Origin of the sequence: Clostridioides sp. ES-S-0049-02 (genome assembly GCF_020658465.1) — a bacterium.
In the GTDB taxonomy this organism is placed as follows: domain Bacteria; phylum Bacillota; class Clostridia; order Peptostreptococcales; family Peptostreptococcaceae; genus Clostridioides.
The window spans coordinates 1-57,671 of the sequence record NZ_JACVWG010000011.1 but is presented as its reverse complement, the minus strand read 5'-3'; the positions used below and the strand labels follow the sequence as shown (position 1 = coordinate 57,671).

Genomic DNA, 57,671 nt, shown 5'->3' with positions numbered 1-57,671 from the left:
AAACTTAAAGAAGAGGGAGTAGACGGTGTAGTCATGACAGCTGGCTGAGGTACTTGCCATAGAACTGCCGTGATCGTGCAGAGAGCAATAGAGGAAGCTGGAATACCTACAATAATAATCGCAGCTCTTCCTCCAGTAGTTAGACAAAACGGAACTCCTAGAGCAGTTGCTCCATTAGTTCCAATGGGTGCTAATGCTGGTGAACCACATAACATAGAAATGCAAACACATATATTAAGAGATACATTAGAGCAATTAGTTGCTATACCATCTGCTGGTAAGATAGTTCCATTACCATACGAATATAAAGCTCACGTTTAAAATGTACTTTATATTTGAAAATACAAAACCCTTCTCCTACATAAGTAGGAGAGGGGTTTTAAGAACAAAGGTGGCTATTATGGAAGAAAAAATAATGAGAAGACTTGTTATAAAACCGTTTCATATGAATGAAGTTAATTTCGGTTCAAAAACTTCTATAAAGAAAGATGTACTTACAATTGATTTATCAAGTATAGATGAAATAAAAGCAAGAGAAGATTTAATAACAGATATAAAAGTAGATATTATAAAACCTGGAGACTATGACAGGGAAATTAATACTATTATGGACATTATACCAATATCAACCAAAGTTTTAGGCAGATTGGGAGAGGGAATTACACATACTTTAACTGGTGTATATGTAATGCTAACTGGTGCAGACGAAGATGGAAATCAAATGCATGAATTTGGTTCTTCAGAAGGAATTTTGAGTGAACAAATGGTGTTTGGGAGATATGGGACTCCATCAGTTGAAGACTATATAATCCATGTGGATGTAACTCTTAAGGGAGGTTTACCTTTCGAAAGAACACTTCCACTTTCAGCATTTAAAGCATGTGATGATTTTATACAAGAAATAAGAACGTCTTTGAAAATGGAAGACGGAAGAAATGCTACTCAAGTTCGTGAATATTTTGACAAAATTCGACCAAATGCAAAAAAGGTTGTCATAGTAAAACAAATAGCAGGTCAAGGGGCTATGTATGACAATCAGTTATTCTCAAAGGAACCTAGTGGTTTTGAAGGAGGAACATCAATTATAGATATGGGAAATGTACCTATGATTATATCTCCTAATGAATATAGAGATGGTGCCCTTAGAGCTATGACTTAAGAGAGGTGGATATTATGGGAATAGGACCTTCAACAAAAGAAACATCTCTTCATCACTTTAGAGACCCACTTTTGGATATAGTTGAAAGTGATAAGGATGTAGATTTACTTGGAGTAATAGTAGTAGGAACTCCAGATGGAAATGAAAATAAAACTTTTGTAGGACAGAGAACAGCTGCTTGGCTGGAAGCTATGAGAGTAGATGGAGCTATAGTCTCTTCAGATGGTTGGGGAAACTCACATGTTGACTATGCTAATACATTTGAAGAAATAGGAAAAAGAGATATACCTGTAGTTGGAGTAACATTTAATGGTACTCAAGCTAAGTTTGTTGTAAGCAATCAATATATGAATACCATAGTTGATATGAACAAATCAAAAGAAGGTATTGAGACAGAAGTTGTTGGAGAAAACAACACAAATGAGATTGATGCTAAAAAAGCTTTGGCATTTTTAAAATTAAAAATGAGAAAGCATGGATAAAAAATTTAAGTAAGGGGATGAGTTTTGTGGGAATTTCTACATCAATGAAAAACACATCACTTCAGATTTTTAGAGACCCATTACTTGATTTAATAGACAATGATCCTGACGTAGACTTGCTAGGAGTAGTTGTAGTTGGTACATCAGAGCACAATGAATGGAAATCTTTTTTATCAGCCAGGCTTGGAAGATGGGTTGAAGCATTGCGACCTGATGGAGTGATTATAACCTTAGATATGGCAGGAAACCAGCATATTGATTTTACAAATGCTATATCAGAGTTTGTAAAATCAGACATACCTACAGTAGGTCTTACTATTATGGGAGCAGATGGTCTAGTAGTTACCAATCAGTACTTAGATAAAGCTACCATAATTGATTATAAAAAGACAACAGGCTACATAGAAACAGAAGTAGTTGGAGACAATCACTTGGATGAAGTTGATGTAAAAAAAGCATTAGCTTTTCTAAAACTAAAAATGCGTAAAAACGCAAAATAAACCTAAGGGGGAATTTGATATGAAATTTAGCAGAAGTATACAAGCTATAGACTCTCATACAGCAGGAGAAGCAACTAGAATAGTTGTAGGTGGAATACCTAACATAAAAGGAAATTCTATGCCTGAGAAAAAAGAATATTTAGAAAAAAATCTAGATTATTTAAGAACTGCTATAATGTTAGAGCCAAGAGGACATAATGATATGTTTGGTTCTGTAATGACTCAACCTTGTTGCCCAGATGCTGACTTTGGAATAATCTTCATGGACGGTGGCGGATACCTTAACATGTGTGGCCATGGTACAATAGGAGCTATGACAGCAGCGATAGAAACAGGTGTAGTTCCAGCAGTAGAGCCTATAACTCATGTAGTTATGGAAGCTCCAGCAGGAATAATAAGAGGAGACGTTACAGTTGTAGATGGAAAAGCTAAAGAAGTATCATTCTTAAACGTACCAGCTTTCTTATATAAAGAAGGTGTTGAAGTTGACTTACCAGGTGTTGGAACAGTTAAATTTGATATATCATTTGGTGGAAGCTTCTTTGCTATAATACATGCAAGTCAATTAGGTTTAAAAATAGAACCTCAAAATGCTGGTAAATTAACTGAACTAGCTATGAAACTTAGAGATATAATAAACGAAAAAATAGAAATACAACATCCAACTTTAGCTCATATAAAAACTGTAGATTTAGTTGAAATATATGATGAGCCAACTCATCCAGAAGCTACTTACAAAAACGTAGTTATATTTGGTCAAGGTCAAGTTGACAGATCTCCATGTGGAACTGGAACAAGTGCTAAATTAGCTACTTTACATGCTAAAGGTGAATTAAAAGTAGGAGAAAAATTCGTATATGAAAGTATATTAGGAACTTTATTCAAAGGTGAAATAGTTGAAGAAACTAAAGTTGCAGATTTCAATGCTGTAGTACCTAAAATAAGTGGTTCTGCTTATATAACTGGATTTAATCACTTTGTAATAGATGAAGAAGATCCACTTAAACATGGATTTATTCTTAAATAGAAACAAATAAATTGGGAAATTAAAATAGAATAGTAACCTATTGCTGGTTACTATTCTATAGCTTTTAGGCTATAAGATTCAGCATATATAAAAAAATAAAAAAACAGGAGGATGGATTATGGTAGCAATCTTAAAGGCATTATACGTAGTATTCGCAGCAATCTTTGCAGTTGTATTTGGTAAAGACGTAGCTAAAGCAAACAAAGAGGGGAAACTAGAAGAACAAAGTACTCCAAAAGTTGCTGTAACAGGATTTATAACAGATTTTTTTGATACATTAGGAATAGGCTCATTTGCTCCAACAATAGCAATGTCAAAAGCTTTAAAATTAAACATACCAGATAAGAAAATGCCTGGTACGTTAAACGTAGCACATACTATTCCAGTTGTTACTGAAGCATTTATATTTACATCAATCATACCAGTTGATGGTGTAACTCTAGTATCTATGGTTGTAGCAGCAGCAGTTGGTTCATATATAGGTGCAGGAATAATAGCTAAAATGGACGAAAGAAAGATACAAATGGTTATGGGTGTGACTCTAGCATTAACAGCAATATTAATGTTATTAGGTCATCCTTGGGTTAATGTATTACCAGGTGGAGGAAATGAATTAGGTCTTACTGGTGTTAAGTTAGTAATAGGTGTAGTAGGTAACTTTATACTAGGTGCTTTAATGACAGCTGGTATAGGACTATATGCTCCAGGTATGGCAATGGTTTACTTCTTAGGAATGTCTGCAAAAGTTGCGTTCCCAATAGTTATGGGTTCTTGTGCATTATTAATGCCAGTTGCAAGTATGAAATTCATAAAAGAAGATGCATATACTAAAAAAGCATCAGTTATAATAGCTATCTGTGGTTTAATAGGGGTTTTCGTAGCAGCATATATAGTAAAAACTTTACCAATGGATATATTAAAAGCATTAGTAATAATAGTTATAGCTTACACTTCTGCTACAATGATAATGGCTGCAAATAAAAATAAAAAGACTGCTTAGTATTTATTAAATATTACAGCTAACAATAAAAATTATAAACTGCTTTGGAACGTTAATATTAATGTTCTAAGGCAGTTTTTTATTTATTAGATATAATTATATAAAGCAATTAGTGTGCCAATTATACAACATATATATAAGTTTAGTAAATTAAGTATAAATATAGCTATATTTTCTAAAGTTAAGGTGTAAACTGAAGTTAAATATTTAAATTTAATACTAGATATAAGAAAAAAAGTTAATATATTGATGTATATTAACAAAAATATTAGTATAATAAGTCGAATATAACTTATAATTTAAGAAAATTGAGTTTATAATGACTTGATAGTTATCTGAATCATTTGAATTAATTTGAAATATTGATATTGCTTATGTGTATAAATTAGCCTTGAGTTATATATGACTTAAAAGTAGATAAGGAGTAATTTAATAATTAATTTTGATTAAAATAAATAATATATTGTATGAATCCATAATAGTTTTACAAACTTTAAATCAAAAGATTAAATGAAATTTATAAATAAATAAAAAGTTTTAAACAGCAATCAAAGATTTGTAATAAAATACATCACTCACAAATATATTTATTATATAAGCTGATACCAGAAATATAAGAATTAACAATTGTGGAGGGATAAAATATGATAGCTGTTAAAGATGAGAATAACGTAGTAAACTTAAGAGGGGAGTTAGACAATAAGCTAGAATTTAGTCATGAGATATTTGGAGAGAAATTTTATAATGTGAAAATAAAGATAAACAGACTAAGTGATTCCTTTGATACACTTCCTATGACTGTGTCAGAGAGACTTCTTCAAGATATTGATATCAATAAACAAAATTTAGTCAATGTTGTAGGTCAATTGAGATCATATAATAAAACCTTAAATAATAAAAATAGATTAGTGCTTACAGTATTTGTTAGAGAAATAAAGGCTATAGAAGAGGAAAATAAAGACCCAAACAGCATATTTCTAGATGGGTATGTATGTAAAGAGCCTGTGTATAGGAAAACTCCTTTAGGAAGGGAAATAACTGATTTATTGGTAGCTATAAACAGACCTTATAATAAATCTGATTATATACCATCAATAGTCTGGGGGAGAAATGCAAAGTTTGCAAAAAACTTAAAAGTTGGTGATAGAATACAGCTTTGGGGTAGAGTTCAAAGTAGAGAGTATGAGAAAAAAATAGATGAGGATAATGTAGTGAAAAAAATGGCATATGAAGTATCTATATCAAAAATAAAAAAATTAGATGAAAATAATAATGATTAAATATTAAAAATATATTGTTTTTTCATTAAAAAAACTAATAAATTTGCTATAATAATATATTAAAAATAAATAAAGATTGTTTAAAAAAATACTAATGAAATATCTCTTGAATAGTTGCTCGCCATTTATTATAATGTAATCTGTACATAATTTATAATTGAGAAAATGAAGAGGTGAAGCATTGTGAAAAGCATATTATATCAGATAAATAGACAGCCAGTTAAAGCTAAATATACATCTGATGAATTAGAATGTTTTTTGGATACAATTGAGTATAATGTAGGGGATAAAATATTGCTTGTTGGCCATATAGGAAACCTAGGCAAGAGATTAAGAGGTCTTGGTACTTCTGTGACTATACTAGAGAATAGTAACTATGAAGATGTATGTTATTCTTTAGTATATAATGAAAATTGCAATGTAGTTAAAGGTAAGTTAGAGTTTTTGCCGTTTGATGATAATCAGTTCAACAAGATAATAATAGTAGACCAATTTAATGTTATTACAGATTGTGAAAAAGCTTCATCTGAAATACAAAGAGTTTTAAAAGGTAATGGAGAGGTTATATTAGAAGATTTAAACTTAAAAAATTTAAAAGTTAAACTAAACTATCTTAAGCATAAATTTTGTGGTTCTGTAGCAAAGATTCACTATCCACATGAAGTATTTAATATATTTTCAAGATTAAATTTTGATGGTATGATTAAAGAGTCAAATAAATTAAAATATATTTATGTGGGAAAAAGAAGATAAATGAGTTAAAATATAAATATGGATATAATATAAAAGACTAGGTTAAGCCTAGTCTTTTGTTATAAGGAGATGTAGATATGGAAATAAATTATGAGTTAATAATAATTGTTATGCTCTTTGTAATCCTAATGTCAATTCAATTTACTTTAAATAAGATATATTTAATCCTTAAGGAAATAAGACAAATACTTATGTTAAGAAAAAATAAGGAATGATAACTATGATAGATTTAGAATATATAAAATCTGATATTCAGAACATAGCTGAAGCTATAGTTTCAGTACTCAATATAGATGTAACTATAGTAAATAGAGACTTATTTAGGATTGCGGGGACAGGTATATATGTAGATAAAATAGGTGAAAAAGTAGATAAATATACAGCTTTTAAAAAGTCACTTACAGAACAAATTACAATACTAATTGATGACCCAAAGAGCAGTGATATATGTAGAGAATGTTATAAAAATAATGTCTGTGTGGAGTTTGCAGAAGTATGTTGCCCAATTATATGTGATGGAGAGTCTCATGGTGTTATAGGTCTTATAGCATTTACGAAAGAACAAGCACAGATTATAGAAAATAATAAAAGTGGACTTATAAACTTTTTATGTAAGATGGCAGACTTGATATCCAATAAACTAAAAGCTCAAATTAAAACGTACGAACTAGAATTAGAAAAGAAAAAATTAGAGACTTTATTAAACAATATGGATAAAGCTGTTGTGTCCATTGATGTAGATGGTAAGATTGATAAATATAATTCAAAGTTTAAAGAGCTTTTCAATCTAAAGGACAATATAACTGGGAAAGATATATTCACTGAGCTAGATTTTATAAAGAAACCTTCTATAAATAACTTTAAGAAGGACAAATCATGTAGCTTTTTTTATAGGAGATACGGATATGATTCAAAAGGGATATATAACATCAATAAAATAGTATTAAAAAATGAACTAAAAGGATATGTTATTGACTTTATAGATAAAAGAGATGCTATAAAAAACTACAATAAGATGAATAAAGATTATAAGATAAAACTGGAAAATATAATTGGAGAGAGTATGGCTATAAGAAATTCAAAAAAAGAAGCCTTAATGGCTTCTAAATCTACTTCAACAGTACTTATTACTGGTGAAAGTGGAACAGGTAAAGAGCTATTTGCAAGAGCTATACACAACCATAGTAATAGGGTAGATAATCCTTTTATAGCTGTAAACTGTGCAGCGATACCAGATAATTTATTAGAGAGTGAATTATTTGGATATGAAGAAGGTGCTTTTACAGGGGCTAAAAAAGGTGGAAAACTTGGTATGTTTGAAATAGCCCATAAAGGAAGCATATTTTTAGATGAAATAGGAGATATGAGCTTGCATTTACAGTCAAAGTTGTTGAGGGTATTACAAGAAAAAGAGCTCAACAAGATTGGTAGTAAATCCAATGTTCTTATAGATGTAAGAATTATTGCTGCGACAAATAAAGATTTAGAAAAAATGGTTCAGAATGAAACTTTTAGAGAAGATTTATATTATAGATTAAATGTCATACCAATAAAGCTCCCAAGTTTAAGAGAAAGAAAAGATGATATACCACTTATAATAAAGCATATGATTAGAGAATACTCAAAAAAACTAGATAAAAATGTTATCGATATAGATACTAGGGTTGTCGATGCTATGATTGAATATAGGTGGCCAGGGAATATAAGAGAATTGCAGAATATTATTGAATACAGTGTGAATATGTCTTCATCTCCAATAATTACGATGAATGTAATTCCTCAGAAGATTAAAAATACATCAATAGAAGAATTAGAAGTTAGAAGTGATAAGATAATTCCATTAGAAGAACTTGAGAAAATTGAGATAATAAAAGCTTTAAATAAATACAAAGATTATAAAAGAGATAAAGAATTAACAGCCAAGGCACTTGGAATATCAAGAGCCACATTATATAGAAAAATTGAAAAATACAATATAATTTCTTAGTGATATAAAGTAATATAAGAATACAATAAAAAGTGATATAAAATTTAAATGTAAACAAATAACAATAGTCTATAAAGAGTAGTGGATGCTTAAATCCTGAGAATCTAAAAAATAGTAACTATTAAAATAATAATCGTCTCAAAATGATATAGAATCTCATTTTGAGATTTTTTTTTGTCTTTTTGCGAAATTGTCGTCTATTTAGCGAGTAAAAAAAATATAAAATCTATATCTGAGTAAAAAAATATATAATTAAAAGCAGTTATTTCAATGGATATACAATATCAAAGTGAAAAAATTGAAAAAAACAAAAAATGTGGCATGTATTTTGCTATAAATATAGATAAGAAATTATTTAATAAAATTATTTAAGTACTAAAATTAAACTTAATTGGGAGGTTTATATATAATGAGAGATATAAGAAAAGAATTAGTGGAAATGTTAAAAGCAGAGGTTAAACCAGCAGTAGGATGTACTGAACCAGTAGCTTTAGCTCTAGCATGTGCAAAGGCAAAAGAATTACTAGGAGAAGAAATAGTAGAAAATCATATGTTAGTTAGCCCTAGTATCTATAAAAATGGTATGTGTGTAGGTATACCAGGAACTGAAAGATTAGGATTAAAAATAGCAGCAGCTCTAGGGATAATAGGAGGACATTCTGAAAACGGATTAAGTGTATTAGAAACTTTAACAAAGGAAGAAGTTAAAATAGCAGAAGATTATATGGACAATACTCCTTTATCAATAACACCTGCTGATACAAGAGAGAAAGTTTTTATAGAAGTTGCATTAAAAGGAGCAAATCATAATGCTAAAGTTAGAATAAGAACTAAACATGATAACTTTACATTTTTAGAAAAAGATGGAGAAGTATTATTGGATAATGAACCAAAAGTATCAGTTTCAAATGCTTCAGCAGAAAAAGTTGAGAGCTTAATGGATACTGTAACTATACAAGAATTAATAAAGAATGTAGAAGGCATTGATTTTAAAGATATAGAGTTTTTACTAGATGGAGTAAAAATGAATGAAGAAATGGCTGAATATGGATTGAAACAAAAGACTGGAATTGGTGTTGGATACGGAATCAAAAAGTCTATGGAAGAAGGTCTTTTAGGTAATGATGTTATAAACTATGCAATGATGTTAACTGCTGGAGCTTCAGATGCAAGAATGGCAGGAGTAAAAATGCCTGTTATGAGTTCAAATGGTAGTGGAAATCACGGATTAACAGCAATTCTTCCAATTGTTGCTTACAACAAAAAATTCCCACAATCTGATGAAAGACTAGCAAAAGCTTTAGCTATATCTCATTTAGTAACTGGTTATATTAAGAATTATACAGGTAGATTATCTGCTGTATGTGGCTGTGGAGTTGCAGCATCTACTGGAGCAACTGCTGGTATATCTTGGCTTATGGATGGAAGCGAAAAACAAATAGAAGGTGCAATAGAAAATATGATAGCTGACTTAAGTGGAATGATATGCGACGGAGCAAAAGCTGGTTGTGCATTAAAATTATCATCTGCTGCATCTGCTGCAATACAAAGTGCTATAATAGCTAAGCAAGACTGTTTTGTACCACCATTAAATGGTATAGTTGGTTCAAGTGTTGAGCAAAGTATACAAAACTTAGGAAGAGTAAGTGATAAAGGTATGTCTATAACAGATGAGATAATATTAAATGTAATGAATGACATGAATAAAGTTGATTAATATATTACAATATTTCTTATATTGCAATATATAGTAAAGCTGATATAAATAAATTTAATTAGTACCCTCTAATAAATTATGATTATGTATAAATGGGAAAAACTTGCTAGTGCAAGTTTTTTCTTTTTTGTCTAAAATATATAGTATATGATTTAGTAGAGATATATGATTTACTTAAAATAGATAATATCTTGTTAATAATTGTTGAATATACTTAAAAACTCAATAATATTGGCTAATATTGAATAAGAGTATTGAAAAAGTGAGCAATCTCTTATAAAATTAAGAAGGATTATTACAATTGGAGGTCTTTTTATGGATATAGAAACAAAAAAATGGGAAGTATTGTATTCAGAAGAAAAAATTAATGATAAATTAAAAGAATTAGGAGCAATTATAGAGAAGGACTACAAAGATAAAAATCTTATGATTGTGTCTCTATTAAAAGGAAGTTTTATATTTTGTGCAGATTTAGTTAGAAATATAAACTTACCTCTTAGAGTCAACTTTATGACTACTTCTAGTTATGGAAACAGTGAAGAAAGCACTGGAACAGTTAAGGTTGTTTCAGATGTAACTACTGATATAAAAGGATATGATGTATTGGTTGTAGACGATATTACTGACTCTGCCTTAACTATGGATTTTGTTTTAAAGCATCTAAAAGCTAAAAATCCTGCTAGTTTAAAATGTTGTGTACTTTTAGACAAGCCAAGCAGAAGAAAGGTTGATTTAGTACCAGATTATTGTGGGTTTGAGATAGAAGACAAATTCGTAGTAGGATATGGATTTGATTTTGGGGATTACTATAGGAATGTTCCTTATATATTTAATGTAACTGATGAAGATAGATAAGCAATTATTTAATTTTATAGGTATCTCGATATGATTTTGATAAATTATATTGAGGTACCTTTTTATTTTTAGGTCTGATTTGGAATTATCTTCTATTTATATCAAGCTATAAGTCCAACATAGTAAAATTGTTTTGATAGTTTTATCCAAGTTTTAATTCTGTGTTTGGAAATATAAAAAATTTTAAAAATTTGATAGGAAATACGATTTTTAATTGTATTAGTAGTTGTAGAAGCTTTTACAAAGGAGGAGTTAACTTGGAGGATAAATTGATAATTAAAAATATAATAAAGAAAAAAGAAAAGGGTATGGAAATGCTTATAGATGAGTATGGGAATTTTATAGCATCTATAGTTAGAAGGACTCTTATGAATGCTAAAATTTATGAGGAAGAATGTATTGATGATGTGCTTTTGGCAATTTGGAATAACATAGAAAAATTTGATAATGAAAAAAACTCTTTTAAAAACTGGATAGGTTCTATTTCTAAATACAGAGCGATTAATTATAGGAAAAAGTATATAAGTAGTAACACTTATTTAAATATAGAACATGAAGAAATACCATATATAGATAAAGAGTTGAGTATGAGAGAAATTGAAGAGGAAATAAATGACCTTATAGGCACATTAAATGATAAAGATGCAGAAATTTTTAGAAGATATTATTTAGAAGATATATCACTAAAGGATATAGCTATACAAAATGAAACCAGCGTTGAAAACTTACATAATAGATTATCAAGAGGAAGAAAGAAGTTGAGGCTGCATTTAAATAAAAAGAAAGTTTAGAGATAAGATAATTAAGAATTTAAATATAGAAAATATAGAATAAAAGGAGAATTTTTATGAAAGATAAATTTGATTTATTTAATGAAACAAATATAGATATAGAAAAATACGATGATGTTGTATTAAGTAATAAAGAAAAAGATGAAATGAAGAAGAGAATGAAATCTAAGGTTCAATATAGTAAAAAGAATAATTTTAAGAGATATGCTTTAGTAGGAGGATTATCAGTGGTTATTTTAGGTTCAACTGCATTTACTAATGAAACTACATTAGCATATATGCAACATCTTGGAAAGCAGATAGAATATTTCTTTAATAAGGATACTGAAGAACTTAAACCTTATAAAAATATTGTAGATAATATTGCTACAGATAAAGGAATAGATATAAAGTTAAATGAGATTATGCTTGGCGATGGAGAATTATTTTTAAATATAAGTGTTGATGATAGCAAACTTGATAAAGATGCTTTGGGATTAAAGAAACAAGAAGGATTTTTAGGAATTGATGATATCAAAATAAAGGTTGGAGATATGAATTTTGTTTCAATAACAGGTCCTTCCACATCAGAAAAAAATAAAGATGGTACTACTAATATGGTTATGACTTGTAAGCTTGATAATCTGGATAAAGATGGAGATGGAAAAGGCGATATTGAAAATTTTGATTTACTAAAAAATGTGGATTTAAATAAAGACTATGATATAAATATAAGTATAAATAAAGTTGAGTATGAATTAAATAAAGATATAAAAACATCAAAAGAGATAGAGATAGGAAATATGGGAGGAGTAGAGGGTGAACACCTAAATGGCTATCTTAGCGGGAATTGGACATTTAATACAAGTATAAATGGTTCAAATATAGTCAAAGATACAAGAGTTTATAATGTAGATAAAAATGTAAAATTAAAAAATAAAAATATTGATGTGGATTTAGTCTTAAAAGAAGTAAGAGTCTCTCCTACGAAAATCAGAGTGATTTATGGATTTAAAACTAACAAATATAATTTCAATAAAGGTGATGATACACCAAAGATACTTGAGTTTGCACTTAAAGATGGAAGAGGAAAAGATTTAGAATTACTTAGTGGAGCAGGAGGTTATGACTTAAGTTACTCTAAGGGTAATTATATTGAATCTTCTTTAGAGTATGAAATTAAGAAAGATGTTAAAAACCTAAAAATAACGCCAACAATAGAAGATTGGAGTAAAGAAATTAATAATATAATAGAATTTAAAAATCAAAGTATAGATGTTGATATAAGTAAATAGATGTATTATCACATAATAAATTGTCTGTTCATATAATTATATAGAGCAATGTTAGATACTTGTATAATATTGCTCTAATTTTAAAATAGAGAGGATTTATTATATGGATGATTACAAAGACAATTTAGGTCCAAGTTTATATCAAGATGTAGGGCCAACGGGACCAACAGGTCCGACAGGTCCTAAGGGAGCAACAGGGGCAACAGGAGCAAATGGAATAACAGGCCCAACAGGAAATACAGGAGCAACAGGAGCAAATGGAATAACAGGCCCAACAGGAAACACAGGAGCAACAGGAGCAAATGGAGTAACAGGAGCAACGGGTCCAGATGGAGCAACAGGAGCAACAGGCCCAACAGGAAATACAGGAGCAACAGGAGCAGATGGAGTAACAGGAGCAACAGGGGCAATAGGGGCAACAGGTCCAACAGGTGCAGATGGAGAGGTAGGTCCAACAGGAGCAGTAGGAGCAACAGGTCCAGATGGAGCAATAGGTCCAACAGGAGTAGATGGGGCAACAGGCCCAACAGGAGCAGATGGAGCAGCAGGTCCAACAGGAGCAACAGGTCCAACAGGAGCAGATGGAGAGGTAGGTCCAACAGGAAATACAGGAGCGACAGGAGCAGATGGAGCAGTAGGCCCAACAGGAGCAGTAGGAGCAACAGGTCCAACAGGAGCAGATGGAGAGGTAGGTCCAACAGGAAATACAGGAGCAACAGGAGCAGATGGAGCAACAGGTCCAACAGGAGCAACAGGAGCAACAGGAGCAACAGGAGCAACAGGAGCAACAGGAGCAACAGGAAACACAGGAGCAGATGGAGTACCAGGTCCAACAGGTCCAACAGGAGCAACAGGAAATACAGGAGCAGATGGAGCAACAGGCCCAACAGGAGCAACAGGAAATACAGGGGCAGATGGATTGGTAGGTCCAACAGGAGCAACAGGAAATACAGGAGCAGCTGGAGCAACAGGAGTAACAGGCCCAACAGGAGCAACAGGAAATACAGGAGCAGATGGAGCAACAGGCCCAACAGGGGCAACAGGAAATACAGGAGCAGATGGAGCAACAGGCCCAACAGGAGCAACAGGAAATACAGGAGCAGCTGGAGCAACAGGAGTAACAGGTCCAACAGGAGTAACAGGTCCAACAGGAGCAACAGGTCCAACAGGGGCAACAGGAATACCAGGAGCTAGTGCTATAATACCTTTTGCATCAGGTATACCACTAGCACTTACAACTATAGCTGGTGGATTAGTGGGCACACCAGGATTTGTAGGTTTTGGAAGTTCAGCTCCAGGCCTAAGTATAGTTGGTGGAGTAATAGACCTTACAAATGCAGCAGGAACATTGACTAACTTTGCATTTTCAATGCCAAGAGCTGGAACAATAACATCTATTTCAGCATATTTTAGTACAACAGCAGCGCTTTCACTTATTGGTTCAACAGTCACAATTACAGCTACACTTTATGAATCAACTGCACCAAACAACTCATTTACAGCTGTACCAGGAGCAACAGTTACACTGGCTCCACCACTTACAGGTATATTATCACTTGGTTCAGTTTCTAATGGAATTGTAACAGGATTAAATATATCAGTAACAGCACAAACTAGATTCTTACTAGTATTTACAGCGACAGCGTCAGGACTTTCATTAGTTAATACTGTAGCAGGATATGCAAGTGCAGGAATTTCGATTAACTAAATTATATAATTAAAAAAAGGCTTCTAGTATCTGATTGATATTAGAAGCTTTTTTATATTAATTGATGAGCAGAATATAGCATACTATTATATAATATAAAATAATAGTATTAAATTAGAAAGAGATACTTTTTTGGGGGGATATTATGAAAAATAGAATTGAAAAATTAATGAATAACTTTGTAAAAGATTATTATAATTCAAATGATGTGACTCAAAAGTGGCAAGAGCTTTTATTTGCCTATGCTTCTGCTGAAGATGAAATGTTTTATCAGTTAAAAAATATTGTAGGAACATCTCATGCTATGCCAAAAGATTTTTTAAAAGATGGTAAGACTATAATTACATATTTTATACCCTTTGATAAAAACATAAATAATAGTAATATTGGAGGGCTCGAATGTTCAGAAAGTTGGGCAAGAGCTTATATAGAAACTAATAAATTGATTTCCGATTTAAATAATTTTTTATGTGAAGAGCTAGGCAACATGGGATTTGACTCCTATGCTATTCCTGGGTCATATAATTTTGATAATGATAAATTGATTAGTGATTGGTCACAAAGACATGTAGCATTCATAGCAGGTCTTGGAACTTTTGGTCTAAACAATATGCTTATTACAGAAAAAGGATGTTGTGGAAGGATAGGAAGTATAATCACAAGCTTAAAGTTAGAACCAACTAAAAGACCAGAAAAGGAATACTGCTTGTATAAACATAATAATAGTTGTAAAAAGTGTGTAAGTAAATGTGTGAAAGAAGCTTTAAAAGAAGATGGGTTTGATAGAAATAAGTGTTATGAAATGTGTATGATAAATGAGAAAAAATATTCTTATATAGGTGGATGTGATATCTGTGGAAAATGTATAGTTGGAGTTCCATGTTCAGTAATAAACCCATCAATGTAAAAGTTTTTTTTAATTAACAATTCTAATTTGATATATAATAAACTACAAATATAAATAAAAAATAAAGAAATTATGTTGATTGACAACTATTTGTGCTATTGATAGACTTATATGTATCGCTGTGATATAAGGAGGGATGAGACTTTATGCTTGATTTAATCTTTATTTTTGCATAGCAAGGGCTATTGCAACTATAAAATTTAATATACAGATAGCCCTTTGCTATTCCTAATAAAAAATTACTGTTTAATAGGAGAGCAAAATGAGCTATAAAAAAGCAATACATATATTACCAGAAGAATTACTTGAATTGATACAAGAATATGTGGATGGAGAATGTATTTATATTCCCAGAAAATCAAACAATAAAAGAGAATGGGGAAGTAATACATCTACTCGTGAAGATTTAACAATTAGAAATATGCAAATTTATGAAGATTATCAAGTTGGTCATGATTTGCAGTATTTATCAGAAAAATATTATCTGTCTTTGAAGAGTATTCAAAGAATTATATTACAAGAAAAAAGAAAAGATATTTAAATGTAAGCCAGTATAGTTATATAACTATACTGGCTTATTTTCTTTTGTTAAAAATGTTTAAGGTATAGTTTTTTTTTAGTGGATGCTATAATTTAATTAATTTCAGAAGCTTATATAATAAGAAAATTCAGCAGTAGTGTCTATATTAAGAGAAAATAATTTATTATATAAGTGTGTAATTGAAATTTAAATTTATTAAAAATTAGGAGGTACTGTTTTGAAAAAAATGCTTGATTATATTCCACCTTTTCACGACTTTCTATTTTAGCAATATTATAGAAAGGAAAATGTATTTATGCAAAAAATTACTTGGGAGATTGAGTATAAATCCCAATTGCCAGTAATTAGGTACTGTAAAAAATGTGGGAAAAAGACTGAATACATTTGTTCAGATTTATTTAGAGTGAATGCCCAACATAAGTATTTAGATATTTGGTTAATATATAAATGCTCAAATTGTGATTCAACATGGAATTCAACCATATATTCTCGTATTAATCCAAAAAACTTAAATCCAGAGATATTAGAACAATTTTATACGAATGATTATAATCTTGTTAAACAATATGCTATGAATGTTGAGTTTTTACATAGAAATGGGGCGAAAGTTGGCATCCCAGAATATAAAATAGTAGGTCAAGATATTTGTATTGATGACTCTACACAAATTCGTATTGCAAGTAAGTATCCATGTCAATTAAAGGTATCCACGTTATTACGTGAGAAGCTTGGCATATCTAGAAAGGTCTTTGAAGACATGTTAGACTGTGGGATGATAAAAAGTATATCTGGAGTTGACCTAAGGAGAAGTAAGTTAAATTATGAGATTGTGTTACAAATTGGAAAGAGTAAACAATAATATTTAAATCGGTTAGACCAGCCAGTTTAACATGTTTTATGTAACATCATTTTAAATAAGTATAGCAGCTTTAAAAAATACAAAGAAGCTATACTTATTTGTGTATAATAACATTATCTTTTTTCTAGATTTTCTAATATCTCATAGTAGTGTGTTGTAGCTAGTGTACTTGGCTTACCTTATCTGATAAATATTGATTTTCTACGTTCATTTCTTAATTCCATTTCATATTAGATTCTGACTAAATTTATCAAGAATTCTACTACAATAGTATCAATGTTTATAATTGATTTACTTTATTCAAAATTGCATCTATAGCTGTGTCAGGAACAACTGCTAAGTCTTCTGCATTAAAATAATAAATTATATTAGAGTCAAATAATATATTTGAATTTGGTGGAAATTCATCATCTCCAAACCAAAGTATAAATATCATAGAAGTATTACCTATGTATGTAAACTTATAAGCTAGGTCACCCATCTTTACTTTTTCAGCTCCAATATTCTCCATGACCAGTTTATATTTATCTATTTTAGATGTAAAGATTTCTGAAAGTCTTGCTAGAGTTCTATTTAGAAAGTTAGGATAATAGACATTGCCTCCAGGAACTTCTTTAAAAGTTATATATTTATTTGTAAGAGGTATACCTTTAGAATTACACAAATACCTAAGCATTAGAATCTTAAGTTCGAAATTTTTACAGAGACTTCCATTGCTATTCCAAACTTCTCCACTCGGATAATCAACTATATACTGTCTACCAAAAAAATCAATAGTAAATTTGCTTGAATCACTATTAAAGTCAATATTACTTAAATTACTAATTGTATGAGGGTCTAATTCTTTGAGTTTTTTTCGTGCATAATCAAATGGAACATTATAATTACTTGTTTTGATATTTTTATCCATAATATTTTCCTCCGATTTAAAGACCTATGTATATATTTATAAAAAGTTTTCTTATTATTGATTTTATTATATATCCAGAATATTACAATATTAAATTAATAAATAAATTTTGCTATTTAAAGGAATCTATGTAAAATAAATATTAAGTGTTTAAAATATAAATTTTTTATGTTTGAAGTGTTAAAATGATTCTGCTATAAAATATTAATTGCTTTAAGTTATAATATAATAGTATGAGATTTTATATAAATTTATAAAGATATAACTAAATATATAAATTAAGGTGTCATTAAAGATGTAATGGAGGTGTTAGTATGTCTAAGATACTAGTAGTAGATGATGAATTAGATATGTTAAAGTTAATTGAAAATATATTAAAAAGAGATGGGCATGAAGTAAAGGTAATTAGTGATGTAGAAAACATTTTTGATATTGATTATAATCCTTTTAATCTAATAATATTAGATGTAATGATGCCCAAAATGGATGGTTTTGAAGTATGTAAAATTATAAGAAATAAGGTTGATTGTCCAATATTGTTTTTGACAGCTAAAAATATGGAAAGTGATGTTATGTATGGTCTTGGTATAGGGGCAGATGATTATATTACAAAGCCTTTTGGTGTAGGTGAGTTAAGAGCCAGAATAAATGCTCATTTGAGAAGAGAAAATAGAGAGAAAAAAAATTCATTAACTATATCAAATGTTCAATTTAATTTTTTGGGAAAAGAAATTTCTGTTGATAATAATAAGATAAATTTTACTAAGAGTGAGTACCTAATATGTGAATTTCTAGCAAAAAATAAGGGACAAGTCTTTTCAAAAGAAAGAATATATGAGCATATATATGGATTTGATGGAGAAAGTGATATAAGTGTTATTACAGAACACATAAAAAATATACGAAGCAAGTTGAAATCTTATGATATTTATACAATAGAGACTGTATGGGGGATAGGATATAAGTGGATATAATAAAGTATTACTCAGTGCAAATACATTATATATCTACAAAATGTTTGTAAAATATTAATCTATATATTAAAATTTAATTTATAGATTAATATTTTTTGTAAATTACAAAATTGTAAGGTATTTTGTTATAAAATATTAATATTAGTAGTGTATACTAATAATATGGTGTTTAATATAAATCTTGAGCAAAGGATGGTTTTTCTAATGGATAAACTAAAAAATATTAGAAAGAGTCTACTACAGTATACATTTTTATTTTTATTAATAGGTATAACAATTTACTTGGTATTTAAAACATTAGATATTAAGATGTTATCAAATGTTATAACTATGGTAGATAAAAAGTTTTTATTTGTAGGGGCTTTGGCAATAATGTCTCACATAATGCTTGAAGGATTAGTAATGAAGATAATTATAGAAAGTACTCACAAAGTCAATATTAGATTTATTGGTTTCAAGCTAGCCATTATGGGATTTTATTATAATCTAATAACTCCATTTGCTTCAGGAAGCCAACCAGTACAAATATATGTACTTAAAAAATGCAAAATGCCACTTAGTAAAGCAAGTGCAGTTGTTACAAATAAGTCTATTATTTTTCAAATAGTAGTTACTGTTTATTGCACAATATTAGTATTAATGAATCTAGCTATGCTAGAAAAACAAATGAAAGTAATCATGCCCTTAGTGTTTCTAGGAATAGCAATTAATTCATTTGTTTTAATTATGATAATTTTAGTTATTTTAAATCCTCAAAAAATAAAATATTTTATGAGAGTTTCAGTAAAATATTTATCAAAATTTAAGTTTTTAAGATTCCTAGAGAGTAAAGTAGACTCTATAGAAAATTTTATAGATGATTATAGTAAAGCAATAAGTTTTTTTGCTAAAAATAAAAAAGTATTGATTTTAACTATTATAGTGACTTTTATTCAATTAAGTGCTTACTTTAGTGTATCATTTTGGATATATAAAGCATTTAATTTACAAGGTTATAGTTATATTTATATATTAACACTACAAGCTTTTTTATATATGGCAATATCTCCAATACCAACACCTGGTAATGTAGGAGCTAATGAATTAGCATTTTTCACTATATTTAAATCAGTATTTCCTCAACCTCTAATGGGTTATGCAGTATTTTTATATGGTGGATTTATGTACTATTTGATTCTGATTGGAAGTGGTATCTTTACTGTAATCACTCACTATAGAATGAAAAATAGAATTGGTAGAAATGCCATTTTAAGTGAAAATTAGATAAATCTAAATAAGCATATAGTAAAAAATATGTCATAAGAACTATAATATTTTAATTAGGCGATTAAAATATAAGGATTGTTATGACATATTTTTTTTAAAATTTAAAAGGAATTGTGAGAAAATTGTTGAATTTAATAGATAATATTGCAAAATATTTGTAAATTTTGCATATTATAAAAGTACTTTATTATCTTTAAGGTAAATTTTACTCATCAGGGGATAAATCTAAGGGGGGAAATGTATGGAGAAGAAAATTTTAACAGTTTGTCCATACTGTGGAGCTGGATGCCAATTATATCTAGTAGTAAAAGATAACAAGATATTAAAAGCGGAGCCAGCTGATGGTAGAACAAATCAAGGAAGTTTATGTTTAAAAGGTCGTTATGGATGGGATTTTCTAAATGACCCTAAAATTTTAACACCTAGGCTAAAAAAACCAATGATAAGAAAACAAGGTGTGTTAGAAGAGGTTGAATGGGATGAAGCTATAAGTTATACAGCTTCAAGATTAAACGAAATTAAAGAAAAATATGGTCCTGATTCTATTATGGGAACAGGCTCTGCAAGAGGGCCTGGTAATGAAGCAAATTATATAATGCAAAAATTTATGAGAGCTACAATAGGAACTAATAATGTTGACCATTGTGCTCGTGTCTGACATGCACCATCTGTAGCCGGTCTGGCTTACTCATTAGGTAGTGGTGCAATGTCTAATTCTATACCAGAAATAGAAAACGCAGATGTTTTATTCATATTTGGATATAATGGAGCAGATTCACATCCAATAGTTGCAAATAGAATAATTAAAGCTAAGAAAAATGGAGCTAAGTTAATTGTTACTGACCCTAGATTAACTGAGTCTGCAAGAATTGCTGATATACATCTACCTATAAAGGGTGGAACAAATATGGTTTTAGTAAATGCTTTTGGAAACGTTTTAATAGAAGAAGGTCTTTACAATAAAGACTTTGTTCAAAACCATACACAAGGATTTGATGAGTACAAAGAAATTGTTAAACCATATACAGCTAAATATGCTGAGAAGCTGACAGGAATTCCAGAAGAACTTATAAGAAGAGCTATGAGAGAATATGCAAAAGGTAAGAAGGCAATGATACTTTATGGAATGGGTGTCTGCCAATTTGGTCAAGCTGTTGATGTAGTTAAAGGGCTTGCATCAATTGCTCTACTTACAGGTAATTTTGGTAGAGAAAGCGTTGGAATAGGACCTGTACGTGGACAAAATAATGTTCAAGGAGCTTGTGATATGGGGGCTCTTCCTAATGTATATCCTGGTTATCAAAATGTAACTGATGATAAGATAAGAGAAAAATTTGAAAATGCTTGGGGAGTAAAGTTATCTCCTAATAATGGATATAGTTTAACTCAAGTTCCAAATTTAGTGTTAAAAGAGAAGAAGCTTAAAGCTTATTATATATTTGGGGAAGACCCAGTACAAAGTGACCCAGATGCATCAGAAGTTAGAGAGGCTTTAGATGAGTTAGAGTTTGTTGTTGTTCAAGATATATTTATGAATAAGACAGCACTTCATGCTGATGTTATACTTCCAGCTACTTCTTGGGGCGAACATGATGGAGTATATACATGTGCAGATAGAGGATTCCAATTGATGAGAAAAGCTATAGAGCCACAAGGAGATGTAAAACCAGACTGGCAAATTATAAGTGAAATTTCTACAGCAATGGGATATCCTATGAACTACAAAAATACTAGAGAAATATGGGATGAACTAAGAGCATTATGTCCAAATTTCTTAGGCGCTACTTATGAAAAAATAGAGGCTCAAGGTTCTGTTCAATGGCCTTGTAAGAGTGAAAGTATGGAAGACAAAGGAACTATGTATCTATATGAAGGACAAAAATTCTCTACTCCTAATGGAAGAGGTAATTTATTTGCTGCAGAATGGAGACCTCCTATGGAAGTTGAAGATGATGAGTATCCATTTAGTTTATGTACTGTGAGAGAAGTTGGTCACTATTCAGTAAGAACTATGACTGGTAACTGTAGAACACTTAGTTCATTAGAAGATGAGCCAGGTCGTGTTCAAATAAATTGTAATGATGCAGATAGATTAGGAATTGAAGATGATGAACTAGTTAGAATTAGTTCAAGAAGAGGAAGTGTAATAACAAGAGCAACAGTAACTGACAGAGTTAAAGAAGGAGCAACATATATGACTTATCAGTGGTGGGTTGGAGCTTGTAATGAGCTTACAATAGCAAACTTAGACCCTATATCTAAAACACCAGAATACAAATATTGTGCTGTTAAACTTGAAAAACTTGATGACCAAGAGTTAGCAGAGAAATGTGTAAGAGAAGAATATCAAAGTCTTAAAGATAAAATGACTGCCACAAATGTTTAGTAGTTATTAGATTAAAGATTTATAAAAAGCGGAAGGGCAAATATCTTATGGAGAATATATACTCAAAAACTAAGTCCCAAGAAAATAGTAAAGGTGAAGTTTTTGAAAACAGTTATAGTTTAGTAGATTATGAATACATGAATTCTTTTAAATTAGAAATAAGCAAAATAAATGAACATGATTTATCAAATGAATATGAAGAAATAATTGCAGAATATCCACTTAGCTTTATTTTAAATGATAAATACATAAATACATTTTTATGTACACCATATAATTTAAAAGAGCTTGTAGTTGGTTTTTTGAGAACAAAGGGATATATAGAAAATAAAAAAGACATATTAGATATAGAAATAAATGATAAGGAACGTGTTACAAAAGTAACTATTCAAGAGAGACATAAGGATGAAGAGGAACAAATTATATTTTTAAACTCACTAGACTATATAAGTTGTGCTCCTGTAGAGAGTAATATAAAAATAAATTATGATGCGATTTACAGTATAATGGATAAAAACTTAAATTCGTCAGAATTATTTAAAAATACAGGTGGAGTACATAGTGTATCCATATTTGATAATGATAAAAAAATAGTGACCTGTGAAGATGTAGCAAGGCATAACGCAATGGATAAAGCAATAGGGTTTTGTGTTTTAAATGAAATATCACTAAAAGATAAAACTGTAGTTGTAAGTGGGAGAATATCTTTAGAGATGATACTAAAGGCAGCTATGACTCAAATTCCTATTGTAATATCAAAATCAGCACCAACTAATTTATCAATAGAGCTTTCTAAAAAATTAAATATAACTCTTATTGGATTTGTAAGAGGAAGACGAATGAATATCTATGCAAATTCACAGAGAGTTATCAAAAAGTGAGACTGAAGCGTATGTATGCTAATAAAGAAGAAAAAAAATATTCAAGATGTGAAGTGTGTGGAGTAGTAATTGATGATACTGACAAAGTATATGCCAATAAATATAATTTGTGTAAAAAATGCAAGCGAAATATAAGTATTGAAAAAACACTAAAATATATAAATATATATAATAAAAATAACTAGGGACTTAGAAATATACAAATTGAAAGGTGGGATAATATGAATAATAAAATAGGCTCTTTTGTAATAGCAGACCCAAGTAAATGTACAGGTTGCAGATCTTGTGAAGTAGCTTGTTTTACAATGCATAACCAACATAATAATGTAGGATATACGGTTGGGACAGTTGACATACCAGTTATACCTAGACTCTATTTAGTAAAAGGTGATACTTTCTGTATGCCAATACAATGTAGACATTGCGAAGATGCTCCTTGTCTAAATTCATGTCCACAAAAAGCTATAAACAAAGAGAACAATGTCATGTTTGTTAATGAAGAAAAGTGTATAGGGTGTAAAACTTGTCTCCTAGCATGTCCTTTTGGAGCTATAGATTTACTTCCACAATATAAAGATGGTAAAGAAGTAGAACAAGTAATTTTGGAAGAAAATAAAAAAATAGCGTATAAGTGCGATTTATGTAAAGACAATGAAAAAATAGCTTGTATAAGCGCATGTCCTCAAGATGCATTAAAACTTGTTACTCCAATAGATGACAAAAAAGCTAAGAATAGACAAGCTGCACTTAGTTTATTGTTGACAAATAAATAAAGGATAAAGGGGTGACGTTTATGATAATAAATATAGATAAAGATTTATGTACTGGATGCAGAGAATGTTCAAAGGTATGTCCAGTAAATGCTATTGAGGGGGAAGAAGGAAAACCACAAGAGATAAACCTAGATAGATGTGTTATGTGTGGTCAATGTGTTCAAACTTGTAAATCGTATGCTTCAGTTATAGATGAAGGATTTGAGTTTTTGAAAGATAAAAAACAAGAACGAAAAATACCAGAATCAATAAATGAACCTATATTCGCAGCACATAATGTATGCGATGTAGATAGGGTAAAAAAAGCTTTAAGTGACCCAGATGTATTTACTATGGTTCAATGTGCACCAGCAGTTAGAGTAGCTTTGGGAGAGGATTTTGGATACTATCTAGGATATTTAGGTGCTGGAAAAATGGCAGCAGCGCTTAGAGCATTAAAATTTGATAGAGTTTATGATACTAATTTCGCAGCTGATTTAACTATAATGGAAGAAGGTAGTGAGTTAATTAAGAGGGTTACAGAAGGTGGAACTCTTCCAATGTTTACATCTTGTTGTCCAGCTTGGGTTAAATTTATGGAAAAAAATTATCCTAAGTTAACTAATCACTTGTCTTCTTGTAAATCACCTCAACAGATGGGTGGCGCAATATTTAAGACATATGGCGCAGAAATAAATAATGTGGATGCATCTAAAATATTTAGTGTTTCTATAATGCCATGCACATGTAAAAAGTATGAATGTGATAGAGAAGAGATGGATTCTAGTGGATATAGAGATGTAGATGTAGTGTTAACTACTAGAGAACTAGCTTACCTAATAAAAGACATGGGAATTGATTTTAAAAATTTAAGAGAAGAAAAGTTTGACAGCCCTTTAGGTAGTTACAGTGGAGCTGGAACTATATTTGGTGTTACTGGTGGAGTTATGGAAGCAGCTATAAGAACAGGTTATGAGCTTATAACTGGAGAAAGCATACCTAATGTAGAAGTAAAACAAGTACGAGGAGAAAGTGGTTTTAGAAAATCAACTATTAAGGTAGGAGATTTAGACTTAAGAGTTGGTGTAGTAAGTGGACTGCAAAATGTAATACCAGTACTTGAAGATTTAGAAAAAGGAAAGTTGGATATAGATTTTATAGAGGTTATGACTTGTCCTGTTGGATGTGTAAGTGGTGGAGGTCAGCCAAAAATTTTACTAGAAGAATATAAAGAATTAGCCTATGAAAATAGAACAAAAGCAACATATGTGCATGATGAACACTTGGCAATTAGAAAATCTCATGAAAATTCTGACATTAAAAAATTATATGATGAATATCTAGTGGAGCCATTAGGAGAAAAATCTCATCATTTATTACACACTACATACTGTATAGGAAAGGAAGTGGCTAAGTAATGAATTATTTTGTTATAGCAGACCCTGATAAGTGCATAGGATGTAGAACTTGTATGATAGGATGTGTGGTTGCACATTCAGATGAAGATATTTTTTACAAAAGTCCAGACGAGATAAACTTTAATCCAAAACTTTCTGTCATAAAAACAAAGGAAGTTAGTGCTCCAATACAATGTAGACATTGTGAGGATGCTCCTTGTGCAAAGGCCTGTCCAAATGGTGGTATAGTTAGGGTGGGTAATACAATAAAAATAAATGAAGAAAATTGTATAGGATGTAAGACTTGTATGCTGGCATGTCCTATAGGAGCAATAGATATAGTTACACTAAAAGATATAGACAAAGGAAAGCTTTGCTTTAGAGAAAGAATGACAGCAAACAAATGTGATTTTTGCATAGATTCACCAGAAGGACCAGCATGTGTAAATGTATGTCCAACAAAAGCATTTACTATAGTTAAAGATGAGGATATAGATAATACTGTTAAAAATAAAAGAAAGTTAGCTATATTATAATATAATTAATAAAAAGATGGAGTTCTAGTTGTTATTAGAGTCTCCATCTTTTTTGTATAATTTTTATAGGGATTAAGAATTAATTATTGTGCCAATTTATCTAACCTTTTCTTATTTAACTTTGTCATTCCCATAGAAGCTGTGATAAGTAAAGCATAGGCGACTATAACTGATAAAATTATAATAGACCAAGAGAATTTATAGCCAAAATTATCAACGAGTAATCCAAATAATGTTGAACCAAGTGCAAATCCAATTGCAAAAATTAACTGAACAATGCCAAAAATACTGCCAAACTCCTTTTGACCAAAAAAAGCACCAGTTAAATAAGCAGGTCCTATCATATAAGCAAATACAGAAAGACCCTTTAAAATAGCAAATACAAATGCAAGATTAGAAGATTTATCGACAAATAGTAATGATAAAGTAGCTATAAGTACAAATATAAAAGATATAATCAGTGGTTTTATTTGACCAAATTTATCAAACAATAATCCTCCAAATAAATTACCAATAAGAGCAAATAATGCAAAAGTGGAACCTACTGTTCCTATTAAAATTGGATTTATATAATTTCTAAGGTAGGTCGGATATTGTACAGATAATGATGAAACATATATACCTACAAAAGCAAATCCAATTGTCATAATCCAAAAATATTTATTCTTTTTAGCCTCTTTTAACGTATAACCCCATACTGAAGGGGATATTTTATTAGGTGTTTCATCATTTTTTATTTTAGAGTTTATTTTCTCATTAGTATCTTTAGGCATTTTAAGCATAAATAATGTCACAGGTATACCAACTATTAGTGCTACAATTCCAAATGTTAGATAAGAACGGCTATATCCTTGAGATGCTAATGAACGAACTACAAGTTGTTGTAGAAATATACTACCAATAGAGCCACCAGCAAAAGCAAAGCCCATAGCTTTTCCTTTACTTTTTTCATCAAACCAAGCACTTATTAAAATTGGTATTCCTATCGCAGATATAATTGTAGCTCCAATTTGTACGATGCATGATACTGTATAAAATTGCCATAGTTCAGTACATATAGAAAATGTAGCAAAACCAATGCTAGAAATTATACAGCCTAATAAATATAATATCTTAACATTGACCTTGGAAAATAATTTACCTATAAATGGTGAAGCAATTGCTGAAGCAATAGTACCAAAAGTAAATATTAGAGAAAAAGATGCTAATCTAAAACCTTCTCCTTCTACAACATAACTTATAAACTGAGGCTGTATACTTGCTACAATACTAAATGGTATAGCTTGTATCAACATGCAACCAAGTACTATAATCCAAGCAGATGAAAAGTTTTTAATGCTAAAATTTTTGTTTAGTAGTATCTTCATGGTATGATATCTCTCCTTTAGATTATAATTTGTAAATATTAATCTAATTATTCTAAATTTATATATTAGTTTTGGATAGATGAATTAGTTGTATGTAATTTGGGGTATTAATATAAAAATTATCTGTAAAAATTGATTATTTTAAATAGATAGGGTAAATTAAAATATATAGATAAATGAAAGGATGGATAAAATGTCATTTGAAAAAATAAATAATAATAATCTAGATAAAATACACAGCAGGAAATGTATTATGTTTGTAAATTTTAATCAAAAAGAATTATCATTAATTAAAAATGTTAGTAATTTTGCTGGAATAAGAGACCATATCATTTTAAGTGATAAAAATGGTGAAAACATAGTAAGAGATATTTTGGATGGGAATATATCAAGTGAATGTGATAATGGAATTAAAAGTAAGTCTGTAATATTTAATAATATTTCCAGCACACAAGTAAATGCATTTTTAGAAGGATTGAAAAAAGTAAGAATAAATAGACCTTTTACAGCAATGGTAACAGAGACATCTATTGATTGGACATTAAATAATTTAATAGAAAATTTAGTTCAAGAACGCAATGCTATGTCTTCAGGAAAAACAATTGAGCATAAGTAAATTAGTTTTTAGAACCATCTTCTAATAAATTTAACTAATATGTGTTAAGTATCATATTATACTGTAAGATATAAAAATCTTAATATAAGTGGATGGAGGAAAGTAAAATGAAAGTATTATTTACAATAAATTATGGAGAAGAAAAATTTAAAAAAATAAATGAATTAGGATATGATGTTATACATTATTCTGAAGATAGTATAGAAAATAATGAAGATGTAAACACTGCAGATGTGCTAGTTACATATAATCCTTTTGACAGACTAGATATTTCCAAAATGGAAAATTTAAAATATATACAAACAACAAGTGTAGGTATAGACCAAATACCAAAAGAAGATGTGTTAAAAAGAGATATCAAAATAGCTAACAATAGAGGCGGGTATAGTATACCTATTGGTGAAAGCATTGTTATGTATATTTTAGAAATTTATAAAAATAGTGCAAAATTTTTTAAACAACAGAAAAATAAAGAATGGAAAATGGATTTTTCTGTATCAGAATTATATGGTCAAAGGGTTGGATTTCTTGGAACAGGAACTATATCATCAGAAGCAGCTAAAAGGTTAAAGGCCTTTGGTGTAGAAATATGGGGAGTCAATACTGATGGAAGTAATAAAAAATACTTTGACAAGTGTTTTTCTACTGAAGATATGGATGTTGTATTTAAGGAATGTGACATAATAGTCGTAGCAATGCCTTCTACAAAGAGTACAGACGGAATAGTAAATAAAGATATGTTTAATCTTATGAAAGAAGGTTCTGTATTTATTAATGTAGGTAGAGGAAACACCATTAATCAGAAAGATTTAGAAGATTGTGTAGAGAAGTTTAGAGGTGTAGCGTTAGATGTATTTGAAAGTGAGCCTTTAAGTAAAGATAATAAACTATGGGAGCTTGAAAATGTTATAGTAACTCCTCATAACTCTTGGGTGTCTGATAAAAATAAAGAGAGAACATTTAATATGGTCTATAATAATTTAAAACATTATATAATAGAAAATAAACCTGTAGATAATGTTGTAGATATATCAAAAGGTTATTAAATATATAAAAATTCTAATGAAAATAAAAAACTCTTATTGGTATTGTTAGAGATACTATAAGAGTTTTTTTTGTAATAAATTTAAAGTCAAAAAAGTGATATACTAAAAAATATATAAATAGGAAATAATTAATTATAGGGAAATTTTAAAATGATTCAATTTAAAAAATATGAAGAGGTGCTAAGAGTGAGCGTTAAAAATGAAATTAATAAACTTATAGAACAAATAAACTATCATAATGAAAGGTATTATAACCAAGATAGCCCAGAAATATCGGACTACGAATATGACAAGCTAATGAAAGAACTAATATCTTTGGAAGAACAAAATCCAGAACTAAAGAGAGTTGATTCTCCAACAAATAGAGTAGGAGGTAAGCCATTAGATAAATTTAATCAAATTGTACATAAAACTCCTATGCTAAGTTTATCAAATGCTTTTTCAGAACAAGATTTGAGAGATTTTGATAAGAGAGTTCAAGATTATGTGGGAGACAATGTTGAATACGTTGTTGAATTTAAAATAGATGGGCTTTCAGTAGGTCTTACCTATGATAATGGAGCGTTTGAAAAAGGAGCAACTAGAGGTGATGGGATTGTGGGAGAAGATATTTCTCAAAATTTAATGACGGTCAAAAGCATACCTCTTAAAATAGATGAAAAAAAAGAGTTAATAGTTAGAGGAGAAGTCTATATATCAAAAGATAACTTTAGAAAAGTGAATGAACAACAAGAAGAACAGGAACAACCACTATTTGCTAATCCAAGAAATCTTGCAGCAGGTTCATTAAGACAATTAGACTCAAAATTAACTGCAAAGAGACCACTAGATATATTTGTATTCAATATGGAAAATATAGAAGATTATGACTTAAAAAGTCACAGCGAATCCTTAGAATATTTAGAAAAGCTAGGCTTTTCAGTAAGTCAAAATTATAAAGTTTGTAAAAATATAGATGAAGTTATCGAACATATTGAACATTGGACAGAAAATAGAGGTAATTTAGAATACGAGATAGATGGAATGGTAATAAAAGTAAATAATATAAAACAAAGGGAAGAGATGGGATATACGGCAAAGAGCCCAAGATGGGCAATTGCATATAAATTTCCAGCAGAAAAGAAAAAAACTAAAATAGTAGATATAATAGTAGAAGTTGGAAGAACTGGTACAATAACACCATCAGCAGTACTTGAACCAATTAGACTTGCTGGTACTACTGTAAGTAGAGCAACACTTCATAATGAAGACTATATAAAAGAGAAGGACATAAAAATAAATGATACAGTATTGGTTCAAAAAGCAGGAGATATAATACCTCAAGTTTTAGAAGTTATAAAAGAAGCTCGTACTGGGGAGGAAGTAGATTTTAAAATGCCAGAAAAATGCCCTGTTTGTTCAGAACCAACAGTAAGATTAGAAGGAGAAGCTGCTGTAAAGTGTATAAATATGTCTTGTCCAGCTCAAATAAGAAGGGGAATTATACATTTTGTATCAAGAGACGCGATGAATATAGATGGTTTAGGAGAATCTATAATTACATTGTTGCTAAATGAAAAAATAATTCAAGATGTGTCTGATTTATATTATATAAAACAGGAAGATGTAGTTGATTTAGAAAGAATGGGTGAAAAATCTGCTGATAATTTAATAAATTCAATAGAAAAGTCAAAAGAAAATGATTTATGGAGACTTATAAATGGTTTAGGAATTAAATTTATAGGCGTTAAGGCAGCTAAGATACTTGCTTCAAAATTTAAAGATTTAGATGATGTGATTTCTGCAACAATTGAGCAATTAGAAGATTTAGAGGAATTTGGGAGTATAATGGCAAATAGTGTTGTTGAGTTTTTTAAGGAAGATAAAAATATAAATGTCATAGAAAAACTAAAAAGTGTAGGAGTAAATACAAAATCATTAGAAAATACAGGTGAAACAGTAGAAAGAATATTTGAAGGAATGAAAATAGTATTGACTGGTACACTTCCTACATTAAAAAGAAATGATGCAAAAGATATGATAGAAAAAAGAGGTGGAAAAGCTACATCTAGTGTAAGTAAATCGACAACTTTTGTTTTAGCTGGAGAAGAAGCTGGCTCTAAACTTACAAAAGCAAATGATTTAGGAATTAAAGTTATAGATGAAGAGAGATTTTTAGAATTATTAACTTTATTATCGAAAGATGAAGTAAAAGCTGTATTAGAGGGCTAAAAAGTCACTTAATTTAGTAGAAAACTACTATAATTAATGATAGAATAGTTCAGTAAGCTATCGAATTATGAAAAATGACATTATATGAGATTAATAAAATTAAAACTTATAAAAATAAATTTATAAAATATATAAGGATTAGGAAAGGATATAAAAAATGACCAGAAGTTATGATAGAACTAATGAACAGATAAGACCTGTAAAGATTACTAGAAATTATACAAAGTACGCAGAAGGTTCTGTTCTTATAGAAATGGGAGAGACAAAGGTTATATGTACTGCATCAGTGGAAGAAAAAGTACCTCCTTTTTTGAGAAATAGTGGTACTGGGTGGATAAATGCTGAATATTCAATGTTACCAAGGGCAACTCAACAGAGAAAAATAAGGGACGCATCTAGAGGAAAAATCGACGGAAGAACTCAAGAGATACAAAGGTTAATAGGAAGAGCGATAAGGTCTGTTATAGACTTAAATAAATTAGGAGAAAGAACTATTTGGGTAGATTGTGATGTGATTCAAGCTGATGGTGGAACTAGAACTGCATCTATAACTGGGGCGTTTGTAGCAGTTGCAGAAGCAATCTATAAATTATATAAAGCAAAAACATTAAAAGAAATGCCAATAACAAATTTTGTATCTGCAATTAGTGTCGGAATAGTAAATGAAACTCATATGCTAGATTTATGTTACGAAGAAGATTCTAAAGCACAAGTAGATATGAATATAATAATGACTGATAAGTGTGAGTTTGTAGAAGTACAGGGGACTGGTGAAGAGAAACCTTTTTCAAGAAAAGATTTAAATTTATTGTTAGAGTTAGGAGAAAAAGGGAATAAAGAACTAATAAGGCATCAAAGGGATGTTTTAGGTGAAATAGCAGATGATATATTAGGTATGGATTATGGCAATGAAGTTGTTATTGCTACTAATAATGCTCATAAGTTAGAAGAAATAGGTGCAATCTTAAAGGACTTTGAATATACTGTATATTCTCTAAAAGATGTTGATTTAGCAGGTATAGAAATAATAGAGGATGGAAAAACCTTTGAGCATAATGCATTGATAAAAGCTAGAACAATAGCTAGAAAAACTAAACTTATAGCTATAGCAGATGATTCTGGTTTAGAGGTAGATGCATTAGGCAAAAAACCAGGTGTTTATTCAGCTAGATATGCAGGAGAGCATGCTACAGATGAAGAAAATAGAGAAAAGCTATTAAAAGCCATGCAAAATGTGCCAATGAGTAAAAGAAATGCAAGATTTGTCTCTGCAATAGCAGTAGTTTTTCCAGATGGAAAAGAATTTGTAGTAAGAGGAATTTGTGAAGGAATGATAGGCTTTGAAGAAAAGGGCAAAAATGGTTTTGGATATGATAGCTTGTTTATAGTAAAGGGATATAATAAAACTTTTGGTGAAATACCTAGTGTTATAAAAAATTCAATCAGCCACAGAGCAAATGGACTAAAGATTATGAAACAAGAGTTTATGAAAAGGGTAGTGAAGTAATGAGAATAGGCATAATAAGTGATACACATATGATGATTAAAAATATGGAAAAGACAATACCATATTTAGAAGAATGTGACTTAATAATTCATGCAGGAGACAACTTTACAGACTCAAGATATCTTCATAATATGACTAAAGTGGGAATTATTGCAGTTAAAGGAAATTGTGATTTTGATGCTATAGAAGAAGAACTTGTCTTTGAAGTAGCAAATAAGACTATATTTTTATGCCATGGTGATAAGTATGGTGTAAAATATGGAACACAAATGTTAGAAAATAAAGCTACTGAAGTTAATGCTGACATAGTTATATTCGGTCATACTCATACTCCATTTAGAGAAATTAAAAATGGTGTGCTTTACATAAATCCTGGAAGTACTTCACTTCCAAGAGGAGTATCGTATAAGAGTTTTGTAATTATGGAGATAGAAGAAGATGATATAAATATAGAGGAAATACGCATATAAAGGTGTATTTATCTAAAAAAATAGCAAAAAACACTCAAAAAATTAAATTTTATCAAATAAGTACAACGATATTAATGGAACACTTGTAAATAAAAAAACTTATGTGATATAATTAAGTGGTTGAATTATAAATAGAATGAATTATGATACCATTATCGGGTATTACATAAATATCACTAGGAGGATTAGAAGGATGAAAGCAGAACTAATTAAAAAAGAGGGTAATAAAGTTACTTTAAAAATAACAGTAGATAACAATAAATTTGAAGCAGCAGTAAATAAGGCTTATAATAAAAGCAAAAGCAAATATAATATACCTGGATTCAGAAAAGGTAAAGCTCCAAGAATTGTTATAGAAACTCAATATGGAAAAGGTATCTTCTATAATGATGCTATAGAAGTGTTATTCCCAGAAGTTTATCCAGAAGCTATCAAGGAATTAGATATAGATCCAATAGACAATCCAGATTTAGATATAGAAGAAATAAGCAAAGACAATGGATTAGTTATGGTTCTTAATGTTGAAGTTAAACCAGAGTTTGAATTAGGAAACTATAAGGGTATAGAAGTAGCTAAGGTTGAGAATACTGTAAGTGATGAAAATGTTGAAGCTAAATTACAAGAAATGGTTGAAAAAAATGCTAGATTAGTAAGTGTTGAAGACAAAGCTTTAGAAGATGGAGATACAGCTATAATAGACTTTGAAGGTTTTGACAATGGTGTAGCTTTTGATGGTGGTAAAGGTGAAAATTATAACTTAGTTATAGGTTCAAACACATTTATACCAGGATTTGAAGAGCAATTAGTAGGTAAAAAAGCTGGTGAAGAAGTTGAAGTTAATGTTACTTTCCCAGAAGAATACCACTCAGAAGATTTAGCTGGAAAGCCAGTTGTATTTAATGTAAAAGTAAATGATGTAAAAGTAAAAGAATTATCTGTATTAGATGATGAATTTGCTAAAGATACTAGTGAATTTGATACTTTAGATGAATTAAAAGCAGATGTAAGAGCTAAATTAGAAGAAGAAGCTAAAAATAAAGCAGATGCAGAAATTAGAAATTCAGTAGTAGAAAAAGTTGCTGAAAATACAGAAATAGAAATACCAGAAGTTATGGTAGAACATCAAATAGATAATATGTTAAACGAACTTAACTACCAATTACAATATCAAGGATTTGGATTACAACAATTACTAGAGATGACTGGTAGAACTATGGAAGAATTAAGAGAAGAAAGAAAAGAAGATGCTAAAAAATTAGTTAAATCTTCTCTAGTATTGGAAGCAATAACTAAAGCTGAAGGAATTGAAGCAACAGAAGAAGAATTTAAAGCTGAATTAGAAAAAATGGCTTCTGCTTACAATATGGAAGTAGAAAAAATAGAAACTACTTTAAGAGATGCTGATAAGGAAGATATAAAAGGACAAATAAAAATAAGAAAGACAATAGACTTATTAGTTGAAAGTGCGACAATAGCTTAATAAAATAACCGCTATAACTAATATAGTTGACGTTATAGAATGTTTAGTATATAATGTTGTGCAAATATAATTTAGTTAAATGCGTAAAATAATTTACAGTAGCTTAAAAAAGCTACTGTAAATTATATAGAATAAAGGGGGTATGAAACCATGGCATTAGTACCTGTAGTTGTTGAACAAACAGGAAGAGGAGAAAGATCTTATGACATCTTCTCTAGACTATTAAAGGACAGAATAATCTTCTTAGGAGATCAAGTTAATGATGCCACAGCAGGGCTTATAGTAGCACAGCTATTATTCTTAGAAGCTGAAGACCCAGACAAAGATATACATTTATATATAAATTCTCCAGGAGGAAGTATAACTTCTGGAATGGCTATATATGATACTATGCAATACATCAAACCAGATGTAAGTACTATATGTATAGGTATGGCTGCTTCTATGGGAGCATTCTTGTTGGCAGCAGGAGCAAAAGGAAAAAGACTAGCACTACCAAATAGTGAGATAATGATACATCAACCACTAGGTGGAGCTCAAGGTCAAGCAACAGATATAGAAATTCACGCAAAGAGAATTTTAAAAATAAAAGAAACTTTAAATGAAATATTATCTGAAAGAACTGGTCAGCCATTAGAGAAAATCAAAATGGATACTGAACGTGATAACTTCATGAGTGCATCAGAAGCTAAGGAATATGGCTTAATAGATGAAGTATTTACAAAGAGACCGTAGATAGAGAGAGGTGTTAATATGTCTAAATACGAAGAGAAACGACAATTAAAGTGTTCATTCTGCGGTAAAAATCAAGATCAAGTAAGAAGATTAATTGCAGGTCCAAATGTATACATTTGTGATGAGTGTGTTGAACTTTGTGACGAAATTATTCAAGAAGAAATAGAAGATACTATAGATGAAGATACTACATCTTTACCAAAACCAAAAGAAATGATGAATATCTTAAATGATTATGTAATAGGTCAAGAAAAAGCTAAAAAAGCTTTATCAGTTGCAGTTTACAATCATTACAAGAGAATATATAGTAAAAAGTCTAGTAGCAAGGATATAGAAATCCAAAAGAGTAATATACTTTTATTAGGGCCTACAGGTTCTGGTAAGACATTATTAGCACAGACTTTAGCTAGAACTTTAAATGTACCTTTTGCAATGGCAGATGCTACATCACTAACTGAGGCTGGATATGTTGGAGAAGATGTTGAAAATATACTTTTAAAACTTATTCAAGCTGCTGATTTTGATATAGAAAAAGCTGAAAGAGGTATAATATATATAGATGAGATAGATAAGATTGCAAGAAAATCTGAAAATCCATCTATAACTAGAGATGTTAGTGGAGAGGGTGTTCAACAAGCTCTTTTAAAAATATTAGAAGGTACTGTTGCAAATGTCCCACCACAAGGAGGAAGAAAACATCCTCATCAAGAATTTTTAAAGATAGATACTACAAATGTATTATTTATATTAGGTGGAGCTTTTGATGGGCTAGAAAAGATAATCCAAAAACGTGGTGGAGATAAGACACTAGGATTTGGAGCTAAGATAGAAAGTAAAAAAGAATTAGATTTAGGGAAGTTATATGAAAAAGTACTTCCAGAGGATTTATTAAAGTATGGTATAATACCTGAATTTATAGGAAGAATACCAGTTTTAGCTACTTTAGAATTGCTGGATGAAGATGCACTAATGCAAATACTACAACAACCTAAAAATGCTCTAGTAAAACAATATAAGAAATTATTAGAGTTAGATGATGTTGAACTAGAATTTGAAGATGATGCTCTTCGTGCAATAGCTAAAAAGGCTATAGAAAGAAATACAGGAGCTAGAGGACTTAGAAGTATAGTTGAAAGTGTAATGATGGAAACTATGTTTGAAGTACCATCTAGAGATAATATAAAGAAGGTTATAGTAACAGAGAAATCTGTGAACGAAGACTCAGTAAATCCTATCATAGTACTTAAGGATCAAGAGGAAAGTGCATAAGATGATGAAAAGGAGCTTTAAAAGGCTCCTTTTTTTATGCTAATATGAAATTAGGTATTATTATGATAAAAATGTGAGTAGAATACCTATAATACCAAAGACGAATACAATTGCAATAGAGCCAATTTTTCCCTTATATAGAAGATAGAATGATGCTGCAAATGCGATTATTCCATATAAGTCCCAATTAACTTCTTTTGCAGATGAAAAAGCGGCTGACAGTATAAAACCTAGAGTAATTGGTCTAAGTACCATTAATAAATTCTCTACCTTTTTATTATTTTTGAACTTAGCAAATAACTTTGATATAATGGTTAAACCTACTAATGCAAATACTGTAACACCGATAGTTGCAGATAAAGAACCAAAAAAACCAGCAGTCTTAAATCCAACAAATGTAGCACTATTTATTGCTACAGGACCTGGCGTAGATTGTGATATAGCAAGTAAATCTAAGAACTCTTGATTAGTTATAAGGTGGTATTTAGATATAAATTCTTGTTGAATAAATGGTAGCATAGCATAACCACCACCAAAACTAAAGGCTCCTATTTTAAGGAATATTAAGAAGAGTAGTGTTATTTCTGACATAGACTATATACACCTCCTCCAATTATTAAATAAATAGGACTTATATTGAATACACCAACAGATAAAACTGCTATAATTAATAGTAGTATGTTAGTTTTAGACTTTGGCAGTTTCTTAAACATGCTTGTAAAAGAATACAATATAAGAGCTATTACTACAGGCGCAACTCCTTTAAAAAATCCATCTAGAATTTTAGATGAGGAATTTTTAAAGTATAAATATGACAATACTAAGACTATACAAAATGACGGTAGAGCAGAGCCTAGGGTACATATAAGAACTCCTGGTATACCATAAAGCTTATATCCTAATAATACAGATATATTAATTGCTAGTACTCCAGGATAACTTTGAGCTATGGATAGATAATCGATAAATTCTTCCTGCTCTAAAAGTTTTTGTTTGTTTACAAGTTCATCTTGTATAAGAGGAACCATAGCGTATCCACCACCAAATGTAAACGCACCAATTTTTAAAAAGGTTAAAAACAATTTCAACATAATAGAAACCTCCAAATGATAAATAACATCTAAGTATACTAACATTAATATTATATCATAATAAAATAATAATATAATATGCCAAGAAGTTATTGTTAATGTTGAAAATTAACATGTGCAAATATATAATATAAAATGCAAAATAATTAAACTAGAAAAGGAGTAATGTTGATGGAACAAAATTATACTAAAATAGATCATGAATTACCATTAATCCCTTTGAGGGGATTAGCAATATTTCCATATATGATATTAAATTTTGATATAGGAAGAGAAATATCTCTTAAAGCTTTAGACCAAGCTATGATGGATGAAGAACTTATATTTTTAACATCTCAAAAAGAAGCAGATGTTGATGAACCAGGTGAAGAGGATTTTTATCATGTAGGAACAATTTGTAAAGTTAAACAAATGATAAAATTACCAGGAGATACAGTTCGTGTTTTGGTTGAGGGTGTATCAAGAGGTAGAGTTAAAAAAATAGAGCAAGAAGAAGGATACTTTAGAGCAGTAATAGAAGAAATTGTTTTTGATAGTGATAATTTAGATAGTGAAACAGAAGTTGAAATTGAAGCATTTGTAAGAAATGTATTTGATGCTTTTGAAGAGTATATAAATATTGGAAATAGAGTATCACCAGAAATATTGATATCTTTAGCTGATATAGAAGATGTAGATAGATTTATAGATACAATAGCTGCAAATATTTATCTAAAATCAAGTCAGAAACAAGAAATATTAGAAGAATTTGATATTAAGAAAAGACTTGAACTTATATATTCTATATTACTAGAAGAGATAGATATATTAAAAATAGAAAAAAAGATAACTTTAAGAGTTAAAAAACAAATGAATAAAGTTCAAAAGGAATACTATCTTAGAGAGCAATTAAAAGCTATACAAAAGGAATTAGGTGAGGAAGAAGACATAAATTCTGAAGCAGATGAGTATAGAGAAAAGCTTAAAAAAATAAAAGCACCTAAAACTACTAAAGAGAAAATAGAAAAAGAAATTGATAAATTTTCAAAGATATCTTCAATGTCTCCAGATGTATCTGTAAGTAGAAATTATTTGGATACTATATTCTCATTACCATGGAATAAAGAAACAAAGGATAAACTAGATATAGTTAAAGCACAAGCTATACTAGATGAGGACCATTACGGGCTGGAGAAGGTTAAAGAAAGAATATTAGAATATTTAGCCATAAGAACTCTTGCTAAATCACTTAAAGGTCCTATAATATGTCTAGTTGGACCTCCAGGGACAGGGAAAACATCTATAGTCAAATCAATAGCAAGAGCATTAAATAGAAAATTTGTAAGAATATCTTTAGGTGGCGTTAGAGATGAAGCCGAAATAAGAGGACACAGAAGGACTTATGTAGGTTCTATTCCAGGAAGAATAATTAATGGAGTCAAAGAAGCTCAGACTAAAAATCCTGTGTTTTTATTTGATGAGATAGATAAAATGGCAGCAGATTATAAAGGTGACCCAGCTTCAGCTATGCTGGAAGTATTGGACCCAGAGCAAAATAAGGATTTTGTGGACCACTATTTAGAAATACCTTTTGATTTATCAAAGATACTATTTGTTACAACAGCAAACAGTTTAAGCAATATTCCAAGACCATTATTGGATAGAATGGAAGTAATAGAAGTATCTGGATATATAGAAGAAGAAAAGTTAAATATAGCAAAACAATACTTACTTCCAAAACAAATTAAAGAGCATGCTTTAAAAGAGAATTTTGTAAAAATGGATGATGAAACTTTAAGAAGCATAATAAATCATTATACAAGAGAAGCTGGAGTAAGAACATTAGAAAGAACTATTGGTAAAGTTTGTAGAAAAATTGCCAAAAAATATGTTGAGGACCCAACACTTGAAGAAGTTGTTGTAAATAAGTCTGACTTAGAAAAATATCTTGGAAAAGATATGTTTAAATACCAACTTGCAGAGCTTAATCCTCAAATAGGGCTTGTAAATGGACTTGCATGGACAGCAGTTGGTGGAGTTACCCTTGAAGTAGAGGTAAATGTGCTTAAAGGAAAGGGTGAAATTGTATTAACTGGAAAACTAGGAGATGTTATGAAAGAATCTGCTAAGACAGGTATTTCTTATATAAGATCAATAGTGGACAAGTTTGATATAGACCCTGATTTTTATAAAACTAATGATATTCATATACACATTCCAGAAGGTGCTGTTCCAAAAGATGGACCATCAGCTGGTATAACTATGGCACTTGCAGTGATTTCAGCACTTACTAAGAGACCTGTACCAGGTAATATAGCTATGACAGGAGAAATAACTTTAAGAGGTAGAGTGTTAGCTGTAGGAGGAGTTAAGGAAAAACTATTAGCAGCTCATAGAGCTGGCATAACAAAAGTTCTAATTCCTAAAGAGTGTGAAGCTGATTTAGATGAGATACCAGAAAATGTAAAAGAAAAGATGGAGTTTGTACTTGTAGAGCATATGGATGAAGTATTAGAACAAGCTTTATTAAAGAGTGGTGAAAAAAATGAAAATTAGAAGTTCAGAGATAACTATGAGTGCTGTGAATAAATCACAGTATCCAGCAGAAGGTATCCCAGAGATAGCTCTGGCTGGTAGGTCAAATGTTGGAAAATCATCAATAATAAATACATTACTTAATAGAAGAAACTTTGCTAGAACTAGTCAAACACCAGGAAAAACTAGAACTATAAATTTTTATCTTATAAATAACGAATTTTATTTTGTAGACCTTCCAGGATATGGGTATGCTAAAATAGCCAAATCTGAAAAAGAAAAATGGGGAGGTATAATGGAACGATATCTAGAAAGTAGACAAGAATTATGTTCTATATTCCTACTTGTAGATATTAGACATGAACCTACAGCAGACGATAAACTTATGTACGAATGGATAAAACATTTTGGATATAACTGTGTAGTTATTGCAACTAAGGCAGACAAAATATCTAGAGGACAATATCAAAAGCATATAAGTATTATAAGAAAGAAATTGCAAATGGAGAGTAGTGAAAAAGTAATTCCTGTTTCTTCGCTAAAAAAGACTGGTGTTGAAGAACTTTGGGAAGAAATTGTAAGTCAATACAATCAACATGGATATGAAATAACAGTAGATTAATTTTAAGTGTTTATATATATTAAAATCAAATAAAGGATGCCTCAAAATGTTTTTAAGGGAAATTTTGTGGCATCCTTGTTGTTTATAAGCAATAAATATCGGTAATTATTGTTAGAAATTAATAAAATTAATAAAATTAATAAAATTAGTGTAAATTAGTTTGTTTAAAGATTTACTGACTTATATAATTAGTAATGAATTTTGACTAAGAAGTAGATTTTTCTGTCTTTCTCATAAAGCAAACGGTAAGTATGAGTCCTATAAAGCATACTGATGCTGCAATCCAGTAAGATTGATTACTAGCCGCAACATAAGCTAGTGTATGACTTGTAGACTTTTGATGATATGTAAGTCTTTGTGCAAAGAAACTACTGAAAAAGGCTGTTCCAAGAGCAAATGACAAATTACGAACAGTTGCAAGAAAACTTCCCCCATATCCTTGTTTTTGAGGAGGAACGTCTGCCAAGATACTACTATTGTTTGGTGAACTAAAAGAACCTAATCCAAAGCCAAAAATAATTAAGCATAGAATCAAAAGATATAATGGAGAATCAGCTTTTAAAAGTGCCATTCCAACCAGAGCAATAGTCATAAATGAAAAAGATACAGTCAGAATATTTTTTGCACCATGTTTGTCAGAAAGAGAACCGGAAATAGGTGCTATAAGTACCATAATAAGTGGATGAACAGTCATGACAGAACCAGCCATCATAGGAGATAAATTTTTTAGTTGCTCTAGATAAAAAGGAAGTAGAAAAGATACTGCCATTTGAGGAAAATAACAAGCTATTCCAATAATATTGCCTATAGTGAAATTTCTATTTTTAAACAAAGGTAAATCAATAAAACTTTGTTCAAATTTTACTTCTCTTAATACCAACATTAAAAATGCTATAATTGCTACTATTCCTAGATACCATTTTGTATTTCCTTCTCCATTCATTGCAAGTAAGATAAGTGTGGTACAAGATGCAAATAATAGAAGTCCTGGAATATCGAAACTTTTGTTTTGTTCATCTAAAATAGGTTTTGGTAGAAATTTTATTCCAAGAAAAACTGCTATAATACCAATAGGTATATTGATTATGAAGATAGAAGGCCATCCAAAGTGCTCTAAAAGTATTCCACCAATTACAGGACCACTCATATTCCCTATCCCAACTACTGCTCCAGTAATTCCTATAGCCTTTCCCTTCTCATTTGCTGGAAATGCATTAGAAACTATACCAAGTCCAGTTGCCATTAAAATACTTGCTCCAATTGCTTGAAATATTCTTGATAAAATCAATGTTGTTAGGTTATTAGATATACTACATAGAAAGGAACCTATTGTAAATACAAAAAATCCTAACGTATATAGATAATTTGAACCCACCTTATCGCCAAGTTTCCCAAAAAACAACATAGTAGCTGTTACAACCAACATATAAGCTGTAACTACCCATTGGATTTGCGACATATTAATTTTAAAGTCGGCAGCAATTGTAGGATTTGCGATATTTAGTATACTTCCATCAAGAGTAGACATAAATACACCAATACAGATGATAATTAATACTATCCATTTTTGTTTCACTGATAACACCCCAATCTTTTACATAGTAGATTTTGTTTTATAAGTACAGTATAGTTACAAAATAAACAACAAAAAAGCACCTATGTTTTAGGTACCTTAGAATATGTTTATTTTCATGAATAAATGCGGTAGTTGAAGGATTTGTATAGATTACTCATGTAAAATTACATAAAGGTACTCGTATACTATTTTCTTCTACCATCCAGATTTTACTGTCGGCTTTGGAATTTGACCAAATTCTGCCATAAGGCTCGCGGGCTTTTACCGCCGATAGGGAATTTCACCCATTTCTGAAGAAAAACAGATGTATTTTTTAATTTTATTTTAACATAAAATAACAATCGAGACAATTAGATTTAAGCAATACAGACAGCTACACCACAATATAGAAGGTTTTATTATACTTTTGGACAAAACCTAAATTAGAGTATAATAATAGATTGAAATTAAGTAAAATAAGTTATTGTCATTGCTGAATGATAAGTTTTATATTTAGTAAAAGCATAAAGCTGTAACAAAACTCGTATAATATTAATATCTTAATTAAGAGGTATGGTAAATTATGAGGAGGCGCTAATATGGAAGGAAAGATAAAAAAGGCATTTCCAGGTGGAAACACATCACAAGGCTCATATTCTTTTTTTGACTATATAATTCCGGAAAATGTAAAAAGAGTTTTTTGTTTAAAGGGTGGACCTGGAGTAGGAAAATCCTCACTAATGAAAAAAATTTATAAAGAGTTTTTGCATAGAGGATATGATATTGAATTATATCATTGCCCTTCTGACCCAAGTTCGTTGGATGGTGTAGTTATAAAGAAACTAGGCGTGGTACTTATGGATGCAACTGCTCCACATACTGTAGACCCTAAACTCCCAGGTGCTTTGGACGAAATAATTAATTTAGGAGATTACTGGAATACAGAGGAGTTAGAAAAAAATAGACAAGAAATTTCAAACTATGATAAAGATATTAGTAATGCTTTTAAAAGAGCATTTAAATTTTTAAAATCAGCAGAGCCAATTTTTAGAGATATCGAGGAAAAATATTCTGACTGTATGGACTATGGAAAAGTAAATTTAGTTACAGAAGAATTCATAAAAAGATTATTTGATGGAGTAGATAGTACAGGAAAGTTAAAGAAAGAAAAGCATTTATTTGGCTCAGGGATAACTCCTGTAGGATGCTTAGATTATACAGAACATATTTTAAAGGATGTAGGGAAGGTTTATTATTTATCAGGGGAAATAGGCTCTGGGAAAACTACACTTTTGAGTAAAGTGTACAAAAAAGCAATTGAGAAAGGTTTGAATGTAGAAGTTTATCACTATCCGCTTATTCCTGAAAAAATTGAAACTATATTATTAACTGATTTAGATATAGGAATAACTATAAGCAGTACTTTTAAAGATGAAGATACAATTGATTTGAATCAATTTTTAAATAGAGAAAAATTACTTAAATACGAAGAAGATATTAAATTTGATGAGAAAGTTTTAGATGACTTAATTTGTTGGTCAATTTTAAATCTTAAGAGAGCTAAATCAAAACATGATATTATAGAAAGTTACTATAGTCCGAATATGAGATTTGATGAAGTAGGAAAATTGAGAGATGAATTAGTTAAGAGAATCTCAAAATATGAGGAAAATATATAAAGTATGTCTGTTTAAAATTAATATTAACTAGTATATATAATCAACAGCAAACTGCTATGGCTTTGAAGCTATGGCAGTCTGCTGTTTTTTGCTATAATTTAAACAGATAAATCTTTGCACAAAAAGACAAGAAAATTTAGAAAATTTATTATAAAATATGGGGGTACATATGAAATGGCTAGATGGATTACAACAATCTATTGATTATATTGAAGAAAATATTTTAGAAAAGTTAGATTATGAATATTTAGCAAGGTATACAAATATGTCAGTGTTTTATTATCAACGAATGTTTAGTGTATTAGTAGGTATATCTGTTGGTGAATATATTAGGAATAGACGATTAACACTAGCTGGGCTTGAATTAACTACTTCAAATAGTAAAATCATAGACATAGCTTTTAAATATGGTTACGAAACAGCAGAAAGCTTTACTAAAGCCTTTGTTAGATTTCATGGAATAACGCCATCTATTGCTAGAAAAGGAAATTCAAGCCTAAAATCATTTAGCAAGATAACATTAAAAATATCTTTAGATGGAGGAAATATTTTAGATTACAAAATTGTCGATGAGGGAGAATTTTCAGTAATTGCTTTAAAAAAACAATTTTCGAAAGATGAAGATGTATTTAGAAAACAAATACCAAGGTTTTGGCAAGACTTGTTTAAGAGTAGTTTGTATAGAGAACTAATTTCTTATGTAAAAGAAAACACTATTACAAAAGGTGGGATTTTAGGAATAGATGAAATGGCAGTTTCACAAAACAAACAATTATTTAATTATTATGCAGCTGTTGAGACAGATGAAAAACCTAAAAATGATAAATTTACCTTATTTAAAATACCTTCTCATAAGTGGGCTATTTTTAAGTGTACAGGTGCCATGCCAAATTCTATTCAAAACTTATGGGTAAAAATATATAGTGAGTTTTTCCAATGCTCTAGCTATGAACCAGTTGCTGATTTCAATTTTGAACTTTACCTTGAAGGAGATAGTAATAAAGATGATTATGTTAGTGAAATTTGGGTTCCAATAAAAAATAGGAGGAGTTTATGAAAAAATGTAGAGTATCTGAGATAACAGCTTATTTTAATGCAGATGTGGAAACAGTTTGGAATATAGTTACAGACAATCGTGATTATAAATGGAGAAGTGATATAAGTAAAATTGAAGTATTCGATGATGGAAGTACTTTTATTGAGTACAATAAGGATGGAAACAGTACAAAATTTACTGTTACAGAAAAAACTAAAAATAAGCTTTATAAATTTAACATGGAAAATAAATTTTTCTATGGTAATTGGCAAGGTGAATTTTTTGAAGAGAATGAAAAAACTAAAATAGTGTTTATAGAAAATATATATGTTAAAAATCCTATTATAAAAATTTTATCTTATCTCTTTATGAACTTAAAAAAAATACAAATGCAATATGTTGAAGACTTAAAAAGAAAATTAAATGAGATGTAAAATATTAATACTTTGTATACATATAGATTTATTATAATTAAATTATATTGGAGAAATATTTTAATTTATAAATAAAAAGGAAATGAACTAGTAAAAACTCATTTCCTTTTTCTATTTTAGATTTTAATAGATTTATATTTACAATTACATTTTCTAAAGCATTAATTTTATTATATTTAAAAATTGGAAATAGAAAAAACTATTTTTAAGGCGACTTAAGTTATTTTTTTCTTCTACAGCAAAATCCAATGTACCCATATATTCGATGTTAGTAGGGTAGGGGCATAAGTATAATGTATGATATTATATACTAAAGATGAATTTTAACATATAACTCTGATATAATAAGCATATGTAAATGTTTAATATTTAATTAAAGAAAATTATCATATAAAAATAAATTTGTAAGGAGTAATACAGTATGAAAAAACAATATGTGTTTATAATACTAGCAAGTACTATTTTAGGTATGCTTGTTGGAACCATATTTAGAGATTATAGCAATGAAGAAACAGTTTATACAAGTAAGGATAAGTCAATAAGAAAAGAAATAAGAATAACAAGAAAATCTATAAAAGAACTGGCAAAAGAGAAAGATAAATTAGATAAAGAAATTAATTCAATGAAGAAAAATCAAAAGAATTCTGATGAAATCTCTAAAATAGAAAGTCTTAGGGAGAGTCTTTCATATTCAGATGTAAATGGTAGCGGAATAGTATTAAGTATAGATGCCATAGATGAAAAAACAGGAAACATTGCCAATAGCATAGACTACAATAAAATCCTTGTGAAAGTCATAAATGAATTAAAAGCAAATGGAGGAAAATACATAGAAATAAATGGTCAAAGAATTAATCAGTACTCAGAAGTTGTACTTGCAGGTAGCCATATAAATATAAATGGAGTTCCAGTGGCACAACCCTATGAAATAAAATGTATTGGTGATAAAGATAAACTATCTAGTTACGTAGATAAAGGTAGTAAATATTTAGATAGTATACAAAGTACTTATCCAATGAAAGTTAGTATAAAAGCTGAAGAAAATATCTCTATGAAAAAACTAAAAATACCTAATAAATTAAAGTATATAAAGGGTGAGTAAGATTATATTAGAGGAAAGCAGTTTACCAATGTTAATACCAGAAAAACTTGCAAAAAAATATAATGTATTTCCAGTGGAATTTCAAGATGATAATCTAGTAGTAGAAATAGAAGATGAAGACATATATGCACTACAAGACTTGAGACTAGCAACAGGGAAAGAAATTATATTAAAAAAAGAAAGAAGAGAACTTATAAGTGAGAAGATAGAAAAATATTACAATAGCTTTGAACTTGATGAAAATTATGCAAAAAAATTATTTGAAAATCTTATAGAGAAAGCTATAAAAGAGAACGCAAGTGATATACATATAGAACCATTTAAAGAGCATTTGATAGTTAGAATGAGAGTTGATGGAGAGTTAAAAGAAATATCAAAATTTTTAATAGATGTTTATCCAGCATTAGCTACAGTTGTTAAATTAAAAGCTTCAATGGACATAACAGAAAAAAGACTTCCTCAAGATGGAAGAGTAGACATAAAGCTAGATGATAGCTTAATTGACATTAGAGTTTCATCAATCCCAACTGTATATGGTGAAAAAATTGTTTTGAGAATCCTTAATAGAGATACTTTTTTAAAAGATAAATCAGAACTTGGATTTTCAGAAGAAGCGATAAATTCTATAAATCGTATAATAAGTAAAAGAGCCGGAATATTATTAGTAACAGGGCCTACAGGGAGTGGAAAGACTACTACAGTATATTCCTTATTAAATGATTTAAGAGGGATAAACAAAAATATAATGACTATAGAAAATCCAGTAGAATACAAGATGGATGGAATAAGTCAAATACAAGTAAATTCAAAAGTAGGGTTGAGTTTTGACGTAGGTCTTAAAGCTATATTAAGACAAGACCCAGATATAATAATGGTTGGAGAAATCAGAGATGCAGAAACAGCTAAGATAGCAGTAAGAGCCGCTATAACAGGCCATTTAGTTATAAGCACTTTGCATACTAATGATGCAGTATCTTCTATAGCTAGACTATTGGAAATGCAAATCCCACCATATCTTTTAAATGCATCTCTTATAGGTGTAATATCTCAAAAACTAGTTAGAAAGGTTTGTAATCATTGTAGTCATGAGATTATGATAAAAGATGATTTTAGTGGAGATGTAAATACTAAAGTAGCTGTAGGCTGTGAAAAATGCAATGACAAAGGTTATTTTGGTAGAACAGCAATTTATGAAATTCTAGAAATCAATGATGATATAAAAACATGTATAAGGGATATGAAGGATTCTAGTATTGTTAAAGAAGTAGCACAAAAAAATGGAATGATAACATTTGAAGATAGCTGCCAAAGGCTAATAAATGAAAAAATAACAACATTAGAAGAATGTTTAGTAGTAAACGAAATAATTTAATTAAACAGTGTAATCAAACTTCATACAATCGATTTTAATAAAAATTCTCGATTGTAAATCATATCTAGATAAAATAAAATTAACATATTAAATTAGAAAATATCGAGATTATTTAATTGTAATTAATATAATTTGGAAGGAATTATAATACATGAAATTATCTAAAAATATATTTTATAATTTAGACAAGATTCATTTACTCTTAAACAAGATTCGTGATAAAGAGCTTAGAATAATTTGCAAAGAAATAGGTATTTTACTAGAATCTGGATGTGAAATTACAAAGATATTTCAAGTTATTGAAGGACAATCTAGTAAAAAAGTAAAAAGTTTGTTTAATACAGTATCAAATCATATTCAAAAGGGGAATTCCATAGCAGAATCATTTCAAATCACAGGAACATTTTCTAAATTTTTTATAAGTATGATAAAAGCGGGTGAAACCAGCGGAAACTTAGATATAATAATGAGCGATTTATCTAATTATTACGATAAAGAATATAAATTAAAAACAAAAATAATAACTATTTTAATCTATCCAATAATACTTATCATATTATCTGTAATATCAATAGTATTTATCTTTATATTTGTGATACCAAATTTTCAGGTGGTTTTTGCCAGTAATGGAATTGAACCACCTTTCATAACTAAGGTTTTAATAGGAATTTCTATAATAGTTACAAATCATCTAGGTTATTTAATATTTAGTCTTATATTGATTTCAATAGTAACTATTTATTTTTTTATAATAAATAATAAACTAAAGAAATTAATTAATTTATTTAAGTTCAAAATACCTTTTTTAAAAGGAGTTAATCAATTAATAGCTACAACTAGATTTTCAAGGGCATTATCTATTTTACTTAGTAGTGGGATACAAATAGTGGATGCAATAGAGATGTCAGCAAGTGTCATAGATAATGAATTCATTTATGAAAGACTAAAGATTTCTAATAATTATATAAAAAAAGGAAATAGTATAGGTAAGTCTTTGAATCTAGCAAATATATTTCCTAAGTTATTTGTTTCAATGGCAAATACAGGTGAAGAAAGTGGAAAACTCGATAAGAGTCTAGATGTAATAAACAGATTTTATGAAAATGAATTAAATAATAAAATAGAGCAGATAATGAAATTTGTAGAGCCTGTAATAATTGTATTCATGGGATTGATTGTTGGAGTTTTTGTTTTATCAATGGTTATTCCAATGTTTGATGCAATTACTAGTTTCTAATATAAAAATAAATTTTACTAAATAAAACTTTTAAAAAGGAGCGAAAATTTAATTGATAAATAAAAAACGAAAAGGATTTACACTTGTTGAGATGATTGTAGTAGTAACAATTTTAGGCGTCATATCTAGTATAGCATTAGTTAAATATGGTAAGGTCCAAGAAAGTGCTAAGATAAATGCTGATTATACAAACGCAGCTAATATAGTAACCGCAGCGAGTATGGCTATTAATGATGATGAAAATATAGTTGAATCTATAAGTGTAGAATCACTTAAAGAAAAAGGTTATCTAAGTACAGTTCCAGTTCCTCAAAGTACATCAGGTAAGTTTGAACTTGTTATAAGTGATAATGGTACAGATATAAGTGTAAATGTAAACTCAAAACAATTTTATCCGAGATAATATTTGTTTTTATACGTTTTTAGTGTCAAATTATAAAGATATTTTTAGTATTAAATTATAATGAATTGTAGATATATTAAGTTTAATTCAAAACATAATTAAATGATTTAAATAGGTATTGATTATTTAAAGTTAATATATGCATAAATAAAAGATTAAGTATTTATATAATTAAAATATGGCTATATAAATACTGTATAGGCTTTGTAAAAATCAAATATACTGTGTAAAATTTAAAAGCTATTATCACCTAAGGAGGAGATGGTTATAATTAAAAAATTTTTAACTTTAGAAATAAATGACGATTATATAAGGGTTGTACTTTTAAGAAAAAACTATAAAAAAATATTTATAGATAAATCTATTATAAAAGAAGTTAGCTTTAATATTAAAAGTGATATTGATGAGATTGAAAAAACTGGATATGTAGAAAATGTAGTAAAATTAGTAAAAGATGAAATAAATAATATAAAAAAATCATACAAAAATTTGTACTTTAATATTCAAACTCAAGACATAGTTATTAGAAATATTGAGATATTGAATACTAAGAAAAAAAGAGACATATTAAACATGATAGAATTTGAGATAACACAATATATTCCAATAAATATAAATAACTATTCAATAAAATATAAAATTATAAACTCTAGTAAGGATAAGTTAAATATACAAGTAATTCTTTTTCCTAAAAATATTATCAAAGTAATTAAAATCATTTCAGAAAGTCTAAATATGAACCCAAAAGCGATAAACATAAATTTTGATATACTACAAAAACTTATAAGTTTAAATTTAATAGATAATTTTATAGAAGATGGAGTGTTTATAGAATGCAAAAAAAATCAATTTATTATAAACATAACAAAAAATAAGAAAATAGAAGAAACATATCTGTTGTCAAAAGAAATAAAATCCTATGACTCAGTAAAAAAAATAATAAGTAGATTTAAATATGTTTATTATTATGGTATAGAAAATTGTTTTATAGAAGAGTATTTTAAAGATACAGAAAAAATTGCTGAAGTAAATCCATTGAGATTAAAAAAGAAAGTAAGGGTGGAAAATAATTTTGATAAGGGCTTAAGAGATACTAGTATAATTTATATAAGCAGTATAGGAATGATTATTTAAATGAAAGCTTATAAAACAATAAATTTTTTAAATGGATTTAAAGAAACTAAGCAATATAATAAAATCTATAAAATAACGATAATATCAATTTTAATATGTGTTTCATTAAAAATGTTTATGTATATGAAATCTATAAATGAATTAGAAAATTATATAAGTCACAATAAACCCATAAATGAGTCTAAATATACTGTACCAAATCTGGAAAAAACAAAAGAAAAGTTTTCTAGAATAAAGCTTGATGAAATTAAAAAAATATATGAAACAGTTGGAACAGATAACATTACTAAAATATCTATAGATAAAAACAAAATGGAGATGGAAGGAGTATGTGATAATCTAGATATTTTAGATAATTTAAAAAAAATAAATTACATAAAATATTACTATATAGACAGCATTATAAGAGATGGAGAATGTTATAAATTTAGAATAAAAAGTTAGACAGGTGATTAATTTTGAAATTAAATAAGAGAGAAAAAAATCTGATGAAAATATTGCTAATATTAATTATTGTATTAGTAGTTAATGTAATGTCCAGACCTCTAGAAGAGAACCTAACTAATTTGAAGAAAGAAAAACAAAATATAGTGAATGAAATAAAACGACAAGATAATTACAAAATTAAAGGTAATGGGTACAAAGATGATAGATATGTAAAAAATGTTGAATTAGATAGTAATACAAAATTAAAAAATAATTTTAATAACTCATTTTTAGATAAAAAAACAAATAAAGATATAGTATTATTAGTAGAAAATGAATTGAGAGATATTGTAAATGTGGAATACATCAATCAAGAAAGTAGCTTAGACAACTACAGTAAAAAACAAACTAATTTAGAAGTAAAAGTTAATGGAGAACTTGAAAATGTGTTGAAACTTGAAGGTGTAATGAAGAACTTAAGGTTACATAATAAAATTGAAAAAATAGAAATTAATAAATTAAAAACAAGTAATCTTGAGGCCAAAAACATTTCAAACGAATATAAACAAGAAAAAAACAATCTTGTAGAATGTAAAATGACAATTAGAGTCACATAACAAAAAAGAATAGATAAAGTAAAAAACTATTATCAGTTCATAAAACTTTATAGAAGAATTAGTTTTACGATAATCCATTTCTGTAAGAGGGATTGTTAATGATTTTATCGAAATCCTAATTAAAGTGAATATATTATACCAAAATATAAGTAAATTTGAGATAATATTTGCTTATACTATAGATTGATTGATAAAAAAATGGTATAATAACAAATTGTACTTTAATTTAATAATAAGGGAGTGGAAGTCATATTGTTAGGGAGAAATGAGCTATGCCCTTGTGGAAGTGGCAAAAAATACAAGAAATGTTGTTTAAATAAAGATATTGTTTCAGAAAGAGCAAGCAGAAAAACTGAACTTTCACAAAAGCAATATACAGATTTATATTCAAAATTATATGATTATTCAAGACAGGATAGATTCAAAGATGAATGTGAAAAAGCTAAAGAAATGTTTTATATAATGCAAAATGATACTGTAAATGAAAAGTTCGAAAGATTTTTTAATACGTATTTAATACAAGACCACATAATGGAAAATAAAAAGGTCATGACGGTTGGATTTCTTGAAGAGAATGGTGCAAACCTAAGTCAATCAGAAATTTCAATATTAAAAAGTTTGTTTGAATCCTATGTAAGCATTTACGAAGTAAAAGAAATTTCTACAGGAAAAATAGTTTTAAGAGATTGTTTAAGTGGGAAAGAACTTTACACAGAAGATGTAAAACTTCTAAGAAGCTTTAAAATCGGAAGCTGTATGATAGCTAGAATAATTGATGTTGAAGGAACTAATATATTAATAGATGTAACTATAAGTATATCAAATGAAGTTAAAGATATAATTTTAAATGATGTTATGAATTTATTTAATCAATATAAAGACCTATATAAAGATATGAAGACGTTCTTAATTTATCATACACATGTATTATATAAATATATACAACAGCTTTTAGACCCAAGTATAGCCGAATATTTAAAAAGAGAAAGAGATAAAAATGATAGTAAAAAAGTTAATTTAGAAGGTGAATTAGCTGAAGTAGAATGTAAAGTTTTAGATACTCTTAAAGAAAATGTGGAAAAAGAAAATATAGATGCATGTATAGAGTTCTGGAATGAATATAAGAAAAGTCATGAAAATATAAAAGGAGCTGAAAGTGGTTGGGCAGCTGCTGTTGAGTACTATGTTAAGAAAGAAGCAGGACAACCTATAACTCAAGTGCAAATATCAAAAAAATATGATATAAGCTCTAGTACATTAGGAAAAAGATACAAAGATTTAAAAATATCTTAATTAATTATAAAAAGCTTTAAGTCATAGATAAAGAATCTATAGTATAATATATGTATAATGTGTAGAAAGAGGTATTAATAATGAGTCTTAGTTTAGGAAATGCAATTGCTGTATCAACAAACTTTATAAAATCTAACCCAGCAGTACCTGTATACGATGGAGAAGAAATATATGCAGTTATTTATCATATAGAAATAGGATATAATAACGGTGTATCACCTGATACTAAACAATATATAATAATAGACTATAAAGAGTTCGATTTATCTATGGATAGAAAAAATGAACTAGTAGAAGTTGCTAAGGAGTACTGCAAATCTAAAAATATTGTAGAAAATGAAAATCTTGAAATAAATCTTTTGGATAATGAAGAAGCAGAAAACTTCTTAGAAAAGGTATTTAATAACATGAAAGTTATAAGAGGCCTTATAACTAAAAGAGGATAAGTTAATGGAGTTTATTGGTATAGAAAATATAACACCATATGAAAACATATATGAATTTAGTGTATATAAATACGATGATGAAATCACTTTAGGTAGTGAAGATTTATATATATGTGAATTAAGGGTTATATTAATTAAAGTTAATTCTTTATACGTTGAAAGATTGAATAAATCAGTTGAAGCAATGGTTTTAGTAAAAAATCTAAAAAAAGATTTGGATAAAGAACTTATTGTAGACAAAATAAAGAAATTTGTGCTAGACGAAATTTGGGTAGAAAATCTAGTAAAAGAGAATATAGAAGTTATATTTGTAGAAAGCTAGGAGTAACCCTAGCTTTTTTATATTATAATCTAAGAGAGGAAAACAATATGTTAAGGGTATCTAATATAAAACTTGGAATCGATAAAGATATATCTTTATTAAAAGATATTGTACTTAAGAAATTAAGAATAAAAGAAAAAAACTTAATAAAATATAGTATATATAAAGAATCTATAGATGCTAGAAAAAAAGGGAAGATGGAATTTGTTTATTCTGTAGATGTAGAAGTTAGAGATGAAAGTAAAATACTAAACTCAAAAATAAAAGATGTAACAAAAATAAAAGATATAAAATATGTGAATGTAGCTATGGGTCATAAAAAATTGAATAATAGACCTTTAGTAATTGGAAGTGGACCAGCTGGTCTATTTGCAGGGCTTATTTTGGCTCAAATGGGTTATGAACCAATTATACTTGAAAGAGGTCTTGATGTTGATAGTAGAACCAAGGATATAAGTAATTTTTGGACGACTAGAAAGTTTAAAAATAATTCAAATGTTCAATTTGGAGAAGGTGGAGCAGGAACTTTTTCAGATGGGAAACTCACAACTAGAATAAAAGATATACGATGTAGAAAAGTGCTAGAAGAATTAGTTCAGTTTGGAGCACCAGATGAAATATTATATTCACATAAGCCACATGTTGGTACAGATATATTAAAAAGTGTAGTTAAAAATATAAGAAATGAAATAATAAATCTAGGTGGACAAGTTAAATTTGATTCAAAAGTTACAGATATAGTTGTATTAAATAATTCTATACAATCTGTAATTGTAAATGATAGTGAAAAAATAGATACAGATGCAGTCATATTAGCTGTTGGGCATAGTGCAAGAGATACTTATGAGATGTTGCATTCAAGAGGTGTAAAAATAATTCAGAAACCATTTGCAATAGGAGCTAGAATTGAACATCCTCAAGACTTGATAAATAAAGCACAGTATAAGGAATTTTATAATCACCCTCGACTAGGAGCTGCTGATTATAGACTTATAGAACATGTCTCAAATGGAAGAACAGCATATACTTTTTGTATGTGTCCAGGAGGCAGTGTCATAGCATCTGCATCAAATGATTTTGAAATAGTTACAAATGGAATGAGTGAACATGCAAGAGATAAAACAAATGCTAATAGTGCATTTCTAGTAAATGTACTTCCAGAAGATTTTGATAGTGATAATCCACTAGCAGGGGTTCATTTTCAGCAAAAATATGAGAAATTAGCTTTTGAATTAGGTGGTAAAAATTACAATGCGCCAGTTCAACTTGTTGGAGATTTTATTAATAATAAGACTTCTGAAAATTTAGGAAGTGTTGAACCATCATACAAACCTGGATACAAGCTTACAAATTTGAATGAATGTTTGCCTAGTTTTGTGGTAGAAACTATGAGAGAAGCATTTATATCTCTTGATAAAAAATTAAATGGATTTGCAATGCATGATGCAGTTTTAACAGGTGTAGAAACTAGGTCATCATCACCAATAAGAATAGTAAGAGATGAAAACAGTTTGGAGTCAATAAGTATTAAAAATTTATATCCTTGTGGTGAAGGTGCTGGATATGCAGGTGGAATAGTCACAGCAGCAGTAGATGGTATAAAATGTTCAGAAAAAATAATACAAAAATATGCTAATAACACAAAAATTTAACAGAAACTTAATGAATTTTTAATATTTAACATGAATTTAACATTACTACTCCTATAATTTGATAAAATACAATAGGTTATAAAATTTTTAAATATAGTAATCTCTTTACAAGGAGGAAATAATTTGAACATTATAATAAGTCTAATGGGTGGATTAGGGCTGTTCTTATATGGTATGAACCTTATGGGAGAAGGTCTGCAAAAATCTGCTGGGACAAAATTAAAAAAGATAATAAAATTACTTACTAGTAATCTATTTATGGGAGTTTTAGTAGGTACAGGAGTTACAGCAGTAATACAAAGTTCAAGTGCTACTACTGTAATGGTTGTTGGTTTCGTAAATGCAGGCATAATGACTTTAAAACAAGCAATAGGGGTTATAATGGGTGCTAATATAGGTACTACTGTTACAGCCCAATTAGTATCTTTTGATTTAGCTGGAATGGCTCCAGTAGCATTAGGTATAGGTATTATACTTTATTTATTTGGAAATAAACCTAGAATAAAAAATATAGCCGAGATACTTATAGGTTTTGGGATATTATTTACAGGTATGGATTTTATGAAAATGGCAGTTGAACCATTAAAGGACTATCAAGGGTTCACGGATTTACTTGTTACATTTGGTAATTATCCGCTACTTGGACTATTATTAGGATTTGGTATTACAGCAATAATACAGAGTTCAAGTGCATCTATGGGTATGTTGGTTGCATTAGCAGCAGAAGGTTTAATACCACTAGCAGCAGCATTACCAATTCTTTATGGTCAAAACATTGGTACATGTGTAACTTCATTGCTATCAAGTATTGGTGCTAATAAAAATGCACGAAGAGCAGCTATGATGCATTTAATCTTCAATGTTTTGGGAACAGTAATATTCTTATTGTTGTTGAATAAACCAATTGTAAATTTAGTTACAAGTTGGGACCCAAGTAATGTTGCAAGACAAATAGCTAATACACACACATTGTTTAATATTATATCCGTCTTAATACTTCTACCATTTACAAAGGTTATCATAAAACTAGCCATTAAGCTTGTTCCTGATAAAGCTGGTGATGCAGATGAAGATGAAGCTAAGACTATTAAATATATAGATGATAGAATGATAGAAACTCCTTCCATAGCTCTTGCCAATACGATAAAAGAAGCACTTCGTATGGGAGAAAAAGCTAAGGAAAGCTTAAATGCATCTATGGAAGCGTTAGTAGAACATTCAACTGAAAAAATAGATAAGACATACAGACGTGAAAAACTAATAAATGATTTACAAAAAGCTATCTTAAATTACTTGCTTAAACTTTCAAAGGCGCCTTTAGATGATAATTCTAGAGAAGTTGTAGACACCTTATTTAATACAGTTAATGATATAGAAAGAATTGGTGACCATGCTAAAAATATAGCTGAATTATCTCAAGTTGCAATAGATTCAAATATTTCTTTCTCTGAAGAAGGACAAGCTGAACTTGATATTATGTACAATAAAGTTGTTTCAGCTTATACTTATGCTTTAGAGTCAATGAGAACTGATGATGTGGATTTAGCTTGTAAGGTTATAAAAATTGAAGAGCAAGTTGATATAATGGAGAAATCTTGTAGAGCTAATCATATGTATAGATTGAATAACAATTTATGTAGTATAGAAAATGGAGTTATTTATTTAGATGTAATAAGTAATCTAGAAAGAATATCTGACCACGCTGTTAATATAGCACAACAAGTTATAGCTAAGAGATTGGGAACTGATTAAAAATGGTAATTTAAAATAAAGTAAGAATTAAAATAGATAATGAACAAAAAAGAAGGAGTTGTCTTAAAATTGATTTTTTCTAATCAAATTTTAAGTTCAACTCCTTTAAAATTTAGGCTAATTATTCTTAATGAATCATCATAAAGAATAATTGTTTCAATGTCTAATGGCGATACCATTTGTTTATAACACTGTATATTTTATAATCAAAATGTTAAGCTATTTCTTTAATTTGTTTAAATGAATTTTCATTTCCATTTCCACCAATTTGTGTTACTGATTTAAATCTCATAGTTTTAAATAGTTCTTTTTGACTATAGTCTAGTAAATTTCCTACTAGT

General features: G+C 29.1%; 55 protein-coding genes and 1 riboswitch (1 of these 56 running past the window's edge). Of the genes, 50 read left to right on the top strand and 5 right to left on the bottom strand.

What is annotated here, in order from left to right; translation table 11 throughout:
* From prdB to IC213_RS16995, 17 genes are all read left to right on the top strand, one after another.
* Positions 1–321, top strand: partial view of a D-proline reductase (dithiol) protein PrdB gene (prdB, locus tag IC213_RS17070; RefSeq protein ID WP_079739805.1) — the final stretch only. The gene continues 405 nt to the left of window position 1, outside the view; only the last 321 of its 726 coding nucleotides appear in the window; its start codon lies beyond the left edge, outside the window; its stop codon occupies positions 319–321.
* 79 nt (positions 322–400) lie between these two features.
* Positions 401–1,159, top strand: coding sequence for a proline reductase cluster protein PrdD (gene prdD, locus IC213_RS21070; RefSeq protein ID WP_255619095.1), 759 nt, complete (start codon positions 401–403; stop codon positions 1,157–1,159).
* 14 nt (positions 1,160–1,173) lie between these two features.
* Positions 1,174–1,641, top strand: coding sequence for a glycine/sarcosine/betaine reductase component B subunit (locus tag IC213_RS21065; RefSeq protein ID WP_054271688.1), 468 nt, complete (start codon positions 1,174–1,176; stop codon positions 1,639–1,641).
* A 26-nt stretch (positions 1,642–1,667) separates the two neighbouring features.
* Positions 1,668–2,141, top strand: coding sequence for a glycine/sarcosine/betaine reductase component B subunit (locus IC213_RS17060; RefSeq protein ID WP_255606343.1), 474 nt, complete (start codon positions 1,668–1,670; stop codon positions 2,139–2,141).
* Between the two features lie 19 nt (positions 2,142–2,160).
* A complete protein-coding gene (locus tag IC213_RS17055; RefSeq protein ID WP_021386243.1) occupies positions 2,161–3,168 on the top strand; it encodes a proline racemase in 1,008 nt (335 codons plus the stop codon).
* Between the two features lie 118 nt (positions 3,169–3,286).
* A complete protein-coding gene (locus tag IC213_RS17050) occupies positions 3,287–4,168 on the top strand; it encodes a TSUP family transporter (RefSeq protein ID WP_227433711.1) in 882 nt (293 codons plus the stop codon).
* Positions 4,169–4,812: 644 nt separating this feature from the next.
* Positions 4,813–5,448 carry a single-stranded DNA-binding protein gene (locus IC213_RS17045; RefSeq protein ID WP_227433712.1) on the top strand — a complete coding sequence of 212 codons (636 nt, stop codon included), beginning with the start codon at positions 4,813–4,815 and terminating at the stop codon, positions 5,446–5,448.
* Positions 5,449–5,631: 183 nt separating this feature from the next.
* Entirely contained in the window at positions 5,632–6,201 is a 570-nt protein-coding gene (locus tag IC213_RS17040) for a class I SAM-dependent methyltransferase (RefSeq protein ID WP_227433713.1), read from the top strand.
* 211 nt (positions 6,202–6,412) lie between these two features.
* The gene (locus tag IC213_RS17035; protein ID WP_227433714.1) at positions 6,413–8,188 is read left to right on the top strand and encodes a sigma-54 interaction domain-containing protein; all 1,776 of its coding nucleotides are present in this window, start codon (positions 6,413–6,415) and stop codon (positions 8,186–8,188) included.
* A gap of 409 nt (positions 8,189–8,597) precedes the next feature.
* Complete coding sequence (locus IC213_RS17030) at positions 8,598–9,905, top strand: serine dehydratase subunit alpha family protein (RefSeq protein WP_227433715.1); 1,308 nt, start codon at positions 8,598–8,600, stop codon at positions 9,903–9,905.
* Between the two features lie 315 nt (positions 9,906–10,220).
* On the top strand, positions 10,221–10,760 hold the full coding sequence (hpt, locus tag IC213_RS17025) for a hypoxanthine phosphoribosyltransferase (RefSeq protein ID WP_227433716.1): 540 nt from the start codon (positions 10,221–10,223) through the stop codon (positions 10,758–10,760).
* Between the two features lie 257 nt (positions 10,761–11,017).
* Complete coding sequence (locus IC213_RS17020; RefSeq protein WP_227481874.1) at positions 11,018–11,551, top strand: sigma-70 family RNA polymerase sigma factor; 534 nt, start codon at positions 11,018–11,020, stop codon at positions 11,549–11,551.
* A gap of 56 nt (positions 11,552–11,607) precedes the next feature.
* A complete protein-coding gene (locus tag IC213_RS17015) occupies positions 11,608–12,825 on the top strand; it encodes a DUF4179 domain-containing protein (RefSeq protein WP_227831783.1) in 1,218 nt (405 codons plus the stop codon).
* Between the two features lie 103 nt (positions 12,826–12,928).
* Positions 12,929–14,533 carry an exosporium glycoprotein BclB-related protein gene (locus IC213_RS17010; protein WP_227863293.1) on the top strand — a complete coding sequence of 535 codons (1,605 nt, stop codon included), beginning with the start codon at positions 12,929–12,931 and terminating at the stop codon, positions 14,531–14,533.
* Between the two features lie 145 nt (positions 14,534–14,678).
* Complete coding sequence (locus IC213_RS17005) at positions 14,679–15,440, top strand: epoxyqueuosine reductase (protein ID WP_227435699.1); 762 nt, start codon at positions 14,679–14,681, stop codon at positions 15,438–15,440.
* A gap of 262 nt (positions 15,441–15,702) precedes the next feature.
* The gene (locus IC213_RS17000) at positions 15,703–15,981 is read left to right on the top strand and encodes a CD3324 family protein (RefSeq protein WP_227435701.1); all 279 of its coding nucleotides are present in this window, start codon (positions 15,703–15,705) and stop codon (positions 15,979–15,981) included.
* A 295-nt stretch (positions 15,982–16,276) separates the two neighbouring features.
* Complete coding sequence (locus tag IC213_RS16995) at positions 16,277–16,840, top strand: DUF1062 domain-containing protein (protein WP_227435703.1); 564 nt, start codon at positions 16,277–16,279, stop codon at positions 16,838–16,840.
* Between the two features lie 280 nt (positions 16,841–17,120).
* Here the strand turns inward: IC213_RS16995 and IC213_RS16990 are convergent, their stop codons facing one another.
* Entirely contained in the window at positions 17,121–17,750 is a 630-nt protein-coding gene (locus IC213_RS16990) for a DUF3786 domain-containing protein (RefSeq protein ID WP_227435704.1), read from the bottom strand.
* Between the two features lie 314 nt (positions 17,751–18,064).
* Between IC213_RS16990 and IC213_RS16985 the strand changes: the two genes are divergently transcribed.
* The 8 genes from IC213_RS16985 to IC213_RS16950 all read left to right on the top strand — a co-directional run bounded on the left by IC213_RS16985 (position 18,065) and on the right by IC213_RS16950 (position 25,942).
* A complete protein-coding gene (locus IC213_RS16985; protein WP_227481835.1) occupies positions 18,065–18,724 on the top strand; it encodes a response regulator transcription factor in 660 nt (219 codons plus the stop codon).
* 204 nt (positions 18,725–18,928) lie between these two features.
* A complete protein-coding gene (locus tag IC213_RS16980) occupies positions 18,929–19,987 on the top strand; it encodes a lysylphosphatidylglycerol synthase transmembrane domain-containing protein (protein ID WP_227435711.1) in 1,059 nt (352 codons plus the stop codon).
* A gap of 244 nt (positions 19,988–20,231) precedes the next feature.
* Positions 20,232–22,376, top strand: coding sequence for a formate dehydrogenase subunit alpha (fdhF, locus tag IC213_RS16975; protein ID WP_227481836.1), 2,145 nt, complete (start codon positions 20,232–20,234; stop codon positions 22,374–22,376).
* A gap of 47 nt (positions 22,377–22,423) precedes the next feature.
* Positions 22,424–23,257: a formate dehydrogenase accessory sulfurtransferase FdhD gene (gene fdhD / locus IC213_RS16970; RefSeq protein ID WP_227435717.1), complete on the top strand. Its 834-nt coding sequence runs from the start codon at positions 22,424–22,426 to the stop codon at positions 23,255–23,257.
* Between the two features lie 11 nt (positions 23,258–23,268).
* A complete protein-coding gene (locus IC213_RS16965) occupies positions 23,269–23,442 on the top strand; it encodes a hypothetical protein (protein WP_227435728.1) in 174 nt (57 codons plus the stop codon).
* Between the two features lie 36 nt (positions 23,443–23,478).
* Positions 23,479–24,030: a 4Fe-4S dicluster domain-containing protein gene (locus IC213_RS16960; RefSeq protein WP_227435731.1), complete on the top strand. Its 552-nt coding sequence runs from the start codon at positions 23,479–23,481 to the stop codon at positions 24,028–24,030.
* A 20-nt stretch (positions 24,031–24,050) separates the two neighbouring features.
* Complete coding sequence (locus tag IC213_RS16955; protein WP_227824508.1) at positions 24,051–25,427, top strand: [FeFe] hydrogenase, group A; 1,377 nt, start codon at positions 24,051–24,053, stop codon at positions 25,425–25,427.
* Positions 25,427–25,942, top strand: coding sequence for a 4Fe-4S dicluster domain-containing protein (locus IC213_RS16950; RefSeq protein ID WP_227435736.1), 516 nt, complete (start codon positions 25,427–25,429; stop codon positions 25,940–25,942). Before IC213_RS16955 ends, IC213_RS16950 begins: the two co-directional genes overlap by 1 nt.
* Before the next feature lie 83 nt (positions 25,943–26,025).
* On the opposite strand, the gene IC213_RS16945 is transcribed toward IC213_RS16950, so the two are convergent.
* Positions 26,026–27,309, bottom strand: coding sequence for a conjugated bile salt MFS transporter (locus tag IC213_RS16945; protein ID WP_227481838.1), 1,284 nt, complete (start codon positions 27,307–27,309; stop codon positions 26,026–26,028).
* 193 nt (positions 27,310–27,502) lie between these two features.
* Here IC213_RS16945 and IC213_RS16940 point away from each other — a divergent pair, with 193 nt between their 5' ends.
* The 8 genes from IC213_RS16940 to clpX all read left to right on the top strand — a co-directional run bounded on the left by IC213_RS16940 (position 27,503) and on the right by clpX (position 36,643).
* Positions 27,503–27,925: a DUF3783 domain-containing protein gene (locus tag IC213_RS16940; RefSeq protein WP_227481839.1), complete on the top strand. Its 423-nt coding sequence runs from the start codon at positions 27,503–27,505 to the stop codon at positions 27,923–27,925.
* 107 nt (positions 27,926–28,032) lie between these two features.
* On the top strand, positions 28,033–28,971 hold the full coding sequence (locus IC213_RS16935; RefSeq protein ID WP_227435742.1) for a phosphoglycerate dehydrogenase: 939 nt from the start codon (positions 28,033–28,035) through the stop codon (positions 28,969–28,971).
* Between the two features lie 186 nt (positions 28,972–29,157).
* On the top strand, positions 29,158–31,182 hold the full coding sequence (ligA, locus tag IC213_RS16930) for an NAD-dependent DNA ligase LigA (RefSeq protein ID WP_227481840.1): 2,025 nt from the start codon (positions 29,158–29,160) through the stop codon (positions 31,180–31,182).
* Between the two features lie 157 nt (positions 31,183–31,339).
* Positions 31,340–32,689: a ribonuclease PH gene (gene rph / locus IC213_RS16925; RefSeq protein WP_227481841.1), complete on the top strand. Its 1,350-nt coding sequence runs from the start codon at positions 31,340–31,342 to the stop codon at positions 32,687–32,689.
* The gene (locus tag IC213_RS16920) at positions 32,689–33,159 is read left to right on the top strand and encodes a metallophosphoesterase family protein (RefSeq protein ID WP_227435747.1); all 471 of its coding nucleotides are present in this window, start codon (positions 32,689–32,691) and stop codon (positions 33,157–33,159) included. Before rph ends, IC213_RS16920 begins: the two co-directional genes overlap by 1 nt.
* Before the next feature lie 193 nt (positions 33,160–33,352).
* Positions 33,353–34,639, top strand: coding sequence for a trigger factor (gene tig, locus IC213_RS16915; RefSeq protein WP_227435749.1), 1,287 nt, complete (start codon positions 33,353–33,355; stop codon positions 34,637–34,639).
* Between the two features lie 150 nt (positions 34,640–34,789).
* Positions 34,790–35,374, top strand: coding sequence for an ATP-dependent Clp endopeptidase proteolytic subunit ClpP (gene clpP / locus IC213_RS16910; protein WP_227435751.1), 585 nt, complete (start codon positions 34,790–34,792; stop codon positions 35,372–35,374).
* Positions 35,375–35,392: 18 nt separating this feature from the next.
* Entirely contained in the window at positions 35,393–36,643 is a 1,251-nt protein-coding gene (gene clpX / locus IC213_RS16905; RefSeq protein WP_227435752.1) for an ATP-dependent Clp protease ATP-binding subunit ClpX, read from the top strand.
* Positions 36,644–36,703: 60 nt separating this feature from the next.
* On the opposite strand, the gene IC213_RS16900 is transcribed toward clpX, so the two are convergent.
* Positions 36,704–37,234 carry a chromate transporter gene (locus tag IC213_RS16900; protein ID WP_227435754.1) on the bottom strand — a complete coding sequence of 177 codons (531 nt, stop codon included), beginning with the start codon at positions 37,232–37,234 and terminating at the stop codon, positions 36,704–36,706.
* A complete protein-coding gene (locus IC213_RS16895) occupies positions 37,222–37,734 on the bottom strand; it encodes a chromate transporter (protein WP_227435756.1) in 513 nt (170 codons plus the stop codon). Before IC213_RS16895 ends, IC213_RS16900 begins: the two co-directional genes overlap by 13 nt.
* Before the next feature lie 171 nt (positions 37,735–37,905).
* Here IC213_RS16895 and lon point away from each other — a divergent pair, with 171 nt between their 5' ends.
* Together lon and yihA are read left to right on the top strand one after the other, a co-directional pair.
* Positions 37,906–40,269, top strand: coding sequence for an endopeptidase La (gene lon, locus IC213_RS16890; protein ID WP_227435758.1), 2,364 nt, complete (start codon positions 37,906–37,908; stop codon positions 40,267–40,269).
* Positions 40,259–40,870, top strand: coding sequence for a ribosome biogenesis GTP-binding protein YihA/YsxC (gene yihA, locus IC213_RS16885; RefSeq protein WP_227435760.1), 612 nt, complete (start codon positions 40,259–40,261; stop codon positions 40,868–40,870). The genes lon and yihA overlap by 11 nt, the downstream gene beginning before the upstream one ends.
* 205 nt (positions 40,871–41,075) lie before the next feature.
* Here the strand turns inward: yihA and IC213_RS16880 are convergent, their stop codons facing one another.
* Entirely contained in the window at positions 41,076–42,446 is a 1,371-nt protein-coding gene (locus IC213_RS16880; protein ID WP_227835066.1) for an MFS transporter, read from the bottom strand.
* A gap of 186 nt (positions 42,447–42,632) precedes the next feature.
* Positions 42,633–42,748: riboswitch (FMN riboswitch) on the bottom strand.
* A gap of 276 nt (positions 42,749–43,024) precedes the next feature.
* Between IC213_RS16880 and IC213_RS16875 the strand changes: the two genes are divergently transcribed.
* The 15 genes from IC213_RS16875 to IC213_RS16805 all read left to right on the top strand — a co-directional run bounded on the left by IC213_RS16875 (position 43,025) and on the right by IC213_RS16805 (position 57,330).
* Entirely contained in the window at positions 43,025–44,104 is a 1,080-nt protein-coding gene (locus IC213_RS16875) for an ATP-binding protein (RefSeq protein ID WP_227481844.1), read from the top strand.
* Between the two features lie 169 nt (positions 44,105–44,273).
* Positions 44,274–45,161 (top strand): AraC family transcriptional regulator, encoded by an 888-nt coding sequence (locus IC213_RS16870; RefSeq protein WP_227481845.1) that lies wholly within the window; start codon positions 44,274–44,276, stop codon positions 45,159–45,161.
* Positions 45,158–45,574 carry an SRPBCC family protein gene (locus IC213_RS16865; RefSeq protein WP_227481846.1) on the top strand — a complete coding sequence of 139 codons (417 nt, stop codon included), beginning with the start codon at positions 45,158–45,160 and terminating at the stop codon, positions 45,572–45,574. Before IC213_RS16870 ends, IC213_RS16865 begins: the two co-directional genes overlap by 4 nt.
* Positions 45,575–45,995: 421 nt before the next feature.
* Complete coding sequence (locus IC213_RS16860) at positions 45,996–46,676, top strand: DUF881 domain-containing protein (RefSeq protein ID WP_227435794.1); 681 nt, start codon at positions 45,996–45,998, stop codon at positions 46,674–46,676.
* Positions 46,669–48,048, top strand: coding sequence for a GspE/PulE family protein (locus tag IC213_RS16855; protein WP_227835067.1), 1,380 nt, complete (start codon positions 46,669–46,671; stop codon positions 48,046–48,048). Before IC213_RS16860 ends, IC213_RS16855 begins: the two co-directional genes overlap by 8 nt.
* Positions 48,049–48,199: 151 nt before the next feature.
* Positions 48,200–49,285 (top strand): type II secretion system F family protein, encoded by a 1,086-nt coding sequence (locus tag IC213_RS16850; RefSeq protein WP_227835068.1) that lies wholly within the window; start codon positions 48,200–48,202, stop codon positions 49,283–49,285.
* Between the two features lie 52 nt (positions 49,286–49,337).
* Positions 49,338–49,688, top strand: coding sequence for a type II secretion system protein (locus IC213_RS16845; protein WP_227863292.1), 351 nt, complete (start codon positions 49,338–49,340; stop codon positions 49,686–49,688).
* A 261-nt stretch (positions 49,689–49,949) separates the two neighbouring features.
* Positions 49,950–50,822, top strand: coding sequence for a pilus assembly protein PilM (locus tag IC213_RS16840; protein WP_227835069.1), 873 nt, complete (start codon positions 49,950–49,952; stop codon positions 50,820–50,822).
* Positions 50,823–51,266 (top strand): hypothetical protein, encoded by a 444-nt coding sequence (locus IC213_RS16835; RefSeq protein ID WP_227835070.1) that lies wholly within the window; start codon positions 50,823–50,825, stop codon positions 51,264–51,266.
* Between the two features lie 14 nt (positions 51,267–51,280).
* The gene (locus IC213_RS16830; protein WP_227481851.1) at positions 51,281–51,865 is read left to right on the top strand and encodes a hypothetical protein; all 585 of its coding nucleotides are present in this window, start codon (positions 51,281–51,283) and stop codon (positions 51,863–51,865) included.
* 252 nt (positions 51,866–52,117) lie between these two features.
* Positions 52,118–53,158: a YecA family protein gene (locus IC213_RS16825; RefSeq protein WP_227481852.1), complete on the top strand. Its 1,041-nt coding sequence runs from the start codon at positions 52,118–52,120 to the stop codon at positions 53,156–53,158.
* 80 nt (positions 53,159–53,238) lie between these two features.
* Positions 53,239–53,604, top strand: a complete 366-nt coding sequence (locus IC213_RS16820) for a hypothetical protein (protein ID WP_227435824.1) — start codon at positions 53,239–53,241, stop codon at positions 53,602–53,604.
* Between the two features lie 4 nt (positions 53,605–53,608).
* Complete coding sequence (locus tag IC213_RS16815) at positions 53,609–53,926, top strand: hypothetical protein (RefSeq protein ID WP_227435827.1); 318 nt, start codon at positions 53,609–53,611, stop codon at positions 53,924–53,926.
* A gap of 47 nt (positions 53,927–53,973) precedes the next feature.
* Positions 53,974–55,578 carry an NAD(P)/FAD-dependent oxidoreductase gene (locus tag IC213_RS16810; RefSeq protein WP_227835072.1) on the top strand — a complete coding sequence of 535 codons (1,605 nt, stop codon included), beginning with the start codon at positions 53,974–53,976 and terminating at the stop codon, positions 55,576–55,578.
* Between the two features lie 123 nt (positions 55,579–55,701).
* Entirely contained in the window at positions 55,702–57,330 is a 1,629-nt protein-coding gene (locus tag IC213_RS16805) for a Na/Pi cotransporter family protein (RefSeq protein ID WP_227435832.1), read from the top strand.
* Positions 57,331–57,671 lie beyond the last annotated feature (341 nt).

Coding starts and splice junctions, on each gene's coding strand:
- IC213_RS16945 (WP_227481838.1), bottom strand. CDS start 27,309: ATGAAGATACTACTAAACAAAAATTTTAGCATTAAAAACTTTTCATCT.
- IC213_RS16955 (WP_227824508.1), top strand. CDS start 24,051: ATGATAATAAATATAGATAAAGATTTATGTACTGGATGCAGAGAATGT.
- IC213_RS16870 (WP_227481845.1), top strand. CDS start 44,274: ATGAAATGGCTAGATGGATTACAACAATCTATTGATTATATTGAAGAA.
- IC213_RS16850 (WP_227835068.1), top strand. CDS start 48,200: ATGAAATTATCTAAAAATATATTTTATAATTTAGACAAGATTCATTTA.
- IC213_RS16860 (WP_227435794.1), top strand. CDS start 45,996: ATGAAAAAACAATATGTGTTTATAATACTAGCAAGTACTATTTTAGGT.
- yihA (WP_227435760.1), top strand. CDS start 40,259: ATGAAAATTAGAAGTTCAGAGATAACTATGAGTGCTGTGAATAAATCA.
- clpX (WP_227435752.1), top strand. CDS start 35,393: ATGTCTAAATACGAAGAGAAACGACAATTAAAGTGTTCATTCTGCGGT.
- rph (WP_227481841.1), top strand. CDS start 31,340: ATGACCAGAAGTTATGATAGAACTAATGAACAGATAAGACCTGTAAAG.
- IC213_RS21065 (WP_054271688.1), top strand. CDS start 1,174: ATGGGAATAGGACCTTCAACAAAAGAAACATCTCTTCATCACTTTAGA.
- IC213_RS17015 (WP_227831783.1), top strand. CDS start 11,608: ATGAAAGATAAATTTGATTTATTTAATGAAACAAATATAGATATAGAA.
- prdD (WP_255619095.1), top strand. CDS start 401: ATGGAAGAAAAAATAATGAGAAGACTTGTTATAAAACCGTTTCATATG.
- IC213_RS17055 (WP_021386243.1), top strand. CDS start 2,161: ATGAAATTTAGCAGAAGTATACAAGCTATAGACTCTCATACAGCAGGA.
- clpP (WP_227435751.1), top strand. CDS start 34,790: ATGGCATTAGTACCTGTAGTTGTTGAACAAACAGGAAGAGGAGAAAGA.
- IC213_RS16840 (WP_227835069.1), top strand. CDS start 49,950: ATGGTTATAATTAAAAAATTTTTAACTTTAGAAATAAATGACGATTAT.
- IC213_RS16810 (WP_227835072.1), top strand. CDS start 53,974: ATGTTAAGGGTATCTAATATAAAACTTGGAATCGATAAAGATATATCT.
- IC213_RS16865 (WP_227481846.1), top strand. CDS start 45,158: ATGAAAAAATGTAGAGTATCTGAGATAACAGCTTATTTTAATGCAGAT.
- IC213_RS17045 (WP_227433712.1), top strand. CDS start 4,813: ATGATAGCTGTTAAAGATGAGAATAACGTAGTAAACTTAAGAGGGGAG.
- IC213_RS17010 (WP_227863293.1), top strand. CDS start 12,929: ATGGATGATTACAAAGACAATTTAGGTCCAAGTTTATATCAAGATGTA.
- IC213_RS17035 (WP_227433714.1), top strand. CDS start 6,413: ATGATAACTATGATAGATTTAGAATATATAAAATCTGATATTCAGAAC.
- IC213_RS17005 (WP_227435699.1), top strand. CDS start 14,679: ATGAAAAATAGAATTGAAAAATTAATGAATAACTTTGTAAAAGATTAT.
- lon (WP_227435758.1), top strand. CDS start 37,906: ATGGAACAAAATTATACTAAAATAGATCATGAATTACCATTAATCCCT.
- IC213_RS16940 (WP_227481839.1), top strand. CDS start 27,503: ATGTCATTTGAAAAAATAAATAATAATAATCTAGATAAAATACACAGC.
- IC213_RS16990 (WP_227435704.1), bottom strand. CDS start 17,750: ATGGATAAAAATATCAAAACAAGTAATTATAATGTTCCATTTGATTAT.
- IC213_RS16950 (WP_227435736.1), top strand. CDS start 25,427: ATGAATTATTTTGTTATAGCAGACCCTGATAAGTGCATAGGATGTAGA.
- IC213_RS16895 (WP_227435756.1), bottom strand. CDS start 37,734: ATGTTGAAATTGTTTTTAACCTTTTTAAAAATTGGTGCGTTTACATTT.
- IC213_RS16900 (WP_227435754.1), bottom strand. CDS start 37,234: ATGTCAGAAATAACACTACTCTTCTTAATATTCCTTAAAATAGGAGCC.
- IC213_RS16820 (WP_227435824.1), top strand. CDS start 53,239: ATGAGTCTTAGTTTAGGAAATGCAATTGCTGTATCAACAAACTTTATA.
- IC213_RS16875 (WP_227481844.1), top strand. CDS start 43,025: ATGGAAGGAAAGATAAAAAAGGCATTTCCAGGTGGAAACACATCACAA.
- IC213_RS16965 (WP_227435728.1), top strand. CDS start 23,269: ATGTATGCTAATAAAGAAGAAAAAAAATATTCAAGATGTGAAGTGTGT.
- IC213_RS16920 (WP_227435747.1), top strand. CDS start 32,689: ATGAGAATAGGCATAATAAGTGATACACATATGATGATTAAAAATATG.
- IC213_RS17000 (WP_227435701.1), top strand. CDS start 15,703: ATGAGCTATAAAAAAGCAATACATATATTACCAGAAGAATTACTTGAA.
- fdhD (WP_227435717.1), top strand. CDS start 22,424: ATGGAGAATATATACTCAAAAACTAAGTCCCAAGAAAATAGTAAAGGT.
- IC213_RS16815 (WP_227435827.1), top strand. CDS start 53,609: ATGGAGTTTATTGGTATAGAAAATATAACACCATATGAAAACATATAT.
- IC213_RS16995 (WP_227435703.1), top strand. CDS start 16,277: ATGCAAAAAATTACTTGGGAGATTGAGTATAAATCCCAATTGCCAGTA.
- IC213_RS16960 (WP_227435731.1), top strand. CDS start 23,479: ATGAATAATAAAATAGGCTCTTTTGTAATAGCAGACCCAAGTAAATGT.
- IC213_RS16835 (WP_227835070.1), top strand. CDS start 50,823: ATGAAAGCTTATAAAACAATAAATTTTTTAAATGGATTTAAAGAAACT.
- IC213_RS16980 (WP_227435711.1), top strand. CDS start 18,929: ATGGATAAACTAAAAAATATTAGAAAGAGTCTACTACAGTATACATTT.
- IC213_RS16935 (WP_227435742.1), top strand. CDS start 28,033: ATGAAAGTATTATTTACAATAAATTATGGAGAAGAAAAATTTAAAAAA.
- IC213_RS16985 (WP_227481835.1), top strand. CDS start 18,065: ATGTCTAAGATACTAGTAGTAGATGATGAATTAGATATGTTAAAGTTA.
- hpt (WP_227433716.1), top strand. CDS start 10,221: ATGGATATAGAAACAAAAAAATGGGAAGTATTGTATTCAGAAGAAAAA.
- IC213_RS17030 (WP_227433715.1), top strand. CDS start 8,598: ATGAGAGATATAAGAAAAGAATTAGTGGAAATGTTAAAAGCAGAGGTT.
- IC213_RS17050 (WP_227433711.1), top strand. CDS start 3,287: ATGGTAGCAATCTTAAAGGCATTATACGTAGTATTCGCAGCAATCTTT.
- tig (WP_227435749.1), top strand. CDS start 33,353: ATGAAAGCAGAACTAATTAAAAAAGAGGGTAATAAAGTTACTTTAAAA.